At 74.9% G+C, this 57,671-nt stretch carries 19 protein-coding genes and 1 pseudogene (2 of these 20 only partly in view); 7 read left to right on the top strand and 13 right to left on the bottom strand.

Annotated features, from left to right (window positions below; translation table 11 throughout):
- The 3 genes in view from FHX73_RS26530 to FHX73_RS26520 are tightly spaced (at most 60 nt apart) and all read right to left on the bottom strand, a layout consistent with a single transcriptional unit that may run on beyond the window.
- A protein-coding gene (locus FHX73_RS26530) for a type I polyketide synthase (RefSeq protein WP_145907804.1) crosses the window boundary here: on the bottom strand, nucleotides 1–8,680 show its 5' portion. The gene continues 6,803 nt to the left of window position 1, outside the view; the window shows 8,680 of its 15,483 coding nt (coding positions 1–8,680); its start codon is at nucleotides 8,678–8,680; the stop codon falls past the left edge of the window.
- A 60-nt stretch (nucleotides 8,681–8,740) separates the two neighbouring features.
- The gene (locus FHX73_RS26525; protein ID WP_145907801.1) at nucleotides 8,741–13,492 is read right to left on the bottom strand and encodes a type I polyketide synthase; all 4,752 of its coding nucleotides are present in this window, start codon (nucleotides 13,490–13,492) and stop codon (nucleotides 8,741–8,743) included.
- Nucleotides 13,492–18,885 (bottom strand): type I polyketide synthase, encoded by a 5,394-nt coding sequence (locus FHX73_RS26520; RefSeq protein WP_145907799.1) that lies wholly within the window; start codon nucleotides 18,883–18,885, stop codon nucleotides 13,492–13,494. Before FHX73_RS26520 ends, FHX73_RS26525 begins: the two co-directional genes overlap by 1 nt.
- A 620-nt stretch (nucleotides 18,886–19,505) precedes the next feature.
- Here FHX73_RS26520 and FHX73_RS26515 point away from each other — a divergent pair.
- On the top strand, nucleotides 19,506–22,385 hold the full coding sequence (locus tag FHX73_RS26515) for an ATP-binding protein (protein WP_246213732.1): 2,880 nt from the start codon (nucleotides 19,506–19,508) through the stop codon (nucleotides 22,383–22,385).
- A 146-nt stretch (nucleotides 22,386–22,531) separates the two neighbouring features.
- Here FHX73_RS26515 and FHX73_RS26510 read toward each other — a convergent pair.
- From FHX73_RS26510 to FHX73_RS26465, 10 genes and pseudogenes are all read right to left on the bottom strand, one after another.
- Nucleotides 22,532–33,001 (bottom strand): annotated as a pseudogene (locus tag FHX73_RS26510) (SDR family NAD(P)-dependent oxidoreductase); the annotation flags it as partial.
- 52 nt (nucleotides 33,002–33,053) lie between these two features.
- Nucleotides 33,054–43,826 (bottom strand): SDR family NAD(P)-dependent oxidoreductase, encoded by a 10,773-nt coding sequence (locus FHX73_RS26505; protein WP_425461451.1) that lies wholly within the window; start codon nucleotides 43,824–43,826, stop codon nucleotides 33,054–33,056.
- A gap of 154 nt (nucleotides 43,827–43,980) precedes the next feature.
- A complete protein-coding gene (locus FHX73_RS26500) occupies nucleotides 43,981–45,267 on the bottom strand; it encodes a methylaspartate mutase (protein WP_145907794.1) in 1,287 nt (428 codons plus the stop codon).
- Nucleotides 45,264–45,794, bottom strand: coding sequence for a cobalamin B12-binding domain-containing protein (locus tag FHX73_RS26495; RefSeq protein ID WP_145907793.1), 531 nt, complete (start codon nucleotides 45,792–45,794; stop codon nucleotides 45,264–45,266). The genes FHX73_RS26500 and FHX73_RS26495 overlap by 4 nt, the downstream gene beginning before the upstream one ends.
- Entirely contained in the window at nucleotides 45,794–47,032 is a 1,239-nt protein-coding gene (locus tag FHX73_RS26490; RefSeq protein ID WP_145907790.1) for a type III PLP-dependent enzyme domain-containing protein, read from the bottom strand. The genes FHX73_RS26495 and FHX73_RS26490 overlap by 1 nt, the downstream gene beginning before the upstream one ends.
- Complete coding sequence (locus FHX73_RS26485; RefSeq protein WP_246213731.1) at nucleotides 47,029–48,558, bottom strand: AMP-binding protein; 1,530 nt, start codon at nucleotides 48,556–48,558, stop codon at nucleotides 47,029–47,031. The genes FHX73_RS26490 and FHX73_RS26485 overlap by 4 nt, the downstream gene beginning before the upstream one ends.
- A gap of 30 nt (nucleotides 48,559–48,588) precedes the next feature.
- Nucleotides 48,589–50,151 carry an AMP-binding protein gene (locus tag FHX73_RS26480; RefSeq protein ID WP_145907788.1) on the bottom strand — a complete coding sequence of 521 codons (1,563 nt, stop codon included), beginning with the start codon at nucleotides 50,149–50,151 and terminating at the stop codon, nucleotides 48,589–48,591.
- 44 nt (nucleotides 50,152–50,195) lie between these two features.
- Complete coding sequence (locus FHX73_RS26475) at nucleotides 50,196–50,447, bottom strand: phosphopantetheine-binding protein (protein WP_145907786.1); 252 nt, start codon at nucleotides 50,445–50,447, stop codon at nucleotides 50,196–50,198.
- 56 nt (nucleotides 50,448–50,503) lie between these two features.
- Complete coding sequence (locus FHX73_RS26470) at nucleotides 50,504–51,421, bottom strand: ACP S-malonyltransferase (protein WP_145908544.1); 918 nt, start codon at nucleotides 51,419–51,421, stop codon at nucleotides 50,504–50,506.
- A gap of 17 nt (nucleotides 51,422–51,438) precedes the next feature.
- Nucleotides 51,439–52,362: a proline iminopeptidase-family hydrolase gene (locus FHX73_RS26465; RefSeq protein WP_145907783.1), complete on the bottom strand. Its 924-nt coding sequence runs from the start codon at nucleotides 52,360–52,362 to the stop codon at nucleotides 51,439–51,441.
- 282 nt (nucleotides 52,363–52,644) lie between these two features.
- Here FHX73_RS26465 and FHX73_RS26460 point away from each other — a divergent pair, with 282 nt between their 5' ends.
- From FHX73_RS26460 to nagB, 6 genes are all read left to right on the top strand, one after another.
- Nucleotides 52,645–53,877, top strand: a complete 1,233-nt coding sequence (locus FHX73_RS26460) for a cytochrome P450 (RefSeq protein ID WP_145907780.1) — start codon at nucleotides 52,645–52,647, stop codon at nucleotides 53,875–53,877.
- A 47-nt stretch (nucleotides 53,878–53,924) separates the two neighbouring features.
- Entirely contained in the window at nucleotides 53,925–55,163 is a 1,239-nt protein-coding gene (locus FHX73_RS26455; protein WP_246213730.1) for a cytochrome P450, read from the top strand.
- A gap of 26 nt (nucleotides 55,164–55,189) precedes the next feature.
- The gene (locus FHX73_RS26450) at nucleotides 55,190–55,381 is read left to right on the top strand and encodes a ferredoxin (RefSeq protein ID WP_145907777.1); all 192 of its coding nucleotides are present in this window, start codon (nucleotides 55,190–55,192) and stop codon (nucleotides 55,379–55,381) included.
- Between the two features lie 139 nt (nucleotides 55,382–55,520).
- Nucleotides 55,521–56,648, top strand: a complete 1,128-nt coding sequence (locus FHX73_RS26445) for a calcium:cation antiporter (protein WP_145907775.1) — start codon at nucleotides 55,521–55,523, stop codon at nucleotides 56,646–56,648.
- Between the two features lie 48 nt (nucleotides 56,649–56,696).
- Nucleotides 56,697–57,458, top strand: a complete 762-nt coding sequence (locus FHX73_RS26440; RefSeq protein WP_145907770.1) for a VOC family protein — start codon at nucleotides 56,697–56,699, stop codon at nucleotides 57,456–57,458.
- Between the two features lie 105 nt (nucleotides 57,459–57,563).
- Nucleotides 57,564–57,671: the beginning of a glucosamine-6-phosphate deaminase gene (gene nagB, locus FHX73_RS26435; RefSeq protein WP_145907767.1), read on the top strand. Its footprint extends 675 nt past the window's final position; only the first 108 of its 783 coding nucleotides appear in the window; the start codon lies at nucleotides 57,564–57,566; the stop codon falls past the right edge of the window.

Below are 57,671 nucleotides of genomic sequence, written 5' to 3'. Positions count from 1 at the left end.
ACTCCACCCGGTAGAGCGCGCCCGCCCGCGCCGACTTGGCGGCGGCGGCCAGCTGTTCGGCCGGGATCGGGCGCAGGGCGAGCGAGCCGACGCTCGCCACCGGCGCGCCGGTGGCGTCGGCGAGCGTCAGCTCCACCGCGTCGCCCGAGTCCAAGGGCCTGACCCGGACCCGCAGTTCCGTGGCGCCGGTCGCGTGCAGCCGCACCTCGGACCAGGCGAACGGCAGCAGCGCCTCGTCCTCGGCGACGCCGGTGAGGCCGATCGCGTGCAGGGCGGCGTCCGCCAGCGCGGGGTGCAGGCCGTAGCCGTCCACCGGCTGGGTGACGGACACCTCGGCGTAGACCTCCCGGCCCAGGCGCCAGGCGGCGCGCAGGCCCTGGAAGGCGGGGCCGTAGCCGAGTCCGGCCTCGGCGAGCCGCTCGTACAGCCCGTCGAGGTCGATCGGCTCGGCGCCGGCGGGCGGCCAGGCGGTGAACTCCGGCTCGGCGGGCGCACCGCCGTGGGCGAGCACACCGTCGGCGTGCCGGGTCCACGGTAGTTCGTCGGCCCCGCTCTCGGCGCGCGAGTAGATGCCGATCGGGCGGCCGGACTCCTCGGCCGCGCCGAGCACCACCTGGAGCTGCACGGCGCCGTGCTCGGGGAAGACCAGCGGGGCGTGCAGGGTGAGGTCGGCGACCCGGTCCAGGCCCGCCACCTCGGCTGCCTGGAGGGCCAGTTCGAGGTAGCCGGTGCCGGGGAAGAGCAGTTCCCCGCCGACCGCGTGGTCGGCCAGCCACGGGTGGGTGCCGAGCGAGAGGCGGCCGGTGAGGACGGTGCCGTCGGTGTCGGCGCGGGTCAGCGCGGCGCTCAGGATCGGGTGCTCGGTCGGTGTCAGGCCGGCCGAGGTGACGTCGGCGTTGCCGGCAACGCTGTTCAGCCAGAACTGCTCGTGCTGGAAGGCGTAGGTCGGCAGCTCGATCCGGGACGGGCGCGGGTTCTGGAAGACCTGCTGCCAGTCGACCTCGACGCCGTGCGCGAAGGCCTCGCCGAGCGCGGCGGCGAACCGGGCCGGGCCGCCCTCCTCGCGGCGCAGCGAGCCGAGCGCCCGCACGCCGTCGAAGGTCTCCTGGAGGCCGACGGTGAGCACCGGGTGCGGGCTGCACTCGACGAACACGCCGTGGCCCTTGCCGACCGCCACCCCGGCGGCCTGCTCGAAGAGCACCGTCTGCCGCAGGTTGGTGTACCAGTACTCGGCGTCCAGCCCGGTGGTGTCGAGGAGTTCGCCGGTGACGGTCGAGTAGAACGGAACCTCCGCGGGGCGCGGCGAGACCTCGGCCAGGGTCTCCAGCAGCCGGGTGCGGATCGACTCGACCTGCGCGGAGTGCGAGGCGTAGTCCACCGGCAGGCGCTTGACCCGCACGCCCTCCTCCTTGAGCCGGTCCTCCAGCCGGTCCAGCGCGTCCACGAAGCCGGAGACCACGACCGAGCCCGCGCCGTTGCGCGCGGCGACGGAGAGTCGGCCGTCCCACGCGGCGAGGCGCTCCGCCACCTGCTCGACGGGCAGCGCGACCGACAGCATGCCGCCCCCGCCGGACAGGTCCTGGGCGATGGCCTGGCTGCGCAGGGTGACGATCCGGGCGCCATCCTCCAGGGAGAGTGCGCCGGCCACCACGGCCGCCGCGATCTCGCCCTGGGAGTGCCCGATCACGGCGGCGGGGCGCACCCCGTGCGCCGTCCAGGTCCGCGCCAGCGAGACCATGACGGCCCAGAGCAGCGGCTGGACGACGTCCACCCGGTCCAGCGGGCCGTTCAGCTCGGCCAGCAGGTCCCAGTCGGTGAACGGCGCGCAGGCTGCGGCACACTCGGCCATCGCGGCCGCGAACACGGGCGAGGAGGCCAGCAGTTCGGTGGCCATGCCGGTCCACTGGGAGCCCTGGCCCGGGAAGACGAAGACCGGGCGGGCGCCGGTGGCGGTGCCCTCGACCAACCCGGGGGCGGCCTGCCCGGCGGCCAACGCGGCCAGCGAGTCGCGCAGTTCGGCGCCGTCGGCGCCGGTGACGGCCGCGCGGTGCTCGAACCGGGCCCGGGTGGTGGCCAGCGCGTGGGCCAGGTCGGTGGGTGCGAGCTGCGGGTTGGCGTCGACGAAGGCGAGCAGCCGTTCGGCCTGGGCGGGCAGCGCGGCCCGGGACTTGGCGGAGAGCAACCACGGGGCCGGGACCGGTTCGGTCGGCCCGGCGGCCGGCTCGGGGACGGCCTCGATGATGGTGTGCGCGTTGGTGCCGCTGATCCCGAAGGAGGAGATCCCGGCCCGGCGCGGCCGGTCGACCTCCGGCCAGGGCTGACTGTCCGTCAGCAGCCGTACCTCACCGGCTGCCCAGTCCACGTGACTGGAGGGCTCGTCCACGTGCAGCGTCTTCGGCAGCACGCCGTGCCGCATCGCCTGCACCATCTTGATCACCCCGGCCACGCCCGCGGCGGCCTGGGTGTGCCCGATGTTCGACTTGATCGACCCGAGCCACAACGGCCGTCCCTCCGGCCGGTCCTGGCCGTAGGTGGCCAGCAGCGCCTGTGCCTCGATCGGGTCGCCCAGCGTGGTGCCGGTGCCGTGCGCCTCCACCGCGTCCACGTCGGCGGCCGACAGCCCGGCGTTGGCCAGCGCCTGTTCGATCACCCGCTGCTGCGACGGGCCGTTGGGCGCCGTCAGCCCGTTGGACGCACCGTCCTGGTTGACGGCGGTGCCGCGCACCACGGCCAGCACCCGGTGCCCGTTGCGCTCGGCGTCGGACAGGCGCTCCAGCACCAGCACCCCGACGCCCTCGCCCCAGACCGTGCCGCCGGCTCCGGTGGCGAACGGGCGGCAGGTCGCGTCCGGCGCGAGCGCGCCCTGGCGGCTGAACTCCACGAACGGGTCCGGGGTCGACATCACCGCGACGCCGCCCACCAGCGCGAGGGTGGACTCGCCACCGCGCAGCGACTGCGCCGCCAGGTGCAGCGCCACCAGCGACGACGAGCACGCCGTGTCGATCGACAACGTCGGCCCCTCCAGGCCAAGCGTGTACGCCACCCGACCCGACACGATGCTGCCACTGCCGAACGCACCGAAGTAGTCGTGGTACATCACCCCCGCGAACACACCCGTCCGCGAACCCCGCAACGAGACCGGATCGATCCCCGCGCCCTCCAACGCCTCCCACGAACCCTCCAACAGCAACCGCTGCTGCGGATCCATCAACAACGCCTCACGCGGCGAGATCCCGAAGAACCCCGCATCGAACTCCCCTGCCCCGTGCAGGAATCCACCCTCGCGGACGTAGCTGGTGTCGGGGCGCTCGCGGGTCGGGTCGTAGATCCGGTCGATGTCCCAGCCCCGGTTGTCCGGGAAGGCGCTGATCGCGTTCCGCTCGCCGATCACCAGCTCCCACAGCTCCTGCGGCGAGCTCACCCCGCCCGGGTAGCGGCAGGCCATGCCCACGATCGCGATCGGCTCGTCGGTGTTCGCCGGGCCCGCCGTCCGTGCCCGGGCGGCCTTGCGCGGGCCGGCCCCGGCGCCGAACGTGCCGGCCAGGTGGCCGGCCAGCGCCCCGGGTGACGGGTAGTCGAAGACGAGTGTGGCGGGGAGTCGGCGGCCGGTCGCGGCGGTGAGCGCGTTGCGCAGCTCGACCGCGGCCAGCGAGTCGAAGCCGAGCTCCTGGAAGGCCCGGCCGGGGTCGATCGCCTCCGCCGAGGCGTGCCCGAGCACGGCCGCGACCTGGCCCCGGACCAGCTGGAGCAGCGCGTCCGCCCGCTCCTGCTCGCCGAGTTCGGCCATCCGCTCGGCGAACGAGGACCCGGCGCCCTCGACCGCCGCCGCCTCGCGGCGCACGGTGCGGCCCACCAGGGCGCGGAACACCGGGGCGAGCGCGGCGCCCTGGCCGCGCAACGCCGCCAGGTTCAGCCGCACCGGGGCCAGTGCCGGCAGGCCGGTGGCCCGGGCCAGGTCGAAGAGCGCCACGCCCTCCTCGGCGGACAGCTCCGTCATGCCGCCGCGCGAGATCCGCGCCCGGTCGGCGGCCGCCAGCGCGCTGGTCATGCCGCCGACCGGCGCCCAGGGGCCCCAGGCCAGCGAGAGGGCGGGCCGGCCGAGCGCGTGGCGGTGAGCGGCCAGCGCGTCCAGGAAGGCGTTGGCGGCCGCGTAGTTGCCCTGGCCCGGTGCGCCCACCAGCCCGGCGACCGAGGAGAAGAGCACGAACGCCTGGAGGTCGAGCTCGGCGGTGAGCTCGTGCAGGTTGAGCGCGCCGTCCACCTTGGGCCGCAGCACGGCGTCGACCCGCTCGGGGGTGAGCGAGGCGAGCACGCCGTCGTCGAGCAGCCCGGCCGCGTGCACCACGGCGGTCAGCGGGTGGGCGGCCGGGACCTGCGCCAGCACCTCGGCCAGCGCGGCCCGGTCGGCCACGTCGCAGGCCCGGACGGTCACGTCGGCGCCCAGTTCGGTGAGTTCGGCGGCCAGCTGGTCCGCGCCGCCGCGCCGGCTGAGCAGCAGCAGGTGGCGCGCGCCGAGGGCGGTGACCAGGTGCCGGGCGAGCACCGGGCCGAGGCCGCCGGTCGCGCCGGTCAGCAGGACGGTGCCCTCGGGGTCGAACTCGGGGTCGAACTCGGGCGCGGGCGCGGTGGCAGGCTCAGTCACGGGTGACGCGGGGACCAACCGGGCCGCGTGGGCGGCGCCGGCGCGGACCGCCACCTGCGGCTCGCCGCAGGCCAGCACGGCGGCGGCGACCGCTTCGGCGTCGGCCTCCGGGTCGAGGTCCAGCAGCACGAAGCGGTCGGGGTTCTCCGACTGCGCCGAGCGCAGCAGGCCCCATACCGCGGCGCCCGCCAGGTCGGCCACCGGCTCCCCGGCGAGCGCGACCGCGCCGCGGGTGACCACGAGCAGCGGGCGCGGGTCCTCGTCCTGTGCGGCGGCCAGCGCCGCGTGCAGGGCGGCGCGGACGGCCTCGGCCCCGGTGCCCGGCGCGCTGTGCAGCAGCCGGTAGTCGGCCTCGCCGGTCGCCTCGGGGAGCGGGACCGGCTGCCAGTCGAGCCGGAACAGCGCGTCGCTCGACGGGTTCTGCCGCCGAGTCAGGTTGGTCAGCGGGCGGGAGGCCAGCGAGCCCACCGTGGCGACCGGAGCGCCGGTGGCGTCCGCCAGGTCGACGGCGAAGGAGTGCGCCCCGGTGGCGACCAGCCGCACCCGCAGCACCGCGGCGCCGACCGCGTGCAGCGAGACGCCGGAGAACATGAAGGGCAGCCGGGCGGTCTCGTCGGCGGAACCGTCGCCGAGCAGGGCGAGCGCGTGCAGCGCGGCGTCGAAGGCGGCCGGGTGCAGGCCGAACCGGCCCGCGTCGGCGGCCGGGCGCTCGGCCAGCCGGACCTCGGCGAAGAGCTCGTCGCCGCGCCGCCAGGCGGCGTGCAGGGCCTGGAAGGTGGGGCCGTAGTGCAGGCCCGAGGCGGCGTGCCGTTCGTAGAGGCCGGTGGTGTCCAGCGCCTCGGCGCCGGCCGGCGGCCACTCGGCGAGGCGCTCGCCGGTGTGCCCGGGCGCCCGGCCGAGCAGGCCGGAGGCGTGCTGCGTCCACGATCCCCCGGCCTGGCGGCCGGGAGGTGCCCCCACCTCGGCGGCCGCGCCCTCGGCCCGCGAGTAGACGCTCACCGTGCGGCTGCCGGCCGGGTCGGGGGCGCCGACGGTGACCTGCACCCGGATCCCGTCCTGCTCGGGCAGCACCAGCGGCACTTCGAGGGTGAGCTCCTCCAGGTGGCCGCAGCCGACCTGGTCGCCGGCCCTGATGGCGAGTTCGACCATCGCGGTGCCGGGCACCACGACCTGGTCGCCGACCACGTGGTCGGCCAGCCACGGGTGGGTGCGCACCGCGAGCCGCCCGGTGAGCACCGCGCCGTCGGAGTCGGCCAGCAGTGTGGCCGCGGCGAGCAGCGGGTGCTCGGTGGAGTCCAGTCCGGCGGAGGCGACGTCGCCGACCGTGGCCGGCACCTCGACCCAGTAGCGGCTGCGCTGGAACGCGGTGGTGGGCAGGTCGACCCGGGCGGCGCCCGGGAAGAGGGCGGCCCAGTCGGGCGAGTGGCCGCCGATGTGCAGCCGGGCCAGCGCGGTGAGCAGGGTGTCCGTCTCGGGGCGCTCGCGCCGGGTGACGGCGGTGAGCACGGCCTCGGCGGAGTCGAGGCAGTCGCGGGCCATCGCGGTGAGCACGGCGTCGGGGCCGAGCTCGACGAAGCGGGTGACGCCCGCCGCCTCCAGTGCCCGCACGCCGTCGTGGAAGCGCACGGCCTCGCGCACGTGGCGCACCCAGTACTCCGGGTCGGCCAACTCCTCGGTGGCCAACCGACCCGTCAGGTTGGAGACGATCGGCACGGTCGCCCGGCCGTACGTCAGATCGGCTATCTCGGACCGGAACTGGTCCAGCATCGGCTCCATCAGCGGCGAGTGGAAGGCGTGACTGACCGTCAGGCGCTTGGTCCGCTCGAACAACGCGGCGATCCGCAGCACTTCCGCCTCGACGCCCGAAATCACCACCGCGTCAGGACCGTTGACCGCCGCGATGCCGACCCCCTCGGTCAGCAGCGGCTCGACCTCGGCCTCGGCGGCCTTGATCGCCACCATCGCGCCACCGGCGGGCAGCGCCTGCATCAACCGGCCCCGCGCCGCCACCAGCCGGCACGCGTCCGCCAGCGACAGCACCCCCGCCACGTGCGCCGCCGCCACCTCGCCGATCGAGTGCCCCGCCACGAAGTCCGGCTCCACGCCCCAGGACTCCAGCAGCCGGAACAGCGCCACCTCGAAGGCGAACAGGGCGGCCTGGGTGGTGGCGGTCCGGTTGAGCGGCTCCGCGTCGGTGCCGAAGACCAACTCCTTGAGCCCGGCGTCGAAGTGCCCGGCGTCGAAGTGCCCGGCCTCGAAGTGCCCGCACACCTCGTCGAAGGCCTGCCGGAAGGTCTCGGACTCCTGGTACAACTCCCTTCCCATGCCCGGGCGTTGCGCGCCCTGGCCGGTGAACAGGAAGGCCGTCAGCCCCTTCACGGTGCGGCCCTGGAGCACCCCGGGCACGCCCTCGACCAGGGCGTCGAGGCCGCGGCGCAGCTGCTCGCCGTCCCGGCCGAGCAGCACGGCCCGGTAGGGCTGGGCGGTCCTGGTGGTGGCCAGCGAGAGGCCGGCGTCCGCCGGATCCAGCGTGTCCGCCACGGCGGCCAGCCGGCGCGCCTGCTCGCGCAGCGCCTCGGGGGTGCGGCCGGAGAGCACCCACGGCACGGTGGAGGGCGCGCGGCCCGGCTCGCGCTCGGCGGCCGGCTCCTCGTGGGGGGCCTGCTCGATGATGGTGTGCGCGTTGGTGCCGCTCGCGCCGAAGGAGGAGATCCCGGCCCGGCGCGGCCGGTCGGCCTCCGGCCACGGCCGACTGTCCGTCAGCAGCCTTACCTCGCCCGCCGACCAGTCCACCTTGCTGGACGGGTCCTCGGCGAACAGCGTCCTGGGCAGCACGCCGTGCTGCATCGCCTGCACCATCTTGATCACCCCGGCCACACCCGCGGCGGCCTGGGTGTGCCCGATGTTCGACTTGATCGAGCCCAGCCACAACGGCCGGTCCGCCGGGCGGCCCTGGCCGTAGGTGGCGAGCAGCGCTTGGGCCTCGATCGGGTCACCGAGCGTGGTGCCGGTGCCGTGCGCCTCCACCACGTCCACGTCGGCGGCCGACAGCCCGGCGCTCGCCAGCGCCTGCCGGATCACCCGCTGCTGCGACGGGCCGTTGGGCGCCGTCAGCCCGTTGGACGCGCCGTCCTGGTTGACGGCCGAACCACGGACCACGGCCAGCACCCGGTGCCCGTGCCGCCGGGCGTCGCTCAGCCGCTCCAGCAGCAGCATCCCCGCGCCCTCGCCCCAGCCGGTGCCGTCCGCCTCGTCGGCGAAGGACTTGCACCGGCCGTCCTGGGAGAGCCCGCGCTGGCGGCTGAACGCGACGAACGCGCCCGGCGTGGACATCACCGAGACGCCGCCGGCCATCGCCAGCGTGCACTCGCGCTGGCGCAGCGCCTGCACCGCCAGGTGCAGCGCCACCAGTGCCGAGGAGCACGCGGTGTCGATGGTGACCGCGGGCCCCTCGATGCCCAGGGTGTAGGAGATCCGGCCGGCCATCACCGCCGCCAGCACGCCGGTGCCGAGCGCCGCCTCGGGGTCCTGCGGCAGCTTCGCCAGCACGTCGCGGTAGTCCTGGCCGTTGGTGCCCGCGAACACCCCGATCCGGGCGCCGCGCACCGAGTCCGGGGCGATGCCGCCGCGCTCCAGCGCCTCCCAGGCCACCTCCAGCAGCAGCCGCTGCTGGGGGTCCATCAGCAGCGCCTCGCGCGGCGAGATGCCGAAGAAGTCCGGCTCGAAGTCGGCCGCCCCGTGCAGGAACCCGCCGCGCAGCACGTAGCTCTTGCCGGCCGCGTCCGGGTCGGGGTCGTAGAGCGCGGCGCCGTCCCAGCCCCGGTCGTCCGGGAAGTCGGTGATGGCGTCGGTGCCCTCGTCGACCAGCCGCCACAGCTCCTCCGGGCTGCTGACGCCGCCGGGGAAGCGGCAGCTCATCGCCACGATGGCGATCGGCTCCTTCTCCTCGGTCTCCACGTCGCGCAGCCGCTGCCGGGTCTGGGCCAGATCGGCGGTGACCCGCTTCAGGTAGTCGAGCAGCTTGTCATCGTTCGTCATCGAAGGTCGCCACTTCTGTGCGGGAGGTTCGGGCCGGCGTGGTCGGTCGCGGTCACGTGGTCACGCCGTGCCGAGCTCGTTGTCGATGTAGGCGAAGAGGTCGTCGGCGGAGGCGTTCTCCAGCCGGCCCGCGACGGTCTCGCCGCCGGCCGCGGAGAGCGTCTCGGTCAGCCCGTTGAGCATCGACTGCAGCCGGGCGGTGAACCGGCCCTGCTCGATCTGATCGACCGTCAGGTCATTGAACACGGCTTCCAGTCGGTCGAGTTCGGACAGCAGCGCGTCGGCCGAGGAGCCGGGCTCGCCCTCGCCCAGCTCGCTGCCCAGGTGCTCGGCCAGCGCGGCGGGCGTCGCGTAGTCGAAGATCAGCGTGGCCGGCAGCGCCACCCCGGCGGCGGTGCTCAGCCGGTTGCGCAGGTCCACCGAGGTCAGCGAGTCGAAGCCGAGGTCGCGGAAGGCGGTGCCGGGCTCGATGCCGCCGGCCGCGCCGTAGCCGAGCACGGTGGCGGCCTGGGTGCAGACCAGGTCCACCAGGGCGCGCTTGCGCTCGCCGCCGGTCAGCCCGGCCAGCTGCCGGGCGAAGCCCTCGGGGACGGCCTGGTCGCCGCCGCCGGATGCCGCCAGGGCCTCGACCTCGGGCAGGTCGGCCAGCAGCGGGCTGGGCCGGGCGGCGCCGAAGGCGGGCGCGAACCGGGTCCAGTCCACGGCGGCCACGGTCAGCGTGGTCTCGCCGCCCTCCAGCGCCCGGCGCAGCGCGGTCAGCGCCCGGTCGGGGTCCATCGCCGAGATGCCGAGGCTGCGGCCGGCGTCGCGCACGGCGCCGTGGTCGGCCATGCCGTCGCCGCCCCACAGGCCCCAGGCGATCGAGCTGGCGGGCAGGCCCGCGCCGCGCCGGTGCTCGGCCAGCGCGTCCAGGAAGGCGTTGGCGGCCGCGTAGTTGGCCTGCCCGGCGCCGCCGACGGTGGCGGTGAGCGAGGAGAACAGCACGAACGCCGACAGGTCCAGCTCCGCGGTGAGCTCGTGCAGGTTCAGCGCGGCCTGCGCCTTGGGCCGCAGGGCGGTGGCGAACCGCTCGGGGGTGAGCGCGTCGAGCACGCCGTCGTCCAGCACGCCGGCCAGGTGGACCACGGCGGTCAGCGGGCGCTCGGCCGGGACGGTGGCCAGCAGCGCGGCCAGGCCCTCCCGGTCGGCCGCGTCGCAGGCGGCGAAGCTGACCCCGGTGCCGAACTCGGCCAGCCGCTCGCGCAGTTCGGCGGTGCCGGGCGCGGCCTCGCCGCGGCGGCTGGTGAGCAGCAGGTGCTCCGCGCCCTGCTCGGCCAGCCAGGCCGCCACCCGGGCGCCGACCCCGCCGGTGGCGCCGGTGACCAGCACCGTGCCGGTGGGCCGCCACGGGGTGCCGGGCCGCACCGGCGCGTGCTCCAGGCGGCGGGCGAACAGGCCGGATTCGCGCAGCAGCAGCTGGTCCTCGTCGCCATGGGCGGTGAGCGCGGTGGCGAGCCGGGCCAGGGTGAGCGGGCCGAGCTCGGCGGGCAGGTCGAGCAGGCCGCCCCAGCGGTCGGGGTGCTCCAGCGCGGCCACCCGGCCCAGGCCCCAGACCTCGGCCTGGGCGAAGCCGCTCGGGCGGGCCGACGGCTCGTGGGCCAGCGCGTCCCGGGTGACGGCCCACAGTCGGGCCGCGATCCCGGCGTCGCCGAGCGCCTGGACCAGCGCGGCGGTCACGGCGGCCCCGGTGTCGAGCGCCAGCAGTGAGAGAACACCATCCAACTCGCCACGGTCGGCCAGTAGTTCGGCCAGGGCGCTGCGGTGCTGCGCGGCGGCGGGCACGGCGAGCAGCTCGACCTGGTGGCCGCGCTCGCGCAGCGCGGCCAGCGCCGCCTGGACCCACGGGTCCGGGGCCTGCTGCTCGGAGACCACGGCCAGCCAGCGGAACGCGGCGGCGCGGTCCTCGGCGCCGGGCAGCATCCGCCAGCCGATCCGGTAACGCCAGCCGTCCACGGTGGCGTTGGCCTGCCGCTGGTCGTACCAGGAGGCCAGCGCCGGGACCAGGGCGGCCACCGGGGCCTGGTCGGCGACACCGAGGGTGGCGGCGACGGCGGCCACGTCCTGCTCGCGGACCAGCTCCCAGAACTCGCCGCCCTCGTCGCCACCGCGGGCCGGGGCGGCGGCGGCCGTGATCGACGGCGCGTGCTCCCAGTGCCGGTCGCGCCGGAACGGGTAGGTCGGCAGGTCCACCACCCGGGCGCCGGCGAACAGCACCGACCAGTCGGGGCTCAGGCCGCTGACGTGCAGTCGGCCGAGCGCCCGCAGCAGCGTCCCGGCCTCGTCCCGGTCGCGGCGCTGGGTGGCGACCGCCTCGGCCACCACGCCCTCGGCCAGGCCGGCAAGCACCGAGTCGGGGCCGACCTCCAGCAGCCGGGTGACGCCCTCGGCGGCCAGCGTGCGCACGCCGTCGTGGAACCGGACGGCCTCGCGCACGTGGCGCACCCAGTAGTCGGGCGAGGTGAGGTCCTCGGCGAGCGTGCCGGTCAGGTTGGAGACCACCGGCAGCCGCGGCGGGTGGAACTCCAACTCCGCGAGCACGGCCCGGAAGTCCGCCAGCATGCCGTCCATCCGGTGCGAGTGGAACGCGTGCGACACCTTCAGCCTGGTGGTCTTCTCGAACCGGGCGGCGACCGCGAGCACCGCCTCCTCGTCGCCCGAGACCACCACCGCGCGCTCGCCGTTGACGGCGGCCAGGTCGGCGCCCGCGCCGAGCAGCGGGGCGACCTCGGCCTCGCCGGCCCGGATCGCCACCATCGCGCCGCCGGCGGGCAGCGCCTGCATCAGGCGGCCGCGCGCGGCGACCAGGGCGACGGCGTCGCCGAGCGAGAGCACGCCGGCCACGTGCGCGGCGACCACCTCGCCGATCGAGTGCCCGCCGAGCAGGTCGGGGCGGATGCCCCAGGACTCCAGCAGGCGGTAGAGCGCGACCTCGAAGGCGAACAGGCCGGCCTGGGTGTAGACGGTCTGGCCCAGCAGCTCGGAGTCGGCGTCCAGCACCACCGCGCGCAGCGGCCGGTCCAGGTGCCGGTCGAACTCGGCGCAGATCGCGTCGAAGGCGCGGGCGAACTCGGGGAAGCCCTCGACCAGTTCGCGCCCCATGCCGGGGCGCTGGGAGCCCTGGCCGGAGAAGACCACGGCGAGCCGGCCGGGGCCGGCGGCGAGCTGCGGCTGCTCGCGGCCCTCGGCCAGCGCGCGCAGCCCGTCCAGCAGTTCGGCCCGGTCGCGGCCGACCACGGCGGCCCGGTGCGGCAGCAGGGCGCGGGTGGTGGCCAGCGAGAGGCCGACGTCGCGCGGGTCGAGCGGGTCGACGGCGGCGAGCAGCCGGTTCGCCTGGTCCCGGACCGCCTCGGCGGTCTTGGCGGAGAGCACCCAGGGCACGGCGGGCAGTTCGGCGCGCGGTGCCCGCTCGGCCGGCTCCTCGGCCGGGGCCTCCTCCAGGATGGTGTGCGCGTTGGTGCCGCTGATCCCGAAGCCGGAGACGGCGGCGCGGCGCGGCTGGCCGAAGGTCTGCCACTGCCTGGCCTCGGTCAGCAGCTCGACCTCGCCCGCCGACCAGTCCACGGCGGAGGTGCGGCGCTCGGCGTGCAGCGTCCGGGGCAGCACGCCGTGCCGCATCGCCATGACCATCTTGATCACGCCCGCCACGCCGGCGGCGGCCTGCGGGTGGCCCATGTTGGACTTGATCGAGCCCAGCCACATCGGGCGGCCGGCGGGCCGGTCCTGCCCGTAGGCGGCGATCACCGCCTGGGCCTCGATCGGGTCACCGAGCCTGGTGCCGGTGCCGTGCGCCTCCACCACGTCGATCTGACTCGGCGTCAGCTGGGCGTCGGCCAGCGCCGCCTGGATCACCTTCACCTGGGCCGGGCCGCTGGGCGCGGTCATGCCGTTGGAGGCGCCGTCCTGGTTGATCGCGCTGCCGCGGATCACCGCGAGCACCCGGTGCCCGTGGCGCCGGGCGTCCGAGAGCCGCTCGACCAGCAGCACGCCCGCGCCCTCGGACCAGGCGGCGCCGTCCGCGTCCTCGGAGAACGACTTGCAGCGCCCGTCGGCCGACAGCGCCCGCCGCTCGCTGAACTCGACGAACATCTCGGGGCTGGCCATCACCGCGGCGCCGCCGACCAGGGCGAACTCGCACTCGCCGCGGCGCAGTGACTGGGTCGCCTGGTGCAGCGCCACCAGCGAGGCGGAGCACGCGGTGTCCATGGTGACGGCGGGGCCCTCCAGGCCCAGGGTGTAGGCGATCCGGCCCGAGACGATGCTGCCGGAGATGGTGCCGCCGACGTAGTCGTGGTGCATCAGGCCGACGAAGACGCCGGTCCGGGTGCCCTTCATCGACTGCGGGTCGATGCCGGCCCGCTCGAAGGCCTCCCAGGAGGTCTCCAGCAGCATCCGCTGCTGCGGGTCGGTGCCGGGGGCGTCCTTGGGGCTGATGCCGAAGAAGGCGGGGTCGCACTCGGCGGCGTCGTGCAGGAAGCCGCCGTGCCGCACGTAGCTCTTGCCGGGCTTGCCGACCTCGGGGTCGTAGAGGTTCTCCACGTCCCAGCCGCGGTCCACCGGGAAGCCGGAGACCACGTCGGTGCCTTCGCTGACGATCCGCCACAGGTCCTCGGGCGAGCGGATGCCGCCGGGGTAGCGGCAGGCCATCCCGATGATCGCGATCGGCTCGCGGTGGAGCTCCTCCAGCTCGCGCACCCGGCGGCGGGTGCGCTCCAGCTCGGTGGTGGCCCGCTTCAGGTAGTCGCGGAGCCTGTCGACGTTGGCCGGGTCTACCATCACTGGACTCCAGATTCGTTGTCGATCGTCGCGAAGAGCTCTTCGTCGGTGGCGGTGTCGAAGTCGTCCGGCGCCGTGCCGCCGGTGCCGTGCGCGTCGCGCCAGGTGCGCAGCAGCGCTTCGAGGCGGGCGGTGATCCGGGCGTGCGAGCCGTCCTGGTCCGCCACGGCGGCCAGCGCGGTTTCGAGCCGGTCGACCTCGGCGACCAGCAGCCGGGCCTGGTCGGCCGGGCCGGGGACGAGTTCGGCCTTCAGGAAGGCGGTCAGTACGGCGGGGGCCGGCTGGTCGAAGACCAGGGTGGCGGGCAGCGCGAGGCCGGTGGCCGTGCCGAGCAGGTTGCGCAGTTCGACGGCGGCGAGCGAGTCGAAGCCCATCTCCTGGAACGCCTTGTCCGGGTCGAGCGCCCCGGCCGAGGCGTGGCCGAGCACGGTGGCCGCGCCGGTGAGCACCAGCTCCAGCAGCAGGCGGTCGCGTTCGGCCTCCGGCAGCGGGGCGAGGCGCTCCCGCCAGGTGTCGCGGGCGTCGGCGCGGGAGGGGGCCGCGGCCCCGGCGGTGCGGCGCGCGGTGGCGCGGACCAGCCCGCGCAGCAGCGCCGGGACGCCGTCGGCCCTGGCCCGCACGGCGGCGGTGTCCAGGCGCATCGGCACCACGAGGGCGTCCTCGGCGGCCAGCGCGGAGTCGAACAGCTCCAGCCCCTGCGCGGCGGGCAGCGGCGGCAGGCCCAGCCGGTGCATCCGCTCCAGGTCGGCGGCGTCCACCTGGTCGGCCAGGCCGCCGACCTCGGACCACAGGCCCCAGGCCAGCGAGACGGCGGGCAGCCCGGCGGCCCGGCGGTGGGCGGCCAGGCCGTCCAGGAAGGCGTTGGCGGCCGCGTAGTTGGACTGGCCGCCGCCGACCAGCAGGCCGGCGGTGGAGGAGAACAGCACGAAGGCGTCGAGCTCGCGGTCCCGGGTGAGCTCGTGCAGGTTCCAGGCGGCGTCCACCTTGGGCCGCAGCACCCGCTCGACCTGCTCGGGGGTGAGCGCGGCGAGCATGCCGTTGTCGACCACGCCGGCCGAGTGCACCACGGCGCCGACCGGGTAGCGGGCCAGCAGGTCGGCGAGGCGGGCGCGGTCGGCCGCGTCGCAGCTCGCCACCGCGACCTCGGCGCCGAGCGCTTCGAGCTCGGCCCGCAGCTCGGCCGCGCCGGGGGTGTCCGCGCCCCGACGGCCCGTCAGCAGCAGGCGCCGGACGCCGTGGGCGTCCGCGAGGTGACGGGCGATCAGCTGCCCGAGGCCGCCGAGGCCGCCGGTGATCAGCACGTAGCTGTCGGGGTCGAAGCGCGGCGGCCGGGCCGCGTCCGCCCTGGCGAGCCGGGGCACCGTCAGCGCGCCGCCGCGCACCGTGGCCTCGGGCTCGCCGCCGGCCAGCGCGGCGGCCAGTGCGGTGGCCAGGCCCGCACCGCCGTCGCCGGCCCCGGCCCCGTCGCTGTGCAGCAGCAGGAAGCGGCCGGGGTTCTCCGCCTCGGCGGCCCGGACCAGTCCGGCCAGCGGCGCGTGGGCGAGCTCGCCGGACCGCAGCACCACCGCCAGCCGGGCGTCGTCGAAGCGCGGGTCGGCGAGGAAGGCCCGCAGGGTGGCGAGGGTGTCGGCGACGGCTCGGTGCACCGCGCCGGGCAGCTCGCCGGCGGCCGGGCCGGCCGGCAGCACGACCAGATCCGGGACCGTCCCGATCGAGGCCAGGTCGGGGTGGACCGGCACGCCGAGGCCGAGGTCGTCGGAGCCGCAGACCACCAGGTCCACAGCCGGGCCCGCGGCGAGGTCGAGCGGGACCTGCGCCAGGCGGAACAGCGACTCCCCCGGCCCGGCGGCCAGTTGCCCCGCCGCGACCGGACGGGCCACCAGGGTGCGGACGGTGGCCACCGGCGCGCCGGTGCCGTCCGCGACCGCCAGCGAAACCGCGTCCTGGCCTGCCCCGGCGACGTGCAGCCGCAGCTCGCCGGCCCCGCCGGCGTGCAGGGTGACCCCGCCCCAGCTGAACGGCAGCACGGCCTGGCCCTCGCCCAGGTCCAGCAGGTTGACGTGCAGGGCGGCGTCGAGCAGCGCCGGGTGCAGGCCGAAGGCGGCGGCCGAACCGCGGGCAGCGTCGGGCAGGGCGGCCTCGGCGAACAGGTCGTCACCGCGCCGCCAGGCGGCGCGCAGGCCCTGGAACACCTCGCCGTAGCCGTAGCCGACCCCGGCGAGCCGGGGGTAGAGCTCGCCCAGGTCGATCGGTTCGGCGCCCTCGGGCGGCCAGGTCCGCAGGTCGAACCCTGCTTCTTCCACGGCGGCGGTGAGCAGTCCGGCGGCGTGCCGGCTCCACGGCGCGTCCGGCGCGTCGGCGGGCCGGGAGTGCACGGCGACGGTGCGCCGCCCGCCGTCCTCGGCGCCGACGGCGACCTGCACGGCGACCGCGCCGTGCTCCGGCAGGGTCAGCGGCGCCTGGAGGGTCAGCTCCTCCAACTGGGCGCAGCCGACCCGGTCGCCGGCCTGCACGGCCAGCTCCACCAGGGCGGTTCCGGGCAGCAGCACCGTGCCGTGCACGGCGTGGTCGGCCAGCCAGGGCTGGGCGGAGCGGGAGAGCCGCCCGGTCAGCACCAGTCCGCCCGAGTCGGGCAGTTCGGTGGCGGCGGCCAGCAGCGGGTGCTCGACGGGGAGTTGGCCGAGGCCGCTCGGGTCGCCGGCCGAGCTGCCGGCCTCCAGCCAGAGCCGGGTGCGCTGGAACGGGTAGAGCGGCAGGTCGACGCGGTCGGGGCGGCGGCCCTCGAAGAGCGCGGCCCAGTCGACCGGCACGCCGTCGGCGTGCAACCGGGCCAGCGCGCCGAGCAGTTCGCGGGTCTCGGGCGAGTCGCGGCGCATGGTGGCGGCGATGGCGGGGGACCCGTCGAGGCACTCCCCCGCCATCGCGGTGAGCACCGCGTCCGGTCCCAGTTCGAGCAGCCTGCGCACGCCGAGGTCGGCGAGCGCGCGCAGCGCCGGCTCGAACCGCACGGGTTGGCGGACGTGCTCCACCCAGTAGTCCGGCGAGCCGAGTTCCTCCGCGCCGATCGGCGCGCCGGTCAGCGTGGAGACGATCGGGATGGTCGGGGTGCCGTACGACCGGGCCTTGGCGACCAGGGCGAACTCGGCCCGCATCGGCTCCATCAGCGGGGAGTGGAAGGCGTGCGAGACGGTCAGCCGGGTGCTCTTGTCGAACCGGGCGGCGAGCGCCAGCACCGCGTCCTGCTCGCCCGAGACCACCACCGAGCGCGGCCCGTTGACGGCGGCCAGGCCGACCCGCTCGTCGAGCAGCGGCAGCACCTCGGCCTCGGTGGCCCGGATCGCCACCATCGCGCCGCCGGCGGGCAGCGCCTGCATCAGCCGGCCGCGCGCGGCGACCAGGGCGACGGCGTCGCCGAGCGGGAGCACGCCGGCCACGTGCGCGGCGGCCAGCTCGCCGACCGAGTGGCCGACCAGGTGGTCGGGGCGCACGCCCAGCGACTCGACCAGGCGGAAGAGCGCCACCTCGACGGCGAAGATCGCCGCCTGGGCGTAGTCGGTGCGGTTCAGCAGCTCCGGCCGCCGCTCGATCACCTCGACGAGCGGAACCTCCAACTCCGCGTCCAGCAGGGCGGCCACCTCGTCGAAGGCGGCCGCGAAGACCGGGAACGCCCGGTGCAGCTCGCGGCCCATGCCCAGGCGCTGCGAGCCCTGTCCGGTGAAGAGGAACGCCAGCTTCCCGCCACGGACGGCGGTGTCGGGGGCGGTCGGCAGGGCGGCCAGCAGTTCCTCGGTGGAGCCGCCGACGACCACCGCGCGGTGCTCCCAGGAGGTGCGGGCGCAGGCCAGCGAGAAGGCCACCTCGGCCGGGTCCAGCTCCGGGCGGGCCTCGACCCAGGCGCGCAGCCGGGCCTTCTGCGCGGCGAGCGCCTCGGGGGTGCGGGCCGACAGCAGCCAGGGGACGGCGTCCAGCCGCAGCCCGGGGGTCGCCGGCTCGGGCGCCGGGGCCTGTTCGAGGACCACGTGCGCGTTGGTGCCGCTGATCCCGAACGAGGAGACCGCCGCCCGCCGGGGCCGCCCGTGCTCGGGCCACGGCTGACTGTCCGTCAGCAGCCGCACCTCGCCGGCCGCCCAGTCCACCTGGCTGGACGGCGCGTCCACGTGCAGCGTCCTGGGCAGCACGCCGTGCCGCATCGCCTGGACCATCTTGATCACGCCGGCCACCCCGGCCGCCGCCTGGGTGTGCCCGATGTTCGACTTGATCGAGCCCAGCCACAACGGCCGCTCGGCCGGGCGGTCCTGACCGTACGTCGCGAGCAGCGCCTGCGCCTCGATCGGGTCGCCCAGCGAGGTGCCGGTGCCGTGCGCCTCGACCGCGTCGACCTCCGCCGGGGAGACGCCGGCGCCGGCCAGCGCCTGCTTGATCACCCGCTGCTGGGCGGGGCCGTTGGGCGCGGTGAGCCGGCTGCTGGCGCCGTCGGAGTTGATCGCGCTGCCCTTGACCACGGCGAGCACCCGGTGGCCGAGCCGCTGGGCGTCGGCGAGCCGCTCGACCAGCAGCATCCCCGCGCCCTCGCCCCAGCCGGTGCCGTCGGCGCCCTCGGCGAAGGCCTTGCAGCGGCCGTCGGGCGCCAGGCCGCGCTGGCGGCTGAAGTCGACGAAGGTCTCGGGGGTGGACATCACGGTCACCCCGCCGGCCAGCGCCAGCGTGCACTCGCCCGACTGCAGCGCCCGGACCGCCCAGTGCAGGGCCACCAGCGAGGAGGAGCAGGCCGTGTCGACGGTGACGGCAGGCCCTTCCAGGCCGAAGGTGTAGGCCACCCGGCCCGAGGCGACGCTGGCGGCGCTGCCGTTGGCCAGGTAGCCGTCGAGGTCCTCGGGCACCGCGGGCAGCCGGCTCGCGTAGTCGTTGTACATGACGCCGACGAAGACTCCGGTGCGGGAGCCGCGCAGCGCGGCGGGCAGCAGGCCGGCGTCCTCGAAGGCCTCGTGGCAGGTCTCCAGCAGCAGCCGTTGCTGGGGGTCCATGGCCAGCGCCTCGCGCGGCGAGATGCCGAAGAAGTCCGGGTCGAAGTCGGCGGCGTCGTGCAGGAAGGCCCCGGTCCGGGCGTAGGTCTTGCCGGGCCGCGCGGGGTCGGGGTGGTAGAGCGACTCGACGTCCCAGCCGCGGTCGGCCGGGAAGTCCGTCACCGCGTCGGCGCCGGCGGCCACCAGGTTCCACAGCTGTCCGGGGGTGGCGACCCCGCCGGGGTAGCGGCAGGCCATCCCCACGATCGCGATCGGCTCGTGCGCGCGCTGCTCCGACTCGCGCAGCCGGCGCCGCGTCTCGCGCAGATCCGAAGTGGTTCGCCTGAGATAGTCGAGCAGTCGGTCCTCGTTGTTCGCCAACGCAGCCATCCGATCGGGATCGATGCCTTCGGAAACGCGGGATCCCGGCTCGTCGGTCCATGCCCCCGCCTTTGGGAGGCTAGGGAGCAGGGGGTGTCGGGGTCACCCCCTACCGCCCCCTGGAGTGACCCCTGCCCCGCTTTCCGGAGCGCTTCGAATGGCGCCGCGATTGGCCCGCCGAGTTGCCGTCCGCCATCGGCGCGGCCGGGTGCTCCGCCGCTGACGGTCACTCAGCGAGACCGATGTTGACAACGTTGGCGGGCCCAACATACCGTCAAGTCGGGTCTGGGGAACGGGATCAGTCCCCCGAGCAGCCAGAAGTCCAGGGCCGGCCCGGAGTGCCCGGGCCTGCACGTCCGAGCGCTGGAGGGTCTGGACCACTCCGAGAATTCAACAGCTCCACCCCCGCCGCCCTTGCCGGGTGAAAACACGAGCGGCGGCGGGTGATTGTATTGATGACATGCACATGGCTTATGTCATGACTTATATATGACGCATTGCGTGACGCAGATTTTGCTGCCGCGTTCCCACCGGATTCCCGGGGCGCGGCGAATGCTGTTCCGGGGTACCCGTGGGGGCGGGTGACCGGAGCAGAAGTCCGTTGCGGAGTCAATTCCAGAATACTGGCCGTGGGGGAGGTCGTGGTGCGCCTTTTCGAGCGCCGCCGAGAACTTGAGACCCTGACCGACGCGTTCGCCGAATGCGTCGCCGGAGCAGGGCAGCTCGTCATCGTCACCGGCGGCCCCGGGCTCGGGAAGACCGAACTGCTCCACGAGTTCGCGAACACCGCCGGCAGAGGCGGCGCCCGACTGCTGACCGCCATCGGCTGCCCCCGGGAACGGGCCCGGCCGATGAGCGCGGTGCGGGAACTCCTGCAGAGCGGCGAACTCCCGACGGACGTTCTGGAATGTCCGCCGGAACCCGCTCCCGGTGCGAACTCGCCGTCAGGCACCGATTACCGGACGGCAGCGGGTGGACTGGACCACCGCAGCACGCAATACGCCCCCGAAACCCTCCTCCAGGCCGTCTGCGCACCGATCCTGGAGCTGTCCAGGGAGCACCCCGTGGTCATCGTCATCGACGACGCCCACCTCCTGGACACCCAGTCCCAGCAGACCCTGCTCCACCTCCTGCGGCGGATCCGGAACAAGCGGATCACCATCGTCTGCGCCGGCTGGGGGCAGTCCGCGCTGCCGGACCCGCTCATCAGCGACGGCCTCAGCCGCAAACCGCACCGCCGGGTCCGGCTGGCGCCGCTCTCCGAACAGGGCGTGGCCCGGATGCTCGCCGCCCACACCGCCCGGCCGCTGCCCGCCGGGCTCGGCGCCACCTACCACCGGGTCACCGGCGGCAACCCCGTGCTGGTGCGCGCCCTGCTGGACGACGGCACCCAGTTCGGCGCCGAACTCGGCGAGCCCGTCCCGAGCATCGCCTACCGGCAGGCGGTGCTCGCCTGCCTCTCCCGGGGCGAGCCCCGGCACCTCTCGGTCGCCCGGGCGCTCGCCGCGCTCGACGAGCACGCCGACGCCCGCACCGCCGCCCTGCTGCTCTCCACCAGCCCCGACGCGGTGCAGGTCGTGGTCGACGTGCTGGGCTCCACCGGGCTGCTCGACGGCTACCGCTTCCGCCTGCCCGCCGCCGCCAACGCGGTGCTCAGCGACCTCGACCCCGGCGAACGCGCCCGGCTGCACGGCGAGATCGCCCGCCTGCTCTACCTCGACGGCGCGCCCGCCCCCGTGGTGACCGCCCACCTGATGGCCGCCGGCCAGGTCGACGAGCCCTGGGGCCTGTCGGTACTGCGACTGGCCTCCGAGCAGGCGCTCGCCGCCGACGAGGTCGAACGCTCCACCGGCTACCTGCGCCTGGCCCTGCGCGAATCCCCCGACGCACAGCAGCAGCACACCCTGCGCACCGCGCTGGCCCGGGCGGAGTGGCGGGTCAACCCGGCCGCCGTCACCCCGCACCTCGAACCGCTGCACCGCCAGGTGCTGGGCGAGGAGCTGGACGCGCGGGACGCGGCCACCGTGGTGCGGCACATGCTCTGGCAGGGCGAGACCGGCCTCGCCGACGAGGTGGTGGCCGCGCTGGCCGCCTCGCTCGACCCGGACGACGCCCACGTGCTGGCCGAGGTGGAGTTCGTCCGGCACTGCTTCTACGGCGTGCCCCGGGTCAGCCACCGCGGCGACCTCGCCAAGCTGGCCGCCCTGGAGCGGGCCACCACCGGCCAGGTGAACACCCTGTGGGCCACCGTGGCCCTGCTGGTCAGTGGTGACGTCAGCACCGAGTCGGTGGCGCAGGTGACCGAGGCGCTGCAGAGCGGCCAGGTCAGCGACCTGAAACTGGAACTCACCATCGTCTCGCTGCTGGTGATCGCGCTCAGCGGCCAGGTCGAGACCGCGATCGCGGTCTGCGAGGAGCTGCTGGCCGACTCGGTGCGGCGCGGCTGGACCACCTGGCAGGCGCTGCTGCTCAGCGTCCGGGCCCGGGTCGCGCTGCTGCAGGGCGACCCGGCCACCGCCGACGCCAAGGCCACCGAGGCGCTCGAACTGCTGGACGCCGAGGCCTGGGGAGTGCTGATCGGCATGCCCCTGTCGACGGCGGTCTTCGCCAACACGGCCATGGGCCGGCACGAGGCCAGCAAGCGGCTGCTGCGGCGCAAGGTGCCGGACAGCATGTTCAACACCGTCTTCGGCGTCCACTACCTGCGCGCCCGGGGACACCACTACCTGGCCACCGACCGGCCGTTCGCGGCGCTGAACGACTTCGAGACCTGCGGGCACCTGATGCGCGAGCGCACCCCCGACCTGCAGCCGCTGGTGCCCTGGCGCACCGACGTCGCCCAGGCCAACCTGCGGATCGACAAGGCCCGGGCCCGGGTCGCCAAGGAGTTGGCGGAGGAGCAGGTCGGGCAGCGCCACCCGCTGGGCACCCGCTCGCGGGCGATCGCCCTGCGGGTGCTGGCCGGCACCAGCCAGCCCCGGCACCGCACCGCGCTGCTGCGCGAGGCGATCGACCTGTTGCAGGCCTGCGGCGACCGGCAGGAACTCGCCCTGGCCTTCGCCGACCTGTCGGCCACCTACTACGAGCTGGGCGACTACGCCAGGGCCCGCCTGGTGGCCCGTCAAGCCAGCCAGGAGACCGGCGACGGCGAGCCGGCACCGACCGAGGAGCCGGTGCCCGCCGCCGCTCCCGCCGCCACCGTGCCGGGCCCCGACGGTGCCTCCCCGCTCAGCGACGCGGAGAACCGGGTCGCCGTGCTGGCCGCGCTCGGCTACACCAACCGCGAGATCAGCGGCCGCATCCACGTCACGGTCAGCACGGTCGAACAGCACCTCACCCGGGTCTACCGGAAGTTGAACGTCGCCAGCCGCGCCGAGCTGCCGTCCAAACTGCTGGACCGTCAGCTCCCCGCCCTGCCCGAGCAGCGCTCGCCGAGCGACCGGCGGCCGCGCCAGCCGGTCGTGGCCACCAAGGAACTCCCGGCGCTCTGGCGCCGGTTGGCGCTGTAGCGACACCCCGAGGCCGCCGCCGTACCGCCCTGTGGGCGGTCGGCGGCGGCTTCGGTGTCGGCGCATCGGGCGGGCTCCTGCCAGGCGGTGGGACGGGGTTGCGGGGCCGGCCCGGCTGATCGTGCCCGGGCCGGCCCCCGGTCGTGCTAGTCGAACTTGCCGAGCTCGTCGTCCAGCAGGTCGAAGAGCTCGTCGGCACTGGCCGTCTCCAGCACCGGGCCACCCCGGTCGGCCGGCTCCGGGTGCGGGTCGCCCGTCCACCTGGCGGTCAGCGCGCGCAGCCGCAGCGCCACCCGGGAGCGCTGCTCCTCGTCGAGCGGTCCGGCCGTGGCCGCGGCCTCCAGCAGCGACTCCAGCCGGATCACCTCGGCCTCGACGTCCGGCGCGCCGTCCGCGTCCTCGACCAGTTCGTCGAAGAGGTGGTCGGCGATGGCCGCCGGCGTCGGGTAGTCGAAGGTGAGGGTGGAGGAGAGCCGCAGGCCGGTGTCGGCGCCGATCCGGTTGCGCAGTTCCAGCGCGGAGAGCGAGTCCACCCCCAGCTCGCCGAACCCGCGCTCCGGGTCGACCGCCTCGGCGCCCGGGTGGCCGAGCACCTCGGCGACGTGGCCGCGCACGGTGTCCAGCAGCAGCTGCCGGCTCTCCGCCGGGGAGAGCGCCGCGAGCCGCTCGGCCAGCGGCACGGGCCGGGGCCCGCCGGTCGCGGCCGGCCCCGCCTGGGCGGTGCGGCGCACCGGGGTCCGGTCGGCCAGCGCCCGGACCATCGGCAGCGCCTGCTCGGTCGGCCGCACCCGCATCGGCAGCAGCAGCGGGCGGTCCGAGGCCAGCGCGCGGTCGAAGAGCGCGAGCGCCCGGTCGACCGGCAGCGGCTCGACGCCGTCCCGGGCGAGCCGGCGCAGCTCGGCCTCGCCGAGCGAGCCGGCCATGCCGGAGCCGGTGTCCCACAGGCCCCAGCCGAGCGAGAGCGCGGGGAGCCCGGCGCGGTGGCGCTCGGCGGCCAGGGCGTCCAGGAAGGCGTTGGCCGCCGCGTAGTTGCCCTGCCCGGCGGCCCCGAGGGTGGCGGCGGCCGAGGAGAACAGCACGAACGCCCGCAGGTCGAGCCCGGCGGTCAGGTCGTGCAGGTGCCAGGCGGCCTCCGCCTTGGGGCGCAGCACCGCGTCCAGGCGCTCGGGGGTGAGCGCCGAGACCAGCGCGTCGTCCAGCACCCCGGCGGCGTGCACCACCGCGGTCAGCGGGCGGGTGGCGGGGATCGCGTCGAGCAGCACGGCCATCGCCGCGCGGTCGGCGGCGTCGCAGGCGGCGACCGTCACGGTCGCGCCCAGCTCGGTCAGGTCCGCCAGCTCCGCCGGCAGGACGCCGGTGCGGCCGGTCAACAGCAGGTGCCGGACGCCGTGTTCGGTCACCAGGTGCCGGGCGAGCAGGCGGCCGAGGCTGCCGGTGCCGCCGGTGATCAGCACGGTGCCGCACGGGTCCAGCGGCTCGGCGGCAGCGGACTCCACTTCGTCGACCCGGGCCAGCCTCGGGACGTACGCCACCCCGGCCCGCAGCGCCAACTCCGGTTCGCCGGTGGCCACCGCCGCCGCCAGGGCGGCCGCGGAGGCGGGGTCCTCGTCGAGGTCGACCAGGACCAGCCGGCCGGGGTGTTCGACGGCCGCCGACCGCACCAGGCCCCAGATGCCGGCCTGCGCGAGGTCGGGCGCGCCGTCCACGCCCACCGCTCCCCGGGTGACGACCACCAGCGGCTCCCCCTCGGTGCGGTCCTCGGCGAGGCGCTCCTGCAGGACGGCCAGCGCGCGGTGCCCGGCCGCACCGGCCCGGGCGGGGGCGGGCGCGTCGTCCGCGAGGTCATCGGCGGTGATCCGCACGGTGTGCGGGGCGAACTGCGACTGCGACTGCGGCTGCGGCTGCGGCTGCGGCTGCGGCTGCGGCTGCGGCTGCGGCTGCGGCGCCAACGGGACCGGCACCCAGCTCAGTTCGAACAGGTCACCGGTGTCCGGGGCGGCCGCGGCGGCGGCCGCGTTCAGCTGGTGGGCCGTCACCTGACGGATCCGCAGGGCCGACACCACGGCGACCGGCGCGCCCGCGCCGTCGAAGAGCCGCAGGGCCAGCTGCTCGGTGCCCTGCGGGGTGAGCCGCAGCCGCAGGGCCGAGGCCCCGGCGGCGTACAGCGACACGCCCTCCCAGGAGAACGGCAGGGTCATCACCGTCGGGTCCTGACCGTCCAGCAGGTCGATGGCGTGCAGGGCGGAGTCGAGCAGCGCGGGGTGCAGGCCGAAGCCGGCCTGCTCGGCCCCCTCGGGCAGGGCGAGCTCGGCGTAGACCTCCTCGCCCAGCCGCCAGGCGGCCCGCAGGCCGCGGAACAGCGGGCCGTAGCCGTACCCCTGGTCGGCGAGGCGGTCGTAGCTGCCGTCGAGGTCGACGGGCACGGCGCCGGCCGGCGGCCAGACCTCCAGCGGCTCGGGTTCCGGGGCGGCCGACGGGGCCAGCACGCCGCCGGCGTGCCTGGTCCAGGCGGTGCCGGTCTGCCCAGCGCCGGTCTGCTCGGCGCGGGCGTGCACGGTGACCGGGCGGCGGCCGGTGCCGTCCGCGGCGCCGGTCACCACCTGGAGCTGGATCCCGCCCTGGGCGGGCAGCACCAGCGGCCGCTCGATGGCCAGTTCCTCGACCAGCGCGCCGCCCACCCGGTCGCCCGCCTGGATCGCCAGCTCCACGAAGGCGCTGCCGGGCAGCAGCACCACGCCGGCCACGGCGTGGTCGGCCAGCCAAGGGTGGGTGCTCAGCGAGAGCCGCCCGGTCAGCGCGACGGTGTCGCCCTCCGCCAGCCGGAGTTCGGCGCCGAGCAGCGGGTGCCCGGCCGCCGTCTGCCCGAACCCGGCCGCCTGCGCAGGTCCTGACGGTCCGTCATCGAGCCAGAGCCGCCGGCGCTGGAAGGCGTACGTCGGCAGGTCGATCCGGCGCGCCGTGGTCCCGCCGTAGAGCCGCTCCCGGTCGATCGGCACGCCGCGCACCTGCAGCGCGCCCAACGCGGTGGCCAACGCGACCGGTTCCGCCTTGTCGCGCCGCAGCACCGGGACCAGCGCCGAGCGCTCGGGGTCGGCCAGGCAGTGCGCGCCCATGGTGGAGAGCACCGCGTCGGGGCCCAGCTCCAGGAAGGTGCGCACCTGTTCGGCCTCCAGGGTGCGGACCGCGTCGGCGAAGCGGACGGCCTCGCGCACGTGGCGCACCCAGTACTCGGGGTCGGCCAACTCCTCGGTGGCCAACCGACCCGTCAGGTTGGAGACGACCGGCACGGTCGCCCGGCCGTACGTCAGATCGGCTATCTCGGACCGGAACTGGTCCAGCATCGGCTCCATCAGCGGCGAGTGGAAGGCGTGACTGACCTTCAGCCGCTTGGTCCGGGCGAACGACTCCGCGACCCGCAGCACCTCCGGCTCGACACCCGAAACCACCACCGCGTCAGGCCCGTTGACCGCCGCGACGCCGACCCCTGCGGTCAGCCACGGCTCGACCTCGGCCTCCGTGGCCTCGATCGCCACCATCGCCCCGCCGGCCGGGAGCTCCTGCATCAACCGGCCCCGCGCCGCCACCAACCGACAGGCGTCCGCCAGCGAGAGCACCCCGGACACGTGCGCGGCCACCACCTCGCCGATGGAGTGCCCGGCCAGGTAGTCCGGCCTGATGCCCCAGGACTCCAGCAGCCGGAAGAGCGCCACCTCGACGGCGAAGAGGGCAGGTTGGGTGGTGGCAGTCTGGTTCAGCGGTTCAGCGTCGGTGCCGAAGACCAGCTCCTTGAGCCCGGCGTCGAAGTGCCCGCAGACCTCGTCGAAGGCCTGCCGGAAGGTCTCGAACTCCCGGTACAGCTCCCGGCCCATGCCGGGGCGTTGCGCGCCCTGGCCGGTGAACAGGAAGGCCAGCTTGCCGGCCACCGGCTTGCCGCGCAGCAGCCCGGGTGTCTCCTGACCTGACGTCAGTGCATCGAGCTGGGCGGCGAGTTCGTCCCGATCTCGGGCGACCAGCGCGGCCCGGTGGCCGAACTCGGCGCGGCCGGTGGCCAGCGAGTAGGCGAGGTCGGCGATCGGCGCGTCCACCAGGGCGGTCAGCTTCGCCGCCTGGGCCGCGAGCGCCTCCGGGGTGGCCCCGGAGAGCAGCACGGGCAGCAGCGGCGCCTCGGCGCCCACCGGCTCGGCGTCAGCCGGCTCGGGGACGGCCTCGATGATGGTGTGGGCGTTGGTGCCGCTGATCCCGAAGGAGGAGATCCCGGCCCGGCGGGGCCGGTCGACCTCCGGCCACGGCTGACTGTCCGTCAGCAGCCTCACCTCACCCGCCGACCAGTCCACCTGCCCGGACGGCTCGTCTACGTGCAGCGTCTTCGGCAGCACACCGTGCCGCATCGCCTGCACCATCTTGATCACCCCGGCCACACCGGCCGCCGCCTGGGTGTGCCCGATGTTCGACTTGACCGACCCGAGCCACAACGGCCGCTCCGCCGAGTGCTCCTGACCGTACGTCGCCAGCAGCGCCTGCGCCTCGATCGGGTCGCCCAGCGTGGTCCCGGTGCCGTGCGCCTCCACCACGTCCACCTCGCCCGCCGACAACCCCGCACTCGCCAGCGCAGCACGGATCACCCGCTGCTGCGACGGACCGTTCGGCGCCGTCAGCCCGTTGGACGCCCCGTCCTGGTTCACGGCGGAGCCGCGGATCACCGCCAGCACCTGGTGCCCGTTGCGCTCAGCGTCCGACAGCCGCTCCAGCAGCAGCATCCCCGCGCCCTCGGACAGGGCGGTGCCGTCCGCGCCGTCCGCGAAGGACTTCGCCCGGCCGTCGGCGGCGAGATTGCGCTGCCTGCTGAAGTCCACGAACGTGTCGATCGTGGACATCACCGAGACGCCGCCGGCCAGCGCCAGCGTGCACTCGCCGCCGCGCAGGGCCTGCGCCGCCAGGTGCAGCGCCACCAGCGAGGAGGAGCAGGCGGTGTCCACGGAGAGGGTGGGGCCTTCCAGGCCCAGCGTGTAGGCGACCCGGCCCGAGGCCACGCTGCCGAGGCTGCCGTTGCCCAGGTGGTCGCGCACCTCCTCCGGCGCGTTGCCGAGCCGGCTGCCGTAGTCGTGGTACATCACCCCGGCGAACACGCCGGTCGCGCTGCCGCGCACCGAGTGCGGGTCGATGCCGGCGCGCTCCAGCGCCTCCCAGGAGGTCTCCAGCAGCAGGCGCTGCTGCGGGTCCATCGCGATCGCCTCGCGCGGCGAGATGCCGAAGAAGGCCGGCTCGAAGTCGGCTGCGTCGTAGAGGAATCCGCCCTCGCGGGCGTAGGTGCGGCCGGCCTTGCCCGGCTCCGGGTCGTAGCACCCCTCGATGTCCCAGCCTCGGTCGGCCGGGAACCCCGAGATGCCGTCACCGCCGTCCGCCAGCAGCTGCCACAGCTCCTCGGGGGTGCTGACGCCGCCGGGGAAGCGGCAGGCCATCGCCACGATCGCGATCGGGTCTGCCCCGGGCTGGCCCGTGGCAGCCGCTTCGGCGACCGGCTCGGTGGCCGGCTCCGTCGCGCCGAAGAGCTCGGTCCCGAGGTGGCCGACCAGGGCGGTCGGGTCCGGGTAGTCGAAGACCAGGGTGGCCGGCAGCCGCAGCCCGACCGCCTGGCCGAGCCGGTTGCGCAGCTCCACCGCGGTCAGCGAGTCGAAGCCGCAGTCCCGGAAGGCCCGGCGCGGGTCGAGCAGCATGTCCGGGTCGTGGCCGAGCACGGCCGCGACGTGTGTGCGGACGAGCTCGAAGAGGGCCGCGTCGCGCTCCGCCCGCCCGAGCGCGGCCAGTCGGTCCAGCCCGCCGCCCGGTGCGGCGGGTGCCGCGGCCGCCGCGCGCCGGGCGGCCGGGCGGAGCAGGCCGCGCAGCACCGGCGGGGGCGTGCCCGCCGAGCGCAGCGCGGGCAGGTCGAGGCCGATCGGCACCAGCAGCGCCCGGTCGCCGGCCAGTGCGAGGTCGAGCAGCGCCAGGCCCTCGGCGGTGGCGAGCGGGCGCACCCCGGAGCGGGCCATCCGCGCCACGTCCGCCTCGCTCAAGTGGGCGGTCATCCCGGTGCGTTGCTCCCAGAAGCCCCAGGCCAGCGAGAGGCCGGGCAGGCCGAGGGAGCGGCGGTGCTGGGCCAGGCCGTCGAGGAAGGCGTTGGCCGCCGCGTAGCCGGCCTGGCCCGCGCCGTCCACCGTGCCGGCGGCCGAGGAGAAGAGCACGAACGCCTTCAACTCCCGCTCGGCGGTGAGCTCGTGCAGGTGCCAGGCCGCGTCCGCCTTGGGCCGCAGCACCGCGTCCAGTCGCTCCTCGGTGAGCGCGGTGACCAGGCCGTCGTCGAGCGCGCCGGCCAGGTGCAGCACGGCGGTCAGCGGGCGGGTGGCGGGCACGGCGGCGAGCAGGTCGGCGAGTTGCGCGCGGTCGGCCGCGTCGCACTTGGCCACGGTGATCTCCGCGTCCAGGTCGGCGAAGTCGTCCTGGGCGACGCCGCTGCGTCCGGCGAGCAGCAGGTGGCGCACGCCGTGCTCGGCCACCAGGTGCCGGGCCACCAGCGCGCCGAGCACGCCGGTGCCGCCGGTGATCAGCACGGTGCCGTCGGTGTCCAGGGCCGGCCCGGCGGTGCCCGCCGGTGCGCTCCTGGCCAGCCGGGGCACGTGCACCTTGCCGTCGCGCACCGCGAGTTGGGGCTCGCCGCTGGCGGCCACCGCCGCCAGGGCCTGCTCGACGGTGGTCTCCTGGTCGGCGTCCACCAGGACGAGCTGGTCGGGGTGTTCGCCCTGGGCTGCCCGGACCAGGCCCCAGACGGCAGCCCCGGCCAGGTCCCGGACGCCCTCCTCGCCGACCGCGACCGCTCCCCTGGTGAGCACCACCAGGCGGGCGGTGGCGGCCCGTTCGCCCTCCAGCCACTCCCGCAGGGCGTCCAGCACCCGGGCGCAGGCGGCCCGGGTGCCGGCGACCGGATCCTCGCCCGGCAGCACCTCCAGGACCGCCAACTCCGCGCTGGCCGCCGGCTCCGCCGGGCCGCCCGCCGGAGCGAGGGCCGGCCAGTCGAGTCGGAACAGCGCGTCGGAGCGGGTGGCCGCGCCGAGCGCGGCGGGGTCGACCGCGCGGGTGGTCAGCGCGTCCACCGTGGCCACCGGCGCGCCGGTACCGTCGGCGAGTTGCACGGTCAGGGTGTCGGTGCCGGTGATCCGCAGACGCAGCGCCCGCGCGCCCGAGGCGTGCAGCGAGACGCCCTGCCAGACGAACGGCAGCCGGGCCTGCTCCGGCTGCCCGCCGCCGAGGCCCGCGGCGTGCAGGGCGGCGTCGAAGAGCGCCGGGTGCAGAGCGAACCCTTGCTCCTCCAGCGGGAGTTCGACCTCGGCGAAGACCTCCTCGGCGCGCCGCCAGGCCGCCTTGAGCCCCTGGAAGGCGGGGCCGTAGTGGTAGCCCTGCTCGGCCAGCTGCTCGTACACCCCGTCCACCGGGACCGGCTGCGCGCCGGCCGGGGGCCAGGCCGCCAGGTCGAATTCGGGCTCGGCGGTGTCCGGCTCCAGCAGGCCGCTGGCGTGCCGGGTCCACTCCCCCTCGCCTTCGGGGCGCGCGTGCACGGTCAGCGGGCGTCGGCCCACTCCGTCCGACTCGCCGAGGTGCAGTTGGAGTTGGACGGCGCCGCGGTCGGGCAGCAGCAGCGGCACCTCCATGGTCAGTTCCGCCACCCGGCCGCAGCCGACCTCGTCGCCCGCCTTGACGGCCAGTTCGACGAACGCGGTGCCCGGCAGCAGCACCGCGGCGCCCACCGCGTGATCGGCCAGCCAGGGTGCGGTCGTGATGGCGAGCCGGCCGGTGAAGAGCAGGCCGCCGCCGTCGGCGACCGCGACCGAGGCGCCGAGCAGGGGGTGTCCGGCGGCGGTCAGGCCGGCAGCGGCCACGTCGCCCACCGCCCGGGAGGCGCCGAGCCAGAACCGCTCGCGCTGGAAGGCGTAGGTCGGCAGGTCCACTTTGCGCACCGGCGTACCGGCGAAGACCGTCGCCCAGTCGAGCGCGACGCCGTGCACGTGCGCCTCGGCCAGCGAGGTCAGGAAGCGCTCCGGGCCGCCCTCGTCGCGGCGCAGCGAGCCGATCCCGACGACCTCGGCGTTCACCGCCTCGGCCGTCTCGGCGACGCTGTGCAGCAGCACTGGGTGCGGGCTGCACTCGACGAAGACGCCGTAGCCGCTGTCGAGCAGCACCCGGGTGGTGCCCTCGAAGAGCACGCTCTGGCGCAGGTTGGTGTACCAGTAGTCGGCGTCCAGGCCCGCGGTGTCGAAGAGTTCGCCGGTCACCGTGGAGTAGAACGGCACCTCGGCGGAGCGCGGGCGCAGCCCGGCGAGCTCCGAGTGCAGCCGCTCGCGGATCGACTCGACGTGGGCCGAGTGCGAGGCGTAGTCCACCGGCAGCCGCTTGGCCCGCACGTCCTGCGCGCGCAGCTCGGCCTGCAACCGGTCCAGGGCGTCGGCGTCTCCGGAGACCACCACCGAGGCCGCGCCGTTGACGGCGGCCACCGACAGCCGTCCGTCGTACCCGGCGAGCCGCTCGCGGACCTGCTCGGCCGCCAGGGCGACCGACATCATGCCGCCGCGCGCCGACAGTTCGTCGGCGATGGCCAGGCTGCGCAGGGCCACCACCTTGGCGCCGTCGGCCAGCGAGAGCGCCCCGGCCACGCAGGCGGCCGCGATCTCGCCCTGCGAGTGGCCGATCACGGCGGCCGGCCGCACCCCGTGGGAGCGCCAGAGCTCGGCCAGCGACACCATGACCGCCCACAGCACGGGCTGCACCACGTCCACCCGCTCCAGCGAGCCGGCGCCGCGGATCACCTCCAGCAGGTCCCAGTCGGCGTACGGCGCAAGCGCCTGGCCGCACTCGGCCATCTTGGCGGCGAACACCGGGGCGGTGTCGAGCAGTTCGGCGGCCATGCCGATCCACTGCGAGCCCTGCCCGGGGAAGACGAAGGCGATCCGCGACTCGCTCTGCCACCCGGCCCGCACCACGCCCGCGGCGGCGCGCCCGGCGGCGAGCTCGGTCAGTCCGGCGGCGAGCGCGGCGCGGTCGGCGCCGATCACCACCGCGCGCTCGCCCAGGGCGGCCCGGGAGGTGGCGAGGGTCCAGGCGAGGTCGGGCAGCGGGGCGCTGTCCAGGTGGTCGAGCAGCCGCTGGGCCTGCGCGGCCAGGCCCGGCTCGCCCTTGCCCGACAGCACCAGCGGCAGCGGTCCGGTCAAGTCGTGCTCGGGTTCGAGCGGTTCGGGCTCGGGCACGCCCTCCAGGATCACGTGCGCGTTGGTGCCGCTGATCCCGAAGGAGGAGACCGCGGCCCGTCGCGGCCCGCCGTGCTCCGGCCACGCCCTGGCCTCGGTGAGCAGTTCGACCGCACCCTCGGTCCAGTCCACCTGCGGGGTGGGCTGGTTGACGTGCAGCGTGCGCGGCATCCGGCCGTGCCGCATCGCCATCACCAGCTTGATCACCCCGGCGACGCCCGCGGCGGCCTGGGTGTGGCCGATGTTCGACTTGATCGAGCCGAGCCGCAACGGCTCGCCGCCGGCCCGCTGCTGGCCGTAGGTGGCGAGCAGGGCCTGCGCCTCGATCGGGTCGCCCAGCGGGGTGCCGGTGCCGTGCGCCTCCACCAGCTGCACCTGATCGGCCGTCAGCCGGGCATTGGCCAGCGCCTGCCGGATCACCCGCTGCTGGGAGGGGCCGTTGGGGGCGGTCAGCCCGTTGGAGGCACCGTCCTGGTTGATCGCGCTGCCACGGACCAGCGCGAGCACCCGGTGCCCGTTGCGCTCGGCGTCCGACAGGCGCTCCAGCAGCACCATGCCGACGCCCTCGCCCCAGCCGGTGCCGTCCGCCGAGGCGGCGAAGGACTTGCACCGGCCGTCCAGCGAGAGCCCGCGCTGGCGGCTGAAGTCGACGAAGGTGTCCGGGGTGGACATCACGGTGACGCCGCCGGCCAGCGCGTAGGCGCACTCGCCCGTGCGCAGCGCCTGGACCGCCAGGTGCAGCGCGACCAGCGAGGAGGAGCAGGCGGTGTCCACGGTGACGGCGGGCCCCTCCAGGCCCAGCGTGTAGGAGACCCGGCCGGAGGCGACACTGCCCAGGTTGCCGTTGCCGAGGTAGCCCTCGACGCCCTCGGGCACCTCGGCCAGCCAGCTGCCGTAGTCGTGGTACATCACCCCGGCGAAGATGCCGGTCCGGCTGCCGCGCAAGGTGTGCGGGTCGATGTTGGCGCGCTCGAACGCCTCCCAGGAGACCTCCAGCAGCAGGCGCTGCTGCGGGTCCATCGCGATCGCCTCGCGCGGCGAGATGCCGAAGAACGCGGCGTCGAACTGCGGGGCGTCGTAGAGGAATCCGCCCTCGCGGACGTGGGTCTTGCCCGGCACGTCCGGGTCCGGGTCGTAGAGCCCCTCGACGTCCCAGTCGCGGTCGGCGGGGAACTGCCCGACGGCGTCCACGCCTTGGTCGACCAGCTGCCACAGCTGCTCGGGCGAGCTGACGCCGCCGGGGTAGCGGCAGCTCATCGCCACGATCGCGATCGGCTCCTGGGCGGCGGCCTCGATCCGGGTGTTCTGCCGGCGCAGCCGTTCGTTCTCCAGCAAGGACTCGCGCAGCGCCTCGACGATCTGCTCGACGGATGTGTCCACGGTCGGTGTCGCTCCCTGATTACTTGGCGTCGCTACGGTCGAGCGCGGTGCGGATGAGGTCGGTGACGTCCATGCTTTTGATGTCGAGGGACTTGGTGACTGAGGCCCCGTCAGCCTCGGCTGCTGGCGTGTGCCCGGCCTCCGAGAGCTCCAACAGGCGTTCCAGCAGACCGGATTCGCGGAGCCTGGCCACCGGGATGCCGGCCAGCAGATCGGCCACCTGCGCGTCGTCGGGCCGCTCGGCCACCTCGCCCGGCTCCGGCCGCAACCTGGTCAGCAGGTACCCGGCCAGTGCCGCCGGGGTGGCGTAGTCGAAGATCAGGGTGGACGGCAGGCGCAGCCCGCTGACCGCGTTCAGCTTGTTGCGCAGCTCCACCGCGGCGAGCGAGTCGAAGCCCAACTCGGTGAACGCGCGCCTCGGTTGGACGGCCGACGGACCGTCGTGCCCGAGCACGGCGGCGACCTGCGAGCGGACCGCCTCCAGCACCGCGTGCTCGTGGTCGGCGGCCGGCAGCCCGCTCAGCCGCTGGGGCAGCGAGGCCGCACCCTGCGAGCCGGTGGCGCCGCCGGCCGCGTCCCGCCGGACGGCAGGCCGCACCAGCGCGCGCAACACGGCCGGGACGGCCTCGCCCCGCTCGCGCAGCGCCGCCAGGTCCAGCCGGGCCGGCACCAGCGTGGCCCGCCCGGCCCGCACGGCCGCGTCGAACAGGGCCAGCCCCTCGGCCGGGTCCAGCGCGCCGATGCCGGAGCGCTCGATCCGCTCCAGGTCGGCCGCGCCGAGCTGCCCGCCCATCCCGCCGGCGCCCGCCCACAGGCCCCAGGCCAGCGCGGTGGCCGGCAGGCCGCCGGCGGCCCGGTGCTCGGCCAGCGCGTCCAGGAAGACGTTGGCGGCCGCGTAGTTGCCCTGCCCGGTGGCGTCCAGAGTACCGGCGGCCGAGGAGAACAGGACGAACCTGCTGATGTCCTGATCCAGCGTCAACTCGTGGAGGTACCAGGCACCGTCGACCTTGGGCCGGAGCACCGGGTCGAGCCGGTCCGGGGTCAGCGAGCCGATCAGCGCGTCGTCCAGCACCCCCGCCGTGTGCACGATGCTGCGCACCGGGTGGTCGGCGAGGAGCGCGGCCAGCGCCGCCCGGTCGGCGACGTCGCAGGCCACCACCGCCACCTGGGAGCCAAGTTCGGCCAGCTCGGCCTGCAACTGCCGTGCCTCGGGCGCCTGTGGGCCCCGGCGTCCCGCCAGTACCAGGCTGCGCACACCGTGCCCGGTGACCAGGTGCCGGGCCACCAGCGCGCCCAAACCGCCGGTGCCGCCGGTGATCAGCACCGTGCCCCAGTCGGCGTCCTCCTGCTCGGCCTGCGCGGGGAGCACCCTGACCAGCCGTGGCACCTGGAACCCGCCCTCGCGCAGCACCAGTTCGGGCTCGCCCGACTCGACGGCGGCGGCCAGCAGCGGCAGTGTGACCGAGTTGCCGCCCTCGGAGTCCACCAGCACGATCCGGCCGGGGTCCTCCGCCTGCGCCGCGCGGACCAGCCCGCGCACGGCGGCATCCGCCAGGCCCCCGGCGGTCAGCACCACCAGCGTCGCCTTGGCGTACCGGTCCTCGCGCAGCCACTCCTGGACGGGGCCGAGCACGCCGTGCAGGGCGGCGCGCACCGCCGTCGGTACCGGGGCGTCGGTCACGGTCGGCACCGGCAGCAGCACCACCTCGGGGACGGCGTCGCCGAGCGCGCCCAGGTCCGGGTGGACGGGCGCGCCGAGGCCGAGGCCGTCGGTGCCGAGCACCGCGAACTGCCGCTCGCCCGTGCCCTGGGCGGCGAGCTCGGGCCGGGGCGTCAGCTCGACGGTGAACAGCGAGTCCTGCTGCGGGGCGAGTTGGCCCGCCGCCACCGGCCGGGTGACGAAGGAGGAGACCGTGGCGAGCGGGGCCCCGGCGCCGTCGGCCAGCTCGATCCGGATGCCCTCGCCGCCCTCCTCGCGGGTCAGCCGCACCCGGGCCGCCGTGGCGCCGCCGGCGTGCAGTTCGACCCCGTTCCAGGCGAACGGGAGCAGCACGCCGCCCTCGGCCGGCCGCGCCTCGTGCTCCTCGTCGAGCAGCGCGGTGGCGTGCAGGGCGGCGTCCAGCAGCGCGGGGTGCAGGCCGAAACGGGCGGCCTCGGACCGTGCGGCATCGGGGAGTTCGAGCTCCGTGAAGACCTCCGCACCGCGCCGCCAGGCCGCCTTGACGCCCTGGAAGACCGGGCCGTACTCGTAGCCCTCGGTCCGCATCCGCTGGTAGAGGCCGGTGACGTCGACCTCGGTCGCGCCGGTCGGCGGCCACTGGGTGAGCGGCTCGGGTCGGGCGGTGCCGCCCGGCGCGAGCAGGCCGGTGGCGTGGGTGGTCCAGCTGCCCTCCTCGGCGCCCGCCGGGCGGGAGAAGATCCGCACGGCCCCGTCGTGCCCGGCCACCACCTGGAGCTGCACGGCGGTCGACTCCGGCAGCAGCAGCGGTGCCTGGAGCGTGAGTTCCTCCAGCACGGGCAGGCCGAGCAGGTCGCCGGCCCGGATCGCCAGGTCGACCAGCGCCGTCCCCGGCAGCAGCACGGTGCCGAGCACGGCGTGTTCGGCGAGCACCGGGTGGGTGGCGCGCGAGACCCGCCCGGTCAGCAGCACCTCGTCGGAGGCGGCCAGCCGGATCCCGGCGCCGACCAGCGGGTGGTCCACCGGTGCCTGGCCCAGGCTGCCCGGGTCGCCCTTGGCGGCGGGGGCGTCCAGCCAGAACCGCCGGTGCTGGAAGGCGTAGGTCGGCAGCTCGACCGCCCGGCCGGTGTAGTCGCCGTACAGCGCCTGCCAGTTCAGCGCGGCGCCACGAGTGTGCGCCAGTGCGACGGCGCCCAGCAGTTCCGCCGCCTCGGGCTTGTCCTTGCGGGCGACCGGGGCGAAGACCGCCTGCGCCTCCTCCGGCAGGCAGTCCGGTCCCAGTGCGCTCAGCACGGCGTCCGGGCCGAGCTCCAGGAAGGTGCTGACGCCCTGTTCGGCCAGCGCGGCGACGGCGTCGGCGAAGCGCACGCCCTCCCGGACGTGCCGGACCCAGTACTCCGGCGTGCACAGCTGCGCCGGGTCCGCCGGGCGGCCGGTCAGCGTGGAGACGATCGGGATGACCGGCTCGGCGTAGTCGAGTTCGGCCAGCACCGCGCCGAACTCGGCCAGCATGCCGTCCATCCGGGGCGAGTGGAAGGCGTGCGAGACGGTCAGCCGCTTTGACCGCTCGAACCGGGCCGCCAGCTCCAGCACCGCCTCGGTGTCGCCGGAGAGCACCACGGAGCGCGGGCCGTTGACCGCCGCGATGCCGACCCGCTCGTCCAGCAGCGGCCGCACCTCGGCCTCGCCCGCCCGCACCGCGACCATCGCGCCGCCCTCGGGCAGCGCCTGCATCAGCCGGCCCCGGGCGGCGACCGCCTTCGCCGCGTCCGCCAGCGACCAGACGCCGCTGACGTGCGCCGCGCCCAGCTCGCCGATCGAGTGGCCGGCCAGGAGGTCCGGGCGCAGGCCGAAGGACTCCAGCAGCCGGAAGAGCGCCACCTCGACGGCGAAGAGCGCGGCCTGGGTGTAGGCGGTGCGGCCCAGCAGTTCGGCGTCCGTGCCGAAGACCACCTCGGCCAGCGGCCGGTCCAGCTCGGGGTCCAGCCGGGCGGCGACGCGGTCGAAGTGCTCGGCGAAGACCGGGAAGGTCTCGTACCACTGGCGTCCCATGCCGGGGCGCTGCGAGCCCTGGCCGGAGAACAGGAACGCCAGGCCGCCCTCGTCGACGGTACCGGTGACCAGGCCGGGCGCCTCGGAGCCGGCACTCAACGCGGCCAGCGCGGCGTCGAGTTCGGCGCGCTCGCCGGCCAGCACCACGGCGCGGTGCGAGTGCCGGCTTCGGGTCGAGGCCAGCGCCAGCCCGAGATCGGCGAGGGCGGGCCCGTCGATGTCGGCCAGCCGCTCGGCCTGGGCGGCGAGCGCCTCGGGGCTGCGGCCCGAGAGCGGCAGCGCCACCAGGGTGGGCGGGGTGCCGGTGGCCGGGGAGTCCTCGGCCACCGGGGCCGCTTCGAGGATCACGTGGGCGTTGGTGCCGCTGATGCCGAAGGAGGAGATCCCGGCCCGGCGCGGCCGGTCGACCTCGGGCCAAGGCTGACTGTCCGTCAGCAGCCGCACCTCGCCCGCCGACCAGTCGACCTTGTTGGAAGGTGCGTCCACGTGCAGCGTCCTGGGTAGCACACCGTGCCGCATCGCCTGCACCATCTTGATCACCCCGGCCACACCCGCCGCCGCCTGGGTGTGCCCGATGTTCGACTTGACCGACCCGAGCCACAACGGCCGCTCCGCCGAGTGCTCCTGACCGTACGTCGCCAGCAGGGCCTGCGCCTCGATCGGATCACCCAGCGTGGTCCCGGTCCCGTGCGCCTCCACCACGTCCACCTCGGCCGCCGACAACCCCGCAGTCGCCAACGCCTGCCGGATCACCCGCTGCTGCGACGGACCGTTCGGTGCCGTCAGCCCGTTGGACGCACCATCCTGGTTGATCGCACTGCCCCGCAGCACGGCAAGCACCCGGTGCCCGTTGCGCTCGGCGTCCGACAGCCGCTCCAGCACCAGCATGCCGACGCCCTCACCCCAACCGGTGCCGTCGGCCGCGTCCGCGAAGGACTTGCAGCGCCCGTCCGGGGCCTGGCCGCGCTGGCGGCTGAAGTCGATGAAGGTGTCGGGGGTGGACATCACGGTGACACCGCCCGCCAGCGCCAGCGTGCACTCGCCGCCGCGCAGCGCCTGCGCGGCCAGGTGCAGGGTGACCAGCGAGGAGGAGCAGGCGGTGTCCACGGTGACCGCCGGCCCTTCGAGGCCGAGCGCGTAGGCGACGCGCCCGGAGACCACGCTGCCGAGGGTGCCGTTGCCGACGTACGCGGCCACCTCCTCGGGGGCATCGGTGAGCCAGCTGCCGTAGTCGTGGTACATCACCCCGGCGAACACCCCGGTGGCGGTGCCGCGCACGGTCGCCGGGTCGATGCCCGCGCGCTCGAAGGCCTCCCAGGAGACCTCCAGCAGCAGGCGCTGCTGCGGGTCCATCGCGACCGCCTCGCGCGGCGAGATGCCGAAGAAGTCGGCGTCGAACTCCGCCGCCCGGTAGAGGAATCCGCCCTCGCGCGAGTATGTCCGGCCGGGCGTGCCCGGCACCGGATCGTAGATCGCCCCGGTGTCCCAGCCCCGGTCGGCGGGGAACTCCCCGATGGTGTCGACGCCGTCGGCGACCAGCCGCCACAGGTCCTCGGGCGACTCGACGCCGCCCGGGTAGCGGCAGCTCATCCCGACGATCACGATCGGATCGCCTTGAACGGTCGCCGCGACCGGCGCTGCTGGCTCCTCGGGCGCGGCGCCGAACAGGGTGTCGCGGATGTGCGCGGCCAGCAGCTTCGGTGACGGGTAGTCGAAGACCAGGGTGGCCGGCAGCCGCAGCCCGGTCGCCGAGTTGAGCCGGTTGCGCAGCTCCACGGCGGCCAGCGAGTCGAAGCCGAGCTCGGTGAACGCCCGGGTCGGGCTGATCGCCGCCGCGCCTTCGTGCCGCAGCACGACCGCCACCTCGGTGCGCACCAGCTCCAGCACCGCGCGCTCCCGCTCGGCGGCCGGCAGCGCGCCCAGCCCACCCAGCCCGCCGTCGGCGGCAGCCAGGTCGCGGGTGCCGCGGGCCGCCGAGGTGCGGCGGCTGGCGGGGCGCACCAGGCCGCTGAGCAGCGCGGGTATGCCGTCGGCCCGGCCGCGCACCGCGGCGGCGTCCAGCTCGACGGGGACCACCCTGGCCTCGCCGGTGCGCACGGCCGCGTCGAACAGGCGCAGCGAGTGCGCCGCGTCCAGTCCCGGCAGCCCGTAGCGGGCGATCCGGGCCAGCGCCGCCTCGTCCAGCGCGGCGCCCATGCCGGCCCCGCCCGTCCACAGGCCCCAGGCGAGGGCGGTGGCCGGCAGGCCCACCGCGGCGCGGTGCTCGGCCAGTGCGTCCAAGAAGGCGTTGGCCGCCGCGTAGTTGCCCTGCCCGGCGCCGTCGAGGACGGCGGAGAGCGAGGAGAAGAGCACGAACCTGCGGATGTCCTGATGGAGCGTCAGCTCGTGCAAGTGCCAGGCGCCGTCCACCTTGGCCCGGAACACCTCCGCGAGCGCCTCCTCGGTGAGCGAGCCGATCACCGCGTCGCGCACCGTGCCCGCGGCGTGGACCACCGAGTCGACCGGGTGGGCGGCCAGCAGCGCGGCCAGCGCGGCGCGGTCGCCCACGTCGCAGCCGACCACGGTCACCTCGGCGCCCAATCCGGCCAGCTCGGCCTGGAGTTCGGGCGCCGAACCGCGGCGCCCGGCCAGCACCAGGCTGCGCACACCGTGCTCGGCGACCAGGTGCCGGGCCAGCAGTCCGCCCAGGCCACCGGTGCCGCCGGTGATCAGCACCCGCCCCCATTCGGGGGCCGGGGCCGCCGCCGGGGGCAGCACGGTCAGTCGAGGAGCCGTCAGCTGATCGCCCATCAGGGATAGTTCCGGCTCACCCGTGGCCAGCGCGGCGGTCAGCTCGGCATCGGTGGGCAGGTCGGCGTGCTCGATCAGCACGAACCGTCCGGGGTGCTCCGCCTGCGCCGAGCGCACCAGCCCGCGCACCGGGGCCTGGGCGAGCGCGGGCGAGGTGACCACCACCAGCGTGGTGTCGGCGAACCGGTCCTCGGCCAGCCAGTCCTGGAGCACCCGCAGCACCCGGGCGGTGGCGCTCCTGGCCGCCGAGGGCAGGGCCCCGTCCCCAGCGGGTGCGCGCAGCACCACGACCTGAGGCAGCGCGCCGTCGGCCGGGGCGATGGAGGCGAGCTCGCCGTCCAGCACCGCGATCCGCAGCGGCTCCGGCTCGCCCGGCACGGCCAGCGGCGACTGCCGCACGGCGTACAGCAGTTCACCGTCCGGCACCGGCCGGGAGACCAGGCCGCGCACGGTGGCCAGCGGCGCCCCGGCGGCGTCGGCGAAGTCGAGCGCCAGGGTGTCCCGGCCCGGGCGGGTGATCCGCACCCGCACCGCGGCGGCCCCGGTGGCGTGCAGCGACACCCCGGTCCAGGCGAACGGCACCAGCACCTCGGCGCGGGGTTCGGCGCCCAGGTCGGCGGCGTGCAGGGCAGCGTCCAGCAGCGCCGGGTGCAGACCGAACTCGGCTGCCTCGGCGACCAGTTCGGCGGGAAGCTCGACCTCGGCGAAGACCTCGCCGCCGTGCCGCCAGGCCGCCCGCAGCCCCTGGAAGGCCGGGCCGTAGCCGTAGCCCTGGGCCGCCAGGCCGTCGTAGACACCGGTGAGGTCGATCGCCTCGGCGCCCTGCGGCGGCCAGCTGTCCAGCGGCTGCGGCAGCGGCTCGGCGGCCGGCGCCAGCACTCCGCTCGCGTGCTGGGTCCACGGTCCGGCGTCCGCGCCGTCCGCCCTGGAGTGGACGGTCAGTTGGCGGCGCCCGGTCTCGTCCGGCTCGCCCACCGCGACCTGGACGCCCACGCCGCCCTCGGCCGGCAGCACCAGCGGTGCGCCCAGGGTGAGTTCCTCGATCGCGCCGGCCCCCACCTGGTCGCCCGCCCGCACGGCCAGCTCCACGAAGGCGGTGCCGGGGAAGAGCACCCGCCCGGCGATGACGTGGTCGGCCAGCCACGGCCGGGCCCGCAGCGAGAGGTGTCCGGTGAGCACCACACCGTCCGCGCCGACCGCCACCACCGCACCCAACAGGGGGTGACCTGCCGGTAGTTGGCCGAGGTCGGCGAGGTCGGCGCGGGCCGAGCCGGGCTCCAGCCAGAACCGCTTGCGCTGGAACGGGTAGGTCGGCAGGTCGATCCGGCGCCCGGCGCCGCCCGCGTGGAAGCGGGCCCAGTCCACCGGCACCCCGGCGCAGTAGGCCGCAGCCAGCGCCAACAGGGCCTGGCGCGGTTCGGTGTGGTCGCGGCGCAGCAGCGGCGCGAAGACAGTCCCAACCTCAGCATCAGCGTCCGCCAGGCACTCCTGGGCCATCGCGCAGAGCACGCCGTCCGGGCCGATCTCCAGGAAGGTGCCGACCCCGGCCTCGGCCAACCAGTCCACCGCGTCGGCGAACCGAACCTGCGCCACCACGTGCTCGACCCAGTACTCGGCCGTCGCCATCCGCTCGCCGCACAGCTCGCCGGTGACCGTGGAGACGATCGGGATCTTCGGCGCGGCGTAGGCCAGCACCTTGGCGATCCGGCGGAACTCGGCGAGCACCGGCTCCATCAGCGGCGAGTGGAAGGCGTGGCTCACCCGCAGCCGCTTGGTCCGGTGCCCCGCCTGCGCCAACTCCCCGGCGATCCGCAGCACCTCGGGCTCGGCGCCGGAGAGCACCACCGCGCGGGGGCCGTTGACCGCCGCGAGGCCGACCCGCTCGGTGAGCAGCGGCACCACCTCGGCCTCGGCGGCCTGCACGGCGACCATCGCGCCGCCGGGCGGCAGCGCCTGCATCAGCCGGCCGCGCGCGGCCACCAGGATGGCCGCGTCCTCCAGCGTGAGGACCCCGGCGACGTGCGCGGCGGCCAGCTCGCCGATGGAGTGGCCGGCCAGGTAGTCGGGGCGCAGGCCCCAGCTCTCGGCCAGCCGGAACAGCGCGACCTCGATCGCGAACAGGGCCGGCTGGGCGTACTCGGTGCGGTGCAGCAGCTCGGCCTCGGCGGAGCCCTCGGCCGCGAACAGCACCTCGGTCAGCGGCAGTTCCAGCTGGAGGTCCAGGTAGCCGCAAGCCTGCGCCAGGGCCTCGGCGAACACAGGTGAGGCGTCAACGAGTTGACGTCCCATCGCGAGCCGCTGGCTGCCCTGCCCGGTGAACAGGAAGGCGAGCTTGCCGGGTCCGGCCACGGCCGTGGGGATCGTGCCGGCGGCGATCGCGGCCAGGGCGGCGCGCAGTTCCTCCCGGTCGGCGGCGACGATCGCGGCCCGGTTCACCAGGCCGGCCCGGGTGGTGGCCAGCGAGTGGGACAGGTCGGCGAGCCGCACCTCGTCACGGTCCAGCAGCGGCAACAGGTCTGCGGCCCGATCGCGCAGCGCCTGCTCGCCGCGGGCCGACAGGACGAAGGGCAGCACCCCGGGGTCGGCAACCGCGGGCTCCTCGTCGACCGGCTCCGCCACCTCGTGCTCCAGCAGCACGTGCGCGTTGGTGCCGCTGACCCCGAAGGAGGAGACGCCGGCCCGGCGCGGCGCCCCGGTCCGCGGCCACGGCCGGCCCTCGGTGAGCAGTTCGACCGCGCCCGCCGACCAGTCCACGTGCGGGCTCGGGGCGTCGATGTGCAGGCTCTTCGGCAGGAAGCCGTGCCGCATGCTCAGCACCATCTTGATCACGCCGGCCACCCCGGCTGCGCCCTGGGTGTGCCCCAGGTTCGACTTGGCCGAGCCGAGCAGCAGCGGCGCGTCCGCCGGCCGGTCCTGCCCGTAGGTGGCGATCAGCGCGCTCGCCTCGATCGGGTCGCCGAGCGTGGTGCCGGTGCCGTGCGCGTCGACGGCGTCCACCTCGGCGGCCGACAGGCCGGCGTTGGCCAGGGCCTGGCGGATCAGCCGCTGTTGCGAGGTGCCGCTGGGCGCGGTGAGCCCGTTGGAGGCGCCGTCCTGGTTGACCGCCGAGCCGCGCACCACGGCGAGCACCCGGTGGCCGTTGCGCCGGGCCTCGGAGAGCCGCTCCAGGACCAGCACGCCGACGCCCTCGGCGAAGCCCGTGCCGTCCGCCCCGGCCGCGAAGGCCTTGCAGCGCCCGTCGGGGGCCAGGCCGCGCTGCCGGCTGAAGGCGGTGAAGACGCCGGGGCCGCCCATCACCGCGACGCCGCCGGCCAGCGCCAGCGAGGACTCGCCCGCGCGCAGCGACTGGCAGGCCAGGTGGATCGCGACCAGCGAGGCCGAGCAGGCGGTGTCCACGGTGACCGCGGGGCCCACCGAGCCGAGCACGTAGGCCACCCGCCCGGAGATGACGCTGGGCGCGTTGCCGGTCATCAGGTAGGCGTCGAGGCCGTCGGGGGCCTCGTGCAGGCGCGGGCCGTACTCCTGCACCTCGGCGCCGAAGAACATCCCGGCCTCGGTGCCGCGCAGCGCCAGCGGGTCGACGCCGGCGTGTTCCAGGGCCTGCCAGGCGGTCTCCAGGACGAGCCGCTGCTGCGGGTCCATGCCCAGCGCCTCGCGCGGGCTGATGCCGAAGAAGTCGGCGTCGAACCGGGTCGCGGTGTCCAGGAACCCGCCGGTCCTCACGTAGCTGCTGCCGGGGGTCTCGGGGTCCTCGTCGAACATCCGGTCGAGGTCCCAGCCGCGGTCCTCGGGGAAGCCGGAGAGCACCTCGCCGCCGTCGCGCAGCAGCTGCCACAGGTCGTCCGGCGAGTCCACGCCGCCCGCGAACCGGCAGCCGATGCCCACGATCGCGATCGGCTCGCCCTCGACCGCACCGGTGGCGGCTGCGGTCGCCTCCGGTTCGACGGCGACGGCGCCGAGCGCCCCGGCGAGCAGCCGGTCGACCAGCGCGGCCGGGGTCGGGCACTCGTAGACCACGGTGACCGGCAGGTCGAGGCCGGTGGCCGCGACCAGGCGGGCCTGCAGGTCGACGGAGGCCAGCGAGTCGAAGCCGAGCTCGGCGAAGGTCCGCGCGGTGTCCAGGGTGTCGCCCGCCTCCGGGCGCGCGGCCTTCAGCGCCCCCACCGCCGTGCGGCTCACCAGGTCGAGGACCAGCCTCCGGTGCTCCGACGGCGCGGTGGCGGCCAGCAGCCGGGCCAGGACTGAATCGGAACGTGACGCCATCATCCGCACATCTCCCACAACTCGGCCAAGACCCTTCAGCGAACGGACAGTTGCCCGGGGAACCGGCGCGCCCGGACGGCGCTCGGGCCGCTCCGGCGGCCCAGACAGCTCAGACACCTCAGACACCTCAGACGCCTCAGACAGCTCAGACAGCTCAGGCGGCTCAGGCGGCTCCACCGGCGAGCGCGTGGCCCGGCCCGGCGGCGATCGCCCCGTCGTCGTACTTCCAGCGGATGTGGGACAGCGCCCCCAGCAGCTCCCCGGAGCTGACGGTGCGTGACTCGCCCGCCTCCACCACCCCGGCCAGCGGCAGCCTGCCGATGTCCGCCCAGCGCAGCCGCCCCTCCCCGTCCAGGTAGCTGCGGGTGCGCCCCTGGTTGTCGGGGTGCAGGCAGTAGGGGATGTCCAGGTACCCGCGCTGGAAGGCGAGCAGCATCGCCCGCCCGACGTCCGGGTCCAGGTTCAGCACCGCGGAGACCAGCGCCGCGGCCTCCGCGTAGGTCTGCGAGTCGCCGCCGCCGTCGGCCACCCGCTCGGTGCGGGCCGCCCGGGCGGCCGCGTGCTCCAGCGCGGCGACGTTCTCCGCCACCGTCGGGATCCGCACCGACTCGGCGACGGTCTTCACGATCAGCCGCTCCGAACCGGTAGCGGCGGCCAGCTCGGCCGCCTCGCCGAGCAGGGCCAGCGCCCCGTGCGGCGTGGTCGGGTAGACGCCCATGTAGGCGTAGACGACCACGTGCCAGTCCGTCCCGGGCAGCAGTTCGGCGCAGAGCCGGCGCAGCGCGAACACGGCTTCCAGGTCCTGCTCCCGGTGCGTCTGCTGGGCGTAGCTGGCCGAGATCGAGCGCAGCCCGTGCTGGTGGAAGAACAGCGCTTCGAGTGCGCTGATCGCCACCAGCTGGCTGGGCGGGCAGAGTTGGCCGAGCATGCAGCCGCCGAAGGTCTCCAGGTGCGGCTCCCGGCCGAGTTCGCGCAGCCGGCTGAACAGCTCGCAGGAGCGCGACCAGTTCCGCACCGACTCGCGCAGCGGGATCCGCCCGTACGGCAGGCAGTAGGAGACCGGCCCGCCCTCCGAGGCGTCCAGCCCCACCCGCAGCAGTGCCCGGAAGATGTCCAGCGGCGCGGCCGAGCCGTGCCGCACCTGCACCGGGAAGTCCGGGCCGTGGATCCCGTCCAGCACCCGCCGGGTAGTCTCCAGGTCGTGGCTGACGATCGGGTAGCCGTTGAGCGGAACGCCTTCCAGCAGGGCGAGTCCGGCCGACTCAAGGTCGTTCACCCGGGTGTAGCTGTCCAGGGTGACGGTGCCGACCGTGCGCCCGGCGGCGGCCTTGGTGGCCAGCAGTCCGGCGCGCATCAGCGCCGGATCGCTCATCCCCATCCGGGGCTGCACCACCAGGTCGCCCGCCAGGTGCGCCCGGCGCACGTACGAGCCGAACCCGCCCCCGCTCACGTCAGCACCCGCTGCGGGAGCGAGTCGAGCAGCCGCTGGAAGGAGGCGATACCCTCCGCTCCGTCGTCGAAGACCGCGTCGTAGCCGGCGGCGATCAACTCGGCCAGCTGCTCGGCGCTCTGGGCGCCCTCGATGCCCAACTTGCCGCCGATCACCGCCGGGACGGCGCGCAGCTCGGCGCGCTCGCGCACCTTGCCGATCATCCGGATGCCGTCCTGGTAGCCGTGCCCGTTGACGCTGCTGACCACCAGCAGCGCCGGGCGGTGGGCCAGGCTCTCGCGCACCAGCAGCTCGGTGGGCACGCACGGCCCGAGGTTCACCACGTCGAACCCCAGCTCCTCCAGCAGCAGTTGCAGGAAGACCAGGTTCCAGGTGTGCGAGTCGGAGGTGCCGCCCGCGACGATCACCGTGGCGTCCCGCTTGGCCACCGCGGGCGCCTTCCGTGCGACGGCCGCCCCGGATCCGCCCCGCTCGTCGGGCACGGTTTCGCCCCGCTCGACGGGCGCCGGCTCGTCGGGCAGCGGCATCACAGCTCCCGGCCCAACTGGTAGGCCCGGCTGTGCTCGATCCGGGAGACCGAGAGCAACTCCTCGCCGCGCACCACGATCTCGGTCGGCGCGGGCCGCCCGAGGAACATCAGCAGGCTGGCGGTCGGCCCGTAGGCGCCGGCGTTGGGGATGCTCACCACGTCCCCGGGCGCCAGCGCGGGCAGTTCGATGTCGCGGCCGAGCACGTCGCCCGGGGTGCAGAGCGGGCCGACCAGGCTGGCGATCTGCTCCAGCGGGATCCCCTCGTCATCCAGGCGGACCGAGACCGGCATGATCCGGCCCAGCCCCGACATGCCGCCGAAGGTGTTGATCCCGCCGTCCAGGATCACGAAGCGCCGGCCGCGGCTCTCCTTCAGGTTGACCACGCCGACCATCAACGTGCCGCTGTCGCCCACCAGGTAGCGCCCGGACTCGACCGCGATCCGCACCTCGCCGGTGCGCCAGCCGGGGAACCACTCGTCCAGCGCACCGGCCATCGCCGCGCGCAGCCCGCCGTACACCGGCCGCTCGCCGCCGACGGCGTACGGCACCGAGAAGCCGCCGCCGATGTCGACGAACCGGAAGCGCGTGCCGAGCTCCTGCTGCACCCGGGCGGCAACCTCGACGGTGTGCCGGAACTCCCCGATCAGGCTGGCCTCGTCCTTGGCGTTGCTGAGCGGGAAGAAGTGCGCGCCCGCCACCTCCGTGCCCGGCACGTCGAAGAGCTGCTCGCGCAGCTCGGGCAGGGTCTCGCTGTCGAAGCCGAACTGGGACGGCACCCCGGTCATCCGGATGCTCGAAGTGGCGCTGGCGCTGGCGCTGTTGACCCGCAGCAGGCAGGTGGCGACCACCCCGAGCCGGCTGGCGGCCGCGCCGATGCCGTGCAGGTCGCCCAGCGACTCGACCGAGAAGAGCCGCACCCCGGCGCTGAGCGCCTCGGTCAGCTCCCCCGCGGTCTTGCCGGGGCCGGTGTAGAGGATCTCGCCGCCGTCGAAGCCCGCGCTCAGCACTGCGGCGAGCTCGCCGGTGGAGCTGATCTCCGCCCGGCACCGCCGGCCCTCGCCGGCCCGCAGCTCGCGCAGCAGCTCGGGGTGCGGGTTCGCCTTCGCCGCGTAGAAGAGCTCGACCTGCTCGGGCAGCGCGTCGAACAGGTCGCCGCGGGCGGCCGCGACCCGCTCCAGGTCGTAGACGTACGACGGGGTACCGAAGCGCTTGGCGAGCTCGGTGTGGCCGGTCACGGGGTGGTCCCTTCGAAGAGCAGCGCGAGTTGCTTGCGGTCGTGCTTGCCGTGCAGGGTGAGCGGCAGTTCGTCGACCACCCGGCAGTGCCCCGGCACCTTGGCCGGCTCCAGGCGCAGCGACAGCTCGCGCAGCACGGTGTGCGGCGCCAACTCGCCGACCACGCAGAGCGCGAGGTCGCGCTCCCCGGTCGGTGGCAGCACGGCGGCGGCCTGGACGCCGGGGATGTCCATCGCGGCCGCCTCGATCTCGATCGTGCTCATCCGCACGCCCTTGCGCTTGAACATGTCGTCCCGGCGGCCCTGGTAGTAGAGGAACCCGTCCTCGTCCACGCTGCCGAAGTCTCCGGTGTGCAGGCGCCGTTGCCCGCTGACCGGGTCGGTCCGGAAGGCCTTGGCGGTGAGTTCGGGCTCCCGCCAGTAGCCGGGCATCACGTGCGGGCCCTCCACCACGATCTCGCCGGCCGCGCCGGTGGGCAGCTCGTTGCCCTCCTCGTCGAGGATCAGCACCCGGGTGCCCGGCAGCGGGCGGCCCACCGAGGTGGGCTTGCGGTCCTCGAACTCGGGCGGCAGCACCGAGATGCGCTTGCACTCGGTCTGGCCGAACTGGCGGATCACCTCGGCGCCGGGGAAGGCCGTGCGCAGCGCGTCCACGGTGGTCTTCGGCAGTGCGGCACCGGTGTTGGTGAACATCCGCACCTTCGAGTCGCCGCCCGGGTCGCGCTCGGCGAGGGAGCAGATCATCGCCGCCAGCGAGGGCACGATCGGCACCACGGTGGCGCCGCTCTCCCGGATCCGCTTGAGCAGCACCAGGTCCGATTCGGTGTCGGCGAGCACGAGTTCGCAGCGGCCGAGCGCGGCGAGCAGGATCTTGTAGAGCCCGTAGTCCCAGGAGATCGGGAACCGGCAGAACACCACGTCGTCGGGGCGGTAGCCGAGTTCCCGGTTGATCGCCCGGGAGGCGAAGACCATCTGGCGGTGCGGGCAGATCACGCCCTTGGGCGCGGCGGTGCTGCCGGAGGTGTAGACCAGGACGGCGACCTCGTCGGCGTCGACCCGCTGGGCCGGGCCGCGCGCGCCCGCGCCGTGCAGGGCCGTCACTTCGGGCCAGACCTGCCCGATGCCCAGCACCTCGGCCGGCGAGAGCCCGGCGACCCGTGCCACCGCGGCGTCGTCGACGATCACCAGCCGGGGTTCGGCGTTGGCGAGCACCGAGCGCAGGTGGTACTCCTTCATGCCCGGGTTCAGCGGCACCAGCACCGCGCCGCGCCGGGCCGTGCCGTAGAACAGCGCCACCAGCGCCCGGTCGCTGGGCAGTTGGACCAGCACCCGGTCACCGGGGCGGACGTCGCGGGCGGCCAGCCAGGCGTCCACCGCGTGGCTGTGCTCGCTGAGCTCCCGGTAGGTCCATCGCCCGTCCCGGTCGCCGACCGCGACGGCGTCGGGCGCGGCCTCCGCCGTCGCCTCGTCGAGCACCCCGTGCACCAGCACGGCGGGCTCGGCCTGCGGGATCGCGTTACGACTCACGGCGTGTGTCCGTCCTCTCCATCGTGGGCCTCACTCGGCTGTGGTCGCGGCCTGGAGTGCGAGCTGCTTGCGGTCGATCTTGCGGTTGGGGTTCAGCGGGAACTCGGCCAGGTGCCGGTAGCGTTTGGGGACGACCGCCGCCGGCAGCACCCGGCGCAGTTCGCGGGCGAGCCGGACCGGCGGCACGGCCTCGCCGGTGTGGAAGACCACCAGTTCCACCGAGCCGCCCGCGGCCACCGCCACGGTGACGGCGTCCTGCACGCCGGGGCAGCCGCGCACCGCGGCGTCCACCTCGGCCAGTTCCACCCGCACCCCGAGCACCTGCACCTGGGCGTCGTCCCGGCCCAGGTAGAGCAGTTCGCCGCCGTCCGCCCGCCGCACCCGGTCGCCGGTGCGGTAGAAACGCCGCCCGAGCCGCTCGAAGAACCGCCCCGCGTCGTCGCCGGAGTCGAGGTAACCGGCCGTCAGCTGCGGTCCGGCGATGCAGAGTTCGCCCTCCAGCTCGCTCTCCGCTCCGCTGGGATCGAGCAGCAGCACCTGGTGCCCGGCGTGCACCGCGCCGATCGGCACCATCGCGTTGAGCGCGTCCTCGCCCGCCCAGCGGTGGGCGGCGACGGTGATGGTCAGCTCGGTCGGCCCGTACAGGTTCTCCAGCGTCGAACCGGGTGCCGCCGCCAGCCAGTCGCCGGCGTCCTGGCAGCTCAGCGCCTCCCCGGCGAAGAAGCTCCAGCGCAGCGAGGGCAGCCCGCCCGGCCCGAGGCCCCCCATCCGCCGCACCAGCGCGATCGCACTGGGGGTGGAGAACCAGACGGTCAGGCCGTGTTCGGCGGCGAACCGCGGCAGGTCCCGGTAGGCCTGCGGCGGCGGGACGACCAGCGTGCCGCCGGCTCCCCAGGCGCAGAACAGGTCGAACACCGCGCAGTCGAAGTTCAGGTCGAAGGTCTGCGAGAAGACGTCCTCGGGGCCGAAGTCGTACCGCTCGTCGAGGAGTCCGAAGTAGTGGCGGGTGTTGGCGTGGGTGACCGGCACGCCCTTGGGCCGGCCGGTCGAGCCCGAGGTGAACAGGACGTACGCGGTGTCCTCGGCGCGCACCGGCACCGGCGCCGACAGCGCGCTGCCGGCCGCCGGCGGGATGGCCGGCTGCGGCTGACCGCCCGGCGCGAAGAGCACCGGCAGGTCGACGCCCTCCTCCCGCAGCGCGACCAGCGCCGGCAGCGAGTCGTCGTCGGCGATCAGCGCGCCGACCCCGCTCGCGCCGATCATCTGCCGGGTGCGGGCGGCGGGGAAGGCCGGCTGCAGCGGGACCACGGTGATCCCGGTGTACAGGCCGGCCAGGATCGACGCGTACGCCGAGGGGCCCTTGCCCGCCAGCACGCCGATCGCCCCCGGCCGCGACGGCAGGTGGGCCAGCAGCGAGCCGGCCAGCAGCAGCGCGCGCTCGTGCAGCTCACGGTAGGTCAGGCTGGTCCCGCCCGCGAGCAGCGCGGGCCGGTCCGCCGACCTGGCGAGTCCGCGCAGGAAGCGCCCGGACAGCGCGAGGTCCACGGCGGGGTCCGCAGCGAGGACCGCGGCGAGGTCCACGGTGTCGTCCATCGTGGCGGCCTTCTCCTGTCCTTCTCCCGTCCCTCTCCGTCCCGTCAGGCCACGGTGCCGGGCAGCAGGCCCGCCACGGTCTTCCAGAGCACGGCGGGGGTCTCGAAGGTCTCCCGGGTCAGCGCGTCGTCCAGGAAGCGGATGTCGTAGGCGTTCTCCAGGGTGCCCAGCAGCTCGACGGTGCCGAGCGAGTCCAGGCCCAGGTCACGCAGCGGGGCGTCGTCCGCCAACTGCTCGCCCGGGGCGAGGAAGGGCAGGAAGCGGCGCAGCGTCTCTTCGAACTTCTCGTCCCACATGGTGACTCCCTCATGGTCGTTGATGGTGCGTCAGATGTGTGTCGGGGCGGCCCTGCTCAGCCGACGGCGGCCCGGCGCCGGGGGATCATCGCCAGCCGGGGATTGGCCGGCAGCACCTCGAAGTTCCCGGTGGTGCACGGCACCCGGCCGAACAGGCTGTCCGGGCCGGCGACGCAGACCCGCTCGATGCCGAACCGCTTGAGCCCGGCCACCGCCTCCGGCCAGCGCAGCGGACGCACGATGCTGTCCAGCAGCATGGTGCGCACCTGCTCGGCGGTGGTGAGCAGCGCGCCGTCCTGGTCGGCCACCACCGGCAGCTTCGGGTCGCTGAAGTGCAGGGTGTCGATCACCTCGCGCTCGGCCTTGTCGCGCAGCCCGGCGAAGGCGCCCGAGTGCAGCGGCGGCCGCATGGTGTAGAGCGGCATCCCGCCGATGGCGCGCAGCCGTTGGGACAGCCACTCCACCCGGGCTTCGCGCAGCGAGAGCATGTAGAAGCCCTCGTCGACGTAGCAGGAGATGTCGTGCCACTCGCCCTGCGCGTCCAGTTCGGCGAGCAGCTCGGCCAGCTTCTCCTCGGGGGTGCGGACGAAGGAGAGCACCACGATGTCGGTGTGCTCGCGGTTGAAGTACTCGTCCATGCAGCGGGCGAGTTCGGCGGTCATCCGGACGGCCTCGGGCAGCGGGAGCGCCTGGGCGAAGGCGACGGCGGCCTTCTCGCCGAAGCTGGGGCCGAGCACGGCCTCGGCCTCGACGCCGAGGGTTTCGTGCGCCCACTGGGCGCTGGCCAGGCAGTTGACCAGGAAGGCCACCTGGGCGGCCTCGGAGTAGTCGCCCTCGGCCTCGCGGAAGGCGTCCACCAGGGAGTAGCCGAGCACCTCGTCGGCGACCGAGACCAGTTCCCTGGCCTGGCGGTTGGCCACCATGAACCGGCCGACGTCGTCGAAGGCGGCCGGGCCCATGCCGGGGAAGACCATCGCCGTGCGCGGCGCCGTCACCGGTCCTCCCCCGCCCGCGGCTGCGCCAGCTCCCCGAGGAAGCCGAGCATCACCTCGGTGAAGCGCTCCGACTCCTCCAGGTGCGGGCAGTGGCTGGAGTTCTCGAAGACCTCCCAGCGCACGTTGGGGATCCGGTCGAACCAGGGCTGCATGGTCACCGGGGTGGCCTCGTCGTACCGGCCGCTGATCAGCAGCGTCGGCGTCCGGATCGCGTCGAGCTCGTCGATGATCGACCAGTCCTTGAGGGTGCCGATCACGTGGAACTCGTTGGGCCCGTTCATCGTGTAGTACACGGTCGGGTCGTTGTAGATCTCCATGAAGGAGGAGAGGAAGTCCCGTGGCCAGGGCAGGATCCGGCACACGTGGCGGTCGTAGAAGACCCGCATGGCGGCCAGGTACTCGGGCGAGTCGAAGGTCTCGGCCGCCTCGTGCCGCAGCAGGGTCTGCTGCACGTCCGGCGGCAGCTGCGCGCGCAGCACGGCCATCTCGCTGAGCCACAGCGGGTAGGAGGCGGGCGAGTTGGCCACCACCAGGCCGCGCAGCCCGGCCGGCCGGCCCATCGCGTGCTTGGCGGCGAGCGGGCCGCCCCAGGACTGGCCGAACAGCACGTAGTTGTCGGCGATGCCCAACCGGTCGACCAGGTTCGCCAGTTCGGCGGCGAAGAGGTCGACCTTCCAGAACTCGGCACCCTTGTCGGGCAGGTGGGTCGAGCCGCCGTTGCCGATCTGGTCGTAGTGCACCACCGGCCAGCCGTGCTCGGCGAGTTCGGTGAGCTGCAGCAGGTAGTCGTGGGTGCTGCCGGGGCCGCCGTGCAGCACCACCACGGCCGGCTTGTCCGCCCGCAGGTCGCCGGTGACCCGGTACCAGGTCCGGTACTCCCCGAACGGGACGGTTCCCTTGCTGCTGGGCTCCAGGGGCACGGTAACCACCTCGGTAGACGGGCGTGTTCGGGGTGCACGGGATCGTGGTCCGGCCCCGACGCTAGCCCGCCGCGCCGCCCCGGCTGGACCCCTAGCGGCCCCTAGCCGACCAGGGGTGCGGACCGCCCGGAGCCGGGCCGCGCGGTAGGGGTCGACAGGGGGTGTGGTGCGGTGATCGAGCCGCCTAACGTGCGATCAGCGGCGTATCCGAGCGCGTACGAATGCGTTCGCGTACGAGTGCGTTCGAGCGAGTCCGAGAGTCCGAGAGTTCGAGAGGGCACCATGACCCAGACTGCCGACCAGGACCGTCCGGCCACCGAGCCGCCGGCCTTCCCGATGCCGCGCGCCTGCCCGTTCAGCCCGCCGGCCCGGTACGCCGAGCTCCGCGCGGACGAGCCGGTCTCCCGGGCGGTGCTCAAGGTCAACGGCAAGCCCACCTGGCTGGTCAGCACCTACGAGGGCATGAAGCAGGTGCTCGGCGACTCCCGGGTGAGCGCCAACCTCAAGCTGCCCGGCTACCCGCTGCAGGTGCCGGTGCCCGAGGAGCTGCTGCAGACCGTCCCGCTCACCTTCCTCTCCATGGACCAGCCCGAGCACACCGTCCAGCGCCGCCTGCTGGCACCCGAGTTCAGCCTGCGCCGGATGCGCGCGCTGCGCCCCCGGATCCAGCAGATCGTGGACGCCCGGATCGACGCGATGCTGGCCGAGGGCGGCCCGGTCGACCTGGTGGCCGCGCTCGCGCTGCCGGTGCCCTCGCTGGTGATCTGCGAGCTGCTCGGCGTCCCCTACGCGGACCACCCGCGCTTCGAGCACTGGGCCGGCCAGATCATGAACCAGGACATCAGCGACGCCGAGCGCGGCCTGGCGCACTACGAACTCGACCAGTACGTCGACCAGTTGGTCACCGCCAAGGAGACCGAACCGGGCGACGACATGATCAGCCGGCTGATCGCGGCCAACCGCGCGGAGCCCACCGTCGAGCACTCCGACATCGTCAGCATGGCCCGGCTGATGCTGGTCACCGGCCACGAGACCACCGCCAACATGATCGCGCTGGGCACCCTGGCCCTGCTGGAGTACCCGGAGCAGCTGGCCGCCGTCCAGGCCGATCCCGAGCTGCTGCCCAAGGCGGTCGAGGAGTTGCTGCGCTTCTTCAGCATCTCCGACGCCGGCACCGCCCGGGTCGCGCTGGAGGACATCGAGGTCGACGGGGTCGTCATCAAGGCGGGCGAGGGCATCCTGCCGCTGAACAACTCCGCCAACCACGACAGCAGCGTCTTCCCCGACCCCGACACCCTCGACATCCGCCGCGCGGAGGCCCGCAGCCACCTCGCCTTCGGCTACGGCATCCACCAGTGCATCGGCCAGAACCTGGCCCGGATCGAGCTGGAGATCGTCTACGGCACCCTGTTCCGCCGCATCCCCGGACTCAAGCCGGCCGTGCCGATGTCCGAACTCCGCTTCAAGGACGACGCGATCGTCTACGGCATGTACGAACTGCCCGTCACCTGGTGACCCGGGCGCACCGCTCCGACCGTCGCACCCGAACCCGAGAGGGCACCATGACCCAGCACCACCCGGCCGCCGAAGTGCCGAGCTCCCCGGCCCTGCCCGACTTCCCGATGCGGCGCACCTGCCCGTTCAGTCCGCCGCAGCGGTACGCCGAGCTGCGCGAGCACGAGCCGGTCTCCCAGGCGGTGCTCAAGGTCACCGGCCGGCCCGCCTGGCTGGTCACCACGCACGAGCACGTCAAGGCGGTGCTCGGCGACTCCCGGGTGAGCTCCAACCTCAAACTGCCCGGCTACCCGCACCAGTTCCCGATCCCCGAGGAGATGCTGCGCGAGGTCCGCCTGATGCTGCTCTCCATGGACCCGCCGGAGCACACCGCCCAGCGCCGTTACCTGATCCCCGAGTTCACCGCCCGGCGGATGCGCGCGCTGCGCCCCCGGGTCCAGCAGATCGTGGACGCCCGGATCGACGCGATGCTGGCCCAGGGCGGCCCGGTCGACCTGGTGGCCGCGCTGGCGCTCGCCGTCCCCTCGCTGGTGATCTGCGAGCTGCTCGGCGTCCCGTACGAGGACCACCCGCAGTTCGAGGAGTGGTCGGCGCTGATGATGAACCACGACATCAGCCCGCAGGAGTACGGCGCCGCGGTCATGGCCCTGGACAGTTACCTGGACAAGCTGGTCACCGCCAAGCAGGCGGCGCCCGGCGACGACCTGATCAGCCGGTTCATCGAGAAGAACCGCGAGGACCCGATCGCCGACCACACCGACATCGTCACCATGGCCCGGCTGATGCTGGTCGGCGGGCACGAGACCACCGCCAACATGATCTCGCTCGGCGTGCTCGGCCTGCTGGAGCACCCGGAGCAGCTGGCCGCCGTCCAGGCCGACCCGGAGCTGCTGCCCGGCGCGGTGGAGGAGCTGCTGCGGTTCTTCAGCATCTCCGACTCCGGCACCGCCCGGGTCGCACTGGAGGACATCGAGGTCGACGGGGTCGTCATCAAGGCGGGCGAGGGCATCCTGCCGCTGAACAACTCCGCCAACCACGACGAGAGCGTCTTCCCCGACCCCGACACCCTGGACATCCGCCGCGCGGAGGCCCGCAGCCACCTCGCCTTCGGCTACGGCATCCACCAGTGCATCGGCCAGAACCTGGCCCGGATCGAGCTGGAGATCGTCTACGGCACCCTGTTCCGCCGCATCCCCGGACTCAAGCTGGCCGTCCCGCTGTCCGAGCTCCGCTTCAAGGACGAGGCCCTGGTCTACGGCGTCCACGAGCTCCCGGTCACCTGGTGACCGCCCACCCCCGAGAGCGAGGTGCCATGCGCGTCAGCGTCGACCCCGACCGGTGCGTGTCGGCCGGCCAGTGCGTCATGCTCGCCCCGGAGGTCTTCGACCAGGACGAGGACGGCATCGTGACGCTGCTCCAGTCGGAGCCGCCCGCCGAGCTGCACGCGGTGGTCCGGCAGACCGCCTCGCTCTGCCCGGTGCGGCTCATCCGGATCACCGAGTAGCCGGGGGTCCGTCCGCGCAGACGGCGACAGCGACGGCCGCACGAGGCACACCCGAAAGCCTCGTGCGGCCGTCGGCACGTCAGCCCGGAAATGTCCTACATGCACCATTTCTGACGTTCAGTCTGCCAAGCTCTTCCCGATGACTGACAAGCTGACCGCCCTGCTGAGCCGGTGGACCATGCTGGTCCCGGCCCTGGCCTTCCTGCTGCTGGCCGTGGTCTGGGGCCGCTCGCTGGACGCGGTGGCGGCCGCGGTCGCCGGGCTGGCCCTGGTCGGCGCGGTGCTGGCCGCGGTGCACCACGCCGAGGTGGTGGCCCACCGTGTCGGCGAACCGCTCGGATCACTGGTCCTCGCGGTGGCGGTGACGGTGATCGAGGTGGCCCTGATCGTCACCCTGATGGCCGACAACGGCGCCAAGAACGCCACCCTGGCCCGGGACACCGTCTTCGCCGCCGTGATGATCACCTGCAACGGGATCGTCGGCCTCTGCCTGCTGGTCGGCGCGCTGCGCTCCCGGGTGGCCGTCTTCAACCCGGAGGGCACCGGCGCCGCACTCGCCACCGTCGCGACCCTGGCCACCCTCAGCCTGGTGCTGCCCACCTTCACCACCAGCACCCCCGGGCCGAGGTTCTCCACCACCCAGCTGACCTTCGCCTCGCTGGCCGCCGTGGTGCTCTACGGGCTCTTCGTCACCACCCAGACGGTCCGGCACCGGGACTACTTCCTCCCGCCGGACCTGGGCGGCGGCCCGATGGAGAGCGAACCGGCCGAGGCCCCGGGCGACGACGGGCAGCACGCCGAGCGCCCGTCCGCCCGGGCCGCCGTCGCGAGCCTGGGCCTGCTGCTGCTCGCCCTGGTCGCGGTGGTCGGGCTGGCCAAGACGGTGTCGCCGAACATCGAGTCGGCGCTCACCTCGGCCGGCCTGCCGGCCTCGGTGATGGGCGTGGTGATCGCGCTGCTGGTGCTGCTGCCGGAGACCATCGCGGCGGTCCGGGCCGCCAAGCGCGACCAGGTGCAGATCGGGCTCAACCTGGCGCTCGGCTCGGCCATGGCCAGCATCGGGATGACCATCCCGGCGGTCGCGCTGGCCTCGATCTGGCTCAGCGGCCCGCTGGTGCTCGGCCTGGACGCGACCCACCTGGTGCTGCTCGCGCTGACCGTCGCGGTCGGCACGCTCACCGTGATCCCGGGGCGGGCCACCCCACTGCAGGGCGGGGTACACCTGTCGGTGCTGGCCGGCTACGTGATCCTCGCCGTCAGCCCCTGACCCACCGTCACCCGCCCACCACCACCCACCCGCCGCGAGGAGCCGCCGATGTCCAAGATGACCGCCTACCGCGAGGGCATGCCCTGCTGGGTCGACCTCACCTGCACCGACATCGGGAAGGCGATGGCCTTCTACCAGGGGCTGTTCGGCTGGGAGTACACCGACACCGGCGAGGCGGGCGGCCACTACCGGCTCGCCTCGATGCGCGGCACCCGGGTGGCCGGCCTCTCCCCCGAGCCCACCGCGAGCCACCCGCAGTGGACCACCTACCTGGCAGCCGACGACGCGGACGCGGTCGCCGAGCGGGTCCGGGACAGCGGCGGCGAGGTGCTGCTCGGCCCGCTCGACGTGCTCGACCAGGGCCGGATGGCGATGGCCCAGGACCCGGCCGGGGCACTCTTCGGCATCTGGCAGGCCCGGGCGCACGCCGGATCCGGGCTGGCCAACGAGCCTGGCTCGTTCACCTGGAACGAGAACCTCTCCGACGATCCGCGGACCGCGCGCAACTTCTACTTCCAGGTCTTCGGCTACGCGTACGACGAGGTGCCGGGCCTGGACTACACCGTGATCAAGCTGCACGGCGCCCCGGTCGGCGGCATCGGCGACCTGCCGCCGATGCTCCCGCCCGGCAGCCGGTCGTTCTGGAGCACCTACTTCCAGGTCAGCGACACCGACCTGGCGGCGGCCCGGGCGGCCGAGCTGGGCGGCGAGGTCGTGGTGCCGCCGACCGACTCCCCGTACGGCCGGATGTCGGTGCTGCGGGACGACTCGGGGGCCGGGTTCTGCATCATCTCCCCGCCGCGCGGCTGACCTGCCGCCCCTTGGGATCCGGGTTTCGGCGGGCTCGTCCGACGCGGTAAACTCGCCCAGATTGGTCTAGACCTCTAAATACATGCTTTCGGACGGTGGGTCAAGATGGAGATTGTGATCGTTCCCGACGCCGCGGCGGGCGGTGAGCTGATCGCCACGGCGATCGCGGACCTGCTCACCGGCAAGCCCGACGCGCTGCTCGGCGTGGCCACC

Source organism: Kitasatospora viridis (genome assembly GCF_007829815.1).
In the GTDB taxonomy this organism is placed as follows: Bacteria; Actinomycetota; Actinomycetes; order Streptomycetales; family Streptomycetaceae; genus Kitasatospora; species Kitasatospora viridis.
Note: the sequence above shows the minus strand (reverse complement) of the source record. Positions and strands in the feature narration are given on the sequence as shown.

What these genes read in the sequence shown, in the direction of transcription:
- FHX73_RS26445 (WP_145907775.1), top strand. Translation starts at nt 55,521, where the DNA reads ATGACTGACAAGCTGACCGCCCTGCTGAGCCGGTGGACCATGCTGGTC.
- FHX73_RS26470 (WP_145908544.1), bottom strand. Translation starts at nt 51,421, where the DNA reads ATGGTCTTCCCCGGCATGGGCCCGGCCGCCTTCGACGACGTCGGCCGG.
- FHX73_RS26440 (WP_145907770.1), top strand. Translation starts at nt 56,697, where the DNA reads ATGTCCAAGATGACCGCCTACCGCGAGGGCATGCCCTGCTGGGTCGAC.
- FHX73_RS26455 (WP_246213730.1), top strand. Translation starts at nt 53,925, where the DNA reads ATGACCCAGCACCACCCGGCCGCCGAAGTGCCGAGCTCCCCGGCCCTG.
- FHX73_RS26480 (WP_145907788.1), bottom strand. Translation starts at nt 50,151, where the DNA reads ATGGACGACACCGTGGACCTCGCCGCGGTCCTCGCTGCGGACCCCGCC.
- FHX73_RS26460 (WP_145907780.1), top strand. Translation starts at nt 52,645, where the DNA reads ATGACCCAGACTGCCGACCAGGACCGTCCGGCCACCGAGCCGCCGGCC.
- FHX73_RS26450 (WP_145907777.1), top strand. Translation starts at nt 55,190, where the DNA reads ATGCGCGTCAGCGTCGACCCCGACCGGTGCGTGTCGGCCGGCCAGTGC.
- FHX73_RS26525 (WP_145907801.1), bottom strand. Translation starts at nt 13,492, where the DNA reads ATGGTAGACCCGGCCAACGTCGACAGGCTCCGCGACTACCTGAAGCGG.
- FHX73_RS26495 (WP_145907793.1), bottom strand. Translation starts at nt 45,794, where the DNA reads ATGCCGCTGCCCGACGAGCCGGCGCCCGTCGAGCGGGGCGAAACCGTG.
- FHX73_RS26475 (WP_145907786.1), bottom strand. Translation starts at nt 50,447, where the DNA reads ATGTGGGACGAGAAGTTCGAAGAGACGCTGCGCCGCTTCCTGCCCTTC.
- FHX73_RS26520 (WP_145907799.1), bottom strand. Translation starts at nt 18,885, where the DNA reads ATGGCTGCGTTGGCGAACAACGAGGACCGACTGCTCGACTATCTCAGG.